This window comes from Scytonema sp. HK-05, assembly GCF_963872035.1.
Lineage (GTDB): Bacteria > Cyanobacteriota > Cyanobacteriia > Cyanobacteriales > Nostocaceae > Kalymmatonema.
Window position 1 is genome coordinate 115344 of record NZ_CAWMYC010000024.1, and the last position, 56069, is coordinate 171412.

General features: G+C 42.9%; 45 protein-coding genes (1 of these 45 only partly in view). 18 read left to right on the forward strand and 27 right to left on the reverse strand.

The window, feature by feature from the left end:
• Nucleotides 1-481, reverse strand: partial view of a 50S ribosomal protein L3 gene (gene rplC / locus AACT52_RS05080; RefSeq protein WP_073629612.1) — the 5' portion only. It extends 161 nt beyond the left edge of the window; only the first 481 of its 642 coding nucleotides appear in the window; it begins with the start codon at nt 479-481; its stop codon lies off the left edge, out of view.
• Nucleotides 482-1360: 879 nt separating this feature from the next.
• Here rplC and AACT52_RS05085 point away from each other — a divergent pair.
• The gene (locus tag AACT52_RS05085) at nt 1361-1837 is read left to right on the forward strand and encodes an NAD(P)H-quinone oxidoreductase subunit N (RefSeq protein WP_073629614.1); all 477 of its coding nucleotides are present in this window, start codon (nt 1361-1363) and stop codon (nt 1835-1837) included.
• 70 nt (nt 1838-1907) lie between these two features.
• Here AACT52_RS05085 and AACT52_RS05090 read toward each other — a convergent pair whose 3' ends face one another.
• A complete protein-coding gene (locus AACT52_RS05090; RefSeq protein ID WP_073629616.1) occupies nt 1908-2729 on the reverse strand; it encodes an ABC transporter permease in 822 nt (273 codons plus the stop codon).
• A 396-nt stretch (nt 2730-3125) separates the two neighbouring features.
• On the opposite strand from AACT52_RS05090, the gene AACT52_RS05095 reads away from it, so the two are divergent.
• Nucleotides 3126-3668 (forward strand): DUF3172 domain-containing protein, encoded by a 543-nt coding sequence (locus tag AACT52_RS05095; protein ID WP_073629618.1) that lies wholly within the window; start codon nt 3126-3128, stop codon nt 3666-3668.
• Nucleotides 3669-3748: 80 nt separating this feature from the next.
• On the opposite strand, the gene AACT52_RS05100 is transcribed toward AACT52_RS05095, so the two are convergent.
• The 8 genes from AACT52_RS05100 to mnmH form a co-directional block, all read right to left on the reverse strand.
• A complete protein-coding gene (locus tag AACT52_RS05100; RefSeq protein WP_337251571.1) occupies nt 3749-5125 on the reverse strand; it encodes an AMIN domain-containing protein in 1377 nt (458 codons plus the stop codon).
• Nucleotides 5126-5288: 163 nt separating this feature from the next.
• On the reverse strand, nt 5289-5921 hold the full coding sequence (locus tag AACT52_RS05105; RefSeq protein ID WP_233153859.1) for a hypothetical protein: 633 nt from the start codon (nt 5919-5921) through the stop codon (nt 5289-5291).
• Between the two features lie 28 nt (nt 5922-5949).
• Nucleotides 5950-8130, reverse strand: coding sequence for a cation:proton antiporter (locus AACT52_RS05110; protein ID WP_073629622.1), 2181 nt, complete (start codon nt 8128-8130; stop codon nt 5950-5952).
• A 448-nt stretch (nt 8131-8578) separates the two neighbouring features.
• Nucleotides 8579-9091, reverse strand: coding sequence for a hypothetical protein (locus AACT52_RS05115; protein ID WP_073629624.1), 513 nt, complete (start codon nt 9089-9091; stop codon nt 8579-8581).
• A gap of 120 nt (nt 9092-9211) precedes the next feature.
• Nucleotides 9212-9937 (reverse strand): GDSL-type esterase/lipase family protein, encoded by a 726-nt coding sequence (locus AACT52_RS05120; protein ID WP_073629625.1) that lies wholly within the window; start codon nt 9935-9937, stop codon nt 9212-9214.
• Nucleotides 9938-10013: 76 nt separating this feature from the next.
• Nucleotides 10014-10901, reverse strand: coding sequence for a CPBP family intramembrane glutamic endopeptidase (locus tag AACT52_RS05125; protein WP_073629627.1), 888 nt, complete (start codon nt 10899-10901; stop codon nt 10014-10016).
• A 318-nt stretch (nt 10902-11219) separates the two neighbouring features.
• Nucleotides 11220-11885 carry a deoxyribonuclease V gene (gene nfi, locus AACT52_RS05130; RefSeq protein WP_073629629.1) on the reverse strand — a complete coding sequence of 222 codons (666 nt, stop codon included), beginning with the start codon at nt 11883-11885 and terminating at the stop codon, nt 11220-11222.
• A 401-nt stretch (nt 11886-12286) separates the two neighbouring features.
• Entirely contained in the window at nt 12287-13357 is a 1071-nt protein-coding gene (mnmH, locus tag AACT52_RS05135) for a tRNA 2-selenouridine(34) synthase MnmH (protein WP_073629631.1), read from the reverse strand.
• A gap of 408 nt (nt 13358-13765) precedes the next feature.
• Here mnmH and AACT52_RS05140 point away from each other — a divergent pair, with 408 nt between their 5' ends.
• Complete coding sequence (locus AACT52_RS05140) at nt 13766-14842, forward strand: hypothetical protein (RefSeq protein ID WP_073629633.1); 1077 nt, start codon at nt 13766-13768, stop codon at nt 14840-14842.
• 144 nt (nt 14843-14986) lie between these two features.
• A complete protein-coding gene (locus AACT52_RS05145) occupies nt 14987-15952 on the forward strand; it encodes an aldo/keto reductase (RefSeq protein ID WP_073629635.1) in 966 nt (321 codons plus the stop codon).
• A 46-nt stretch (nt 15953-15998) separates the two neighbouring features.
• On the opposite strand, the gene AACT52_RS05150 is transcribed toward AACT52_RS05145, so the two are convergent.
• The 4 genes from AACT52_RS05150 to AACT52_RS05165 all read right to left on the reverse strand — a co-directional run bounded on the left by AACT52_RS05150 (nt 15999) and on the right by AACT52_RS05165 (nt 21835).
• Nucleotides 15999-16574, reverse strand: coding sequence for a hypothetical protein (locus AACT52_RS05150; RefSeq protein WP_198940872.1), 576 nt, complete (start codon nt 16572-16574; stop codon nt 15999-16001).
• 221 nt (nt 16575-16795) lie between these two features.
• Complete coding sequence (locus AACT52_RS05155; RefSeq protein ID WP_073629639.1) at nt 16796-18091, reverse strand: DNA cytosine methyltransferase; 1296 nt, start codon at nt 18089-18091, stop codon at nt 16796-16798.
• A 701-nt stretch (nt 18092-18792) separates the two neighbouring features.
• Entirely contained in the window at nt 18793-21324 is a 2532-nt protein-coding gene (locus AACT52_RS05160; RefSeq protein WP_198940873.1) for a CHAT domain-containing protein, read from the reverse strand.
• A gap of 61 nt (nt 21325-21385) precedes the next feature.
• The gene (locus AACT52_RS05165; protein ID WP_073629641.1) at nt 21386-21835 is read right to left on the reverse strand and encodes a hypothetical protein; all 450 of its coding nucleotides are present in this window, start codon (nt 21833-21835) and stop codon (nt 21386-21388) included.
• Between the two features lie 721 nt (nt 21836-22556).
• Between AACT52_RS05165 and AACT52_RS05170 the strand changes: the two genes are divergently transcribed.
• Together AACT52_RS05170 and AACT52_RS05175 are read left to right on the forward strand one after the other, a co-directional pair.
• The gene (locus AACT52_RS05170) at nt 22557-23405 is read left to right on the forward strand and encodes a hypothetical protein (protein WP_073629643.1); all 849 of its coding nucleotides are present in this window, start codon (nt 22557-22559) and stop codon (nt 23403-23405) included.
• Between the two features lie 537 nt (nt 23406-23942).
• Nucleotides 23943-24860, forward strand: a complete 918-nt coding sequence (locus tag AACT52_RS05175) for a calcium-binding protein (protein WP_073629645.1) — start codon at nt 23943-23945, stop codon at nt 24858-24860.
• Nucleotides 24861-25173: 313 nt separating this feature from the next.
• On the opposite strand, the gene AACT52_RS05180 is transcribed toward AACT52_RS05175, so the two are convergent.
• Together AACT52_RS05180 and AACT52_RS05185 are read right to left on the reverse strand one after the other, a co-directional pair.
• Nucleotides 25174-25872: a response regulator transcription factor gene (locus AACT52_RS05180; protein ID WP_073629647.1), complete on the reverse strand. Its 699-nt coding sequence runs from the start codon at nt 25870-25872 to the stop codon at nt 25174-25176.
• Nucleotides 25873-26084: 212 nt separating this feature from the next.
• Nucleotides 26085-27191: an ATP-binding response regulator gene (locus tag AACT52_RS05185; RefSeq protein ID WP_073629649.1), complete on the reverse strand. Its 1107-nt coding sequence runs from the start codon at nt 27189-27191 to the stop codon at nt 26085-26087.
• A gap of 265 nt (nt 27192-27456) precedes the next feature.
• On the opposite strand from AACT52_RS05185, the gene AACT52_RS05190 reads away from it, so the two are divergent.
• Both AACT52_RS05190 and AACT52_RS05195 read left to right on the forward strand, forming a co-directional pair.
• The gene (locus AACT52_RS05190) at nt 27457-27804 is read left to right on the forward strand and encodes a PAS domain S-box protein (protein ID WP_073629651.1); all 348 of its coding nucleotides are present in this window, start codon (nt 27457-27459) and stop codon (nt 27802-27804) included.
• A gap of 127 nt (nt 27805-27931) precedes the next feature.
• Complete coding sequence (locus tag AACT52_RS05195; protein ID WP_073629653.1) at nt 27932-29767, forward strand: ATP-binding protein; 1836 nt, start codon at nt 27932-27934, stop codon at nt 29765-29767.
• 292 nt (nt 29768-30059) lie between these two features.
• On the opposite strand, the gene AACT52_RS05200 is transcribed toward AACT52_RS05195, so the two are convergent.
• Nucleotides 30060-30200, reverse strand: coding sequence for a hypothetical protein (locus AACT52_RS05200; RefSeq protein ID WP_158054562.1), 141 nt, complete (start codon nt 30198-30200; stop codon nt 30060-30062).
• 643 nt (nt 30201-30843) lie between these two features.
• On the opposite strand from AACT52_RS05200, the gene AACT52_RS05205 reads away from it, so the two are divergent.
• The 3 genes from AACT52_RS05205 (at nt 30844) to AACT52_RS05215 (ending at nt 33849) form a co-directional block, all read left to right on the forward strand.
• Nucleotides 30844-31569 carry a methyltransferase domain-containing protein gene (locus AACT52_RS05205; RefSeq protein ID WP_073629655.1) on the forward strand — a complete coding sequence of 242 codons (726 nt, stop codon included), beginning with the start codon at nt 30844-30846 and terminating at the stop codon, nt 31567-31569.
• Entirely contained in the window at nt 31533-32354 is an 822-nt protein-coding gene (locus tag AACT52_RS05210; protein WP_083630191.1) for a class I SAM-dependent methyltransferase, read from the forward strand. Before AACT52_RS05205 ends, AACT52_RS05210 begins: the two co-directional genes overlap by 37 nt.
• A 457-nt stretch (nt 32355-32811) precedes the next feature.
• Nucleotides 32812-33849, forward strand: coding sequence for a DMT family transporter (locus AACT52_RS05215; RefSeq protein WP_233153860.1), 1038 nt, complete (start codon nt 32812-32814; stop codon nt 33847-33849).
• Between the two features lie 600 nt (nt 33850-34449).
• Here the strand turns inward: AACT52_RS05215 and lpxB are convergent.
• The 6 genes from lpxB to purC form a co-directional block, all read right to left on the reverse strand.
• Nucleotides 34450-35619: a lipid-A-disaccharide synthase gene (gene lpxB, locus AACT52_RS05220; RefSeq protein WP_073629659.1), complete on the reverse strand. Its 1170-nt coding sequence runs from the start codon at nt 35617-35619 to the stop codon at nt 34450-34452.
• A 143-nt stretch (nt 35620-35762) separates the two neighbouring features.
• Complete coding sequence (gene lpxA / locus AACT52_RS05225) at nt 35763-36581, reverse strand: acyl-ACP--UDP-N-acetylglucosamine O-acyltransferase (RefSeq protein WP_073629661.1); 819 nt, start codon at nt 36579-36581, stop codon at nt 35763-35765.
• 217 nt (nt 36582-36798) lie between these two features.
• Complete coding sequence (gene fabZ / locus AACT52_RS05230) at nt 36799-37335, reverse strand: 3-hydroxyacyl-ACP dehydratase FabZ (protein ID WP_073629663.1); 537 nt, start codon at nt 37333-37335, stop codon at nt 36799-36801.
• 116 nt (nt 37336-37451) lie between these two features.
• Nucleotides 37452-38309, reverse strand: coding sequence for a UDP-3-O-acyl-N-acetylglucosamine deacetylase (gene lpxC, locus AACT52_RS05235; protein ID WP_073629665.1), 858 nt, complete (start codon nt 38307-38309; stop codon nt 37452-37454).
• A gap of 77 nt (nt 38310-38386) precedes the next feature.
• Entirely contained in the window at nt 38387-41164 is a 2778-nt protein-coding gene (locus AACT52_RS05240; RefSeq protein WP_073629667.1) for a BamA/TamA family outer membrane protein, read from the reverse strand.
• Nucleotides 41165-41404: 240 nt separating this feature from the next.
• Nucleotides 41405-42142, reverse strand: a complete 738-nt coding sequence (gene purC / locus AACT52_RS05245; RefSeq protein ID WP_073629669.1) for a phosphoribosylaminoimidazolesuccinocarboxamide synthase — start codon at nt 42140-42142, stop codon at nt 41405-41407.
• Nucleotides 42143-42551: 409 nt separating this feature from the next.
• Between purC and AACT52_RS05250 the strand changes: the two genes are divergently transcribed.
• On the forward strand, nt 42552-42812 hold the full coding sequence (locus tag AACT52_RS05250) for a DUF7219 family protein (protein WP_073629671.1): 261 nt from the start codon (nt 42552-42554) through the stop codon (nt 42810-42812).
• A gap of 45 nt (nt 42813-42857) precedes the next feature.
• On the opposite strand, the gene AACT52_RS05255 is transcribed toward AACT52_RS05250, so the two are convergent.
• From AACT52_RS05255 to AACT52_RS05265, 3 genes are all read right to left on the reverse strand, one after another.
• Entirely contained in the window at nt 42858-45506 is a 2649-nt protein-coding gene (locus AACT52_RS05255) for a GAF domain-containing protein (protein ID WP_073629673.1), read from the reverse strand.
• An 83-nt stretch (nt 45507-45589) separates the two neighbouring features.
• Nucleotides 45590-46723 (reverse strand): glycosyltransferase family 4 protein, encoded by a 1134-nt coding sequence (locus AACT52_RS05260; protein ID WP_073629703.1) that lies wholly within the window; start codon nt 46721-46723, stop codon nt 45590-45592.
• Between the two features lie 639 nt (nt 46724-47362).
• Nucleotides 47363-48517, reverse strand: coding sequence for an NAD-dependent epimerase/dehydratase family protein (locus AACT52_RS05265; protein ID WP_073629677.1), 1155 nt, complete (start codon nt 48515-48517; stop codon nt 47363-47365).
• Nucleotides 48518-48600: 83 nt separating this feature from the next.
• Here AACT52_RS05265 and AACT52_RS05270 point away from each other — a divergent pair, with 83 nt between their 5' ends.
• From AACT52_RS05270 to AACT52_RS05285, 4 genes are all read left to right on the forward strand, one after another.
• On the forward strand, nt 48601-48867 hold the full coding sequence (locus AACT52_RS05270) for a hypothetical protein (RefSeq protein ID WP_073629679.1): 267 nt from the start codon (nt 48601-48603) through the stop codon (nt 48865-48867).
• Nucleotides 48868-49131: 264 nt separating this feature from the next.
• On the forward strand, nt 49132-49479 hold the full coding sequence (locus tag AACT52_RS05275; RefSeq protein WP_073629681.1) for a hypothetical protein: 348 nt from the start codon (nt 49132-49134) through the stop codon (nt 49477-49479).
• Between the two features lie 95 nt (nt 49480-49574).
• A complete protein-coding gene (gene ycf46, locus AACT52_RS05280; RefSeq protein ID WP_073629683.1) occupies nt 49575-51086 on the forward strand; it encodes a stress-responsive protein Ycf46 in 1512 nt (503 codons plus the stop codon).
• 139 nt (nt 51087-51225) lie between these two features.
• Nucleotides 51226-51576 (forward strand): DUF1257 domain-containing protein, encoded by a 351-nt coding sequence (locus AACT52_RS05285; protein WP_015113818.1) that lies wholly within the window; start codon nt 51226-51228, stop codon nt 51574-51576.
• Nucleotides 51577-51792: 216 nt separating this feature from the next.
• On the opposite strand, the gene AACT52_RS05290 is transcribed toward AACT52_RS05285, so the two are convergent.
• Entirely contained in the window at nt 51793-52605 is an 813-nt protein-coding gene (locus AACT52_RS05290; protein ID WP_073629685.1) for a MerR family transcriptional regulator, read from the reverse strand.
• A gap of 286 nt (nt 52606-52891) precedes the next feature.
• Here AACT52_RS05290 and thrB point away from each other — a divergent pair, with 286 nt between their 5' ends.
• Both thrB and AACT52_RS05300 read left to right on the forward strand, forming a co-directional pair.
• Nucleotides 52892-53887 carry a homoserine kinase gene (thrB, locus tag AACT52_RS05295; protein ID WP_073629687.1) on the forward strand — a complete coding sequence of 332 codons (996 nt, stop codon included), beginning with the start codon at nt 52892-52894 and terminating at the stop codon, nt 53885-53887.
• Between the two features lie 469 nt (nt 53888-54356).
• Nucleotides 54357-55970, forward strand: coding sequence for an NAD(P)H-quinone oxidoreductase subunit 4 (locus tag AACT52_RS05300; protein WP_073629689.1), 1614 nt, complete (start codon nt 54357-54359; stop codon nt 55968-55970).
• Nucleotides 55971-56069: the final 99 nt, after the last annotated feature.

Consider the following 56069-nt stretch of genomic DNA (forward strand, 5'->3'; position numbering starts at 1 on the left):
TCCGCTTACCTGGATAGACACGACCGGGAGTTGTACCAGCACCAATCGAACCTGGTTCTCTGTGGTTTTTGGAACCGTGCGACATTGGTCCTCGACCAAAATTGTTGCGTTTTTGGTTACCAGCAAAACCCTTACCAATACTTGTACCAATTACGTCTACAATTTGACCGGCACTAAAAATATCTGCTTTAATCTCTTGACCTAAAGCATACTCACCGGAGTTATCTATGCGATACTCCTGTAAATGACGCAGCGCTGGGGCAGATGCTTTATTCAAGTGTCCCAGCAGCGGTTTATTCAGCGCTTTTGGCTTGACTTCGCCATAACCTACTTGGATGGCGGAGTAACCGTCGGTCTGTTTTGTTTTAACTTGGGTAACGGTACATGGTCCCGCTTGAATGACAGTAACAGGAATGGCTACTCCTGCTTCGTCAAATATTTGGGTCATGCCCAGTTTGGTGCCGAGAATACCTACAGACACAGTTACTGGATCTCCTTTTTACTTACTTGTTTTGGAATCCGATTCTTATCGGGTACGCTGTTTCAACTCCCGTTAAGAGAAGTTCCGGCTTTTTGTGAACTGACCTGTGAAGTCGATCTGCTTAGGTAATGACAGATTCAACTTCTTTGGGTCTTCACCCAACATTCCGTACTGTTTAATCAATCCGTTTACTTGTTATTCGTCACCAGAACAGCCAAAAGTACCTTCCTTCTAGGAAGAGATAACTTCTAGATTTTTTGCAAGGCGCTATAACTTTGCGCTTTGTGCAGCAATGCTTCTGTCCAAGCAATTGCTCTGGCACGTCTTTGTTGTAGTAGGACTTGTGCAGCTAGCTGCCCAGTATCCATTCACTGAGACTTCTGCAATGCTACAAACCAACATTACTGCTCAGTTTCTACTTTATCCGCTACCTTAAACAATAATTCAAGCTTATTTAAGGTTTTGCCTTGTTGTGAGCTTCAGGAGTGAATGCTGCTTATGCCCTAAGGCAAGCATTAGTTTTTTAACTAACCACTCCCAAGTTGTCGTCGCAGCTTTTCTAGTTTACCAGTCTCTTAGCAATTTCTGCTATTTTATTCCATATGGAATTCAATGATCAGTTTTTGATGCTAACACCAGCTAGAAATGACAGTCAGACGATAACCTAATTTTATTTTTGACCACGATCTAATAATATAGCTCATCTATTTATATTTGTCTACAAATTTTTCTGGTGTTTTTGGACAAAAAAGGAAAATGCAGACGGCTGGTATATACGGAAAGATTTAATATAGCCCATAAGTTAATTTGTAGAACTTAATCTATTGCTTAACGGTAAATAATAGAGATATCGAAGTGGGATAGGACAAAAATCAAATTATGGCACTAATTACCACTGGCAACGGTTTAATTCGTGATCTGGAGAAATTCGGCTCTCTTGGTGTGTATGTACCTCTGGAAGGAGGTTTTGAAGGTCGGTACAGACGCCGACTGCGTGCAGCAGGCTATGTCACCCACCATATGAGTGCAAAAGGATTGGGAGATGTGGCTGCCTATCTTACAGGAGTTCATGGTGTGAGACCTCCTCATCTTGGCAAAAAAAGCACTGGTAGTGGTGCGGCAGTAGGTTATGTGTACTACGTACCGCCCATTGTTAGCTATCAGCTCGAACAGCTCCCACCCAAGTCAAAGGGCTTGGTATTGTGGCTGATTGAAGGGCATATTCTTTCCGATCAGGAAGTTGAGTATTTGGTGACCTTACCCAGCTTGGAACCACGAGTGAAAGTGGTGATTGAGAGGGGTGGCGATCGCGCCTTCCGTTGGACGCCTTTACAAAAGACCGTTTTAGCTAGCTAGGACAAGGGTACAGGGTACAGGGTACAGGGAAAAACTGTAACCTGTAACCTGTAAGCTACACCCATGAGTGTCAGTCTTGTTGGTGGGAAAAGACGTAAGCACCCCAAAGCGAAAGAGCGATCGCCATCACCAGTAAAATTGGCACGCTATACCAAGGAAACTGAGACAATGGCATATAAACAGCTGCACGCAATCCGATGCTAGCGTAAGTCAGGGGTAACAAGTAAACTACGAATTTCAAGGCTGTTGGTAATGTACTCGGGTCAAAAAACGTTGCTCCTAAGAATGACATAGGGATAATAATAAAGTTGTTGTAAAGTCCGACTGATTCAAGAGATTTCACCGTCAAACCCACAATGACTCCCAACCCGGCAAAAACGGCACAACTCAGCACCAGTATCAACACAAACAACGGGTTGAGAAAATTCCAATTCCCAGTAAAGAGCAGCGCCACCAAAATCACACCCAGCGAAGTCATCAATCCCCGCGTCACTCCCGCCAGCATTTTACCTGTATGTAGCGCTAGGGGATGCACGGGGACGAGCAATAATTCGTCGAAGTTTTTGGTAAATAGTCTGTCCCCGCAGATGGAAAACGTTGTTCCAACAAAGCTGACCGTCATCGACGACAGCGCTACCATCCCCGGCAAAATAAATTCTAAATAGTTATCATAATTACCACTAATTCCTGCCCCTGGTTTAATGGAACTACCTAAACCGAAACCAAAAGCCAAAATGTATATCAGTGGAGATATTAATCCCGACGAGGCAATTTGTACAATTCGTACACGTAAGTCTAGCCAATCCCCCCAAAAAATTGTGAGGCTATCGGCTACAAGGGTTTGAAATTGTGAGATTTTTATACTCTTGCCCAAGGCTCGTTGAAATGTCACTTTACTTGTACTGTATGTATTAATATTTTCTTAATTTTTATTTTACATTTCTTGACGACACCAGTATCAAAGGTAATAAAAAGCTCTTATACAGCCAATTTATCAGTACCATTTGTACATGGTAACTATTTACTCTAACGACTCATGACTAAATACTTGGTTAAAAGTTGAATTTTGAATTAACCAATAGACGAAAAATGCATGGCAATTGTTGTAGATATAAACAATGGTTAAAGTTAAGCCTGAATGGAACGCGGATTTGCTGATGAATCCCAATTAATAGGAACATAAGAGAAAAAGTTACAGACAATGACACTCAAGAATCGGCATACTGAAAGAAGGGGAGCAGTTGAACCCACTCCCTGCTGTCCAAAGCGTAAAGTTGATTAAGCGAAAATGAGACGAAAATCCACTGGTAGAACGGCTACTACTACTCCTAAACCCTCTATTTTGCAATCCCCTATCTTTAATTTCACCACCATAGCAATTTTGGGAGGGGTGTTTGTTTTGGGTATTGGGATTGGTATTGCTTTTAGCTCCACGGCTACCTTTACTCCAAACAACGTAGCTAGCCGAGAATTCATTGATACCAAAGCACCAAATGCTGAGATTTGCGTACAGTATGGAGCCAGCGCTATGGTCATGGACACCAGACTGTTTGTAACTCTCAACCCCTTTAAAGTTTACGTCGGTCAGCCTAGTATGCGTCCGGGATGTGTTTTACGTTCGAGTAACTGGGCGATTTTAGAGCAACGAAAGCTTGTGACATCAAACCAGGTGAGCGAATGCAAAAATCGTTTGAACCACTTTGCTTATGCGGGTGATTTGAACAGCGACAAACCCGACATTAGCTGCACCTACGAGAACGATGATGCGAAAAACTTCTTCATCAATACTCCAGGAGCATCTGCTCCAACACTGGAAACAGAGAAATTCTAGAAAAGAACGAAGACAGAAGAAGGAAGAAAGAAGAGTTAGCATTATATTCCTTCTTCGTTCTTCTTTCTTCTTTCTTCACTTTACCTAGTGGGGTTGGGAAAGGGTTCACCAAACTCAATTACTCCAGAATTGGGAGAACTGGGTGGATAGCTGGGGGCGTTTGGGACTGGAAAATTTGGCATACCCACAGAAGGAATACTGTTGTTAGAATTTCTGGGCTGATATGGGAAAGAGGGTGGGGGAACAATAGAACTAGGGAGTTGAGAGGGATTATTAGGAGTGAAAGGCGGTACTCGCACAGATGGTGTTTGTGGAAAGTTAGTGCTAGTCGGGGGTAGGGTTGTTAATGGTGGCGGTACGCTGAAATCGGCAGCTTGTGGCGGATTGTACATACCAGATGGTAAGTTACCTGGAGGTTGAGGCGGATTGTACATACCAGATGGTAAGTTACCTGGTGGCTGAGGCGGATTGTACACGCCAGATGGTAAGTTACCTGGTGGCTGAGGCGGATTGTACACGCCAGATGGTAAGTTACCTGGTGGCTGAGGCGGATTGTACACGCCAGATGGTAAATTACCTGGTGGCTGAGGCGGATTGTACATACCAGATGGTAAGTTACCTGGTGGCTGAGGCGGATTGTACATACCAGATGGTAAATTACCTGGTGGCTGTGGCGGATTGTACACACCAAGTGGTGTGTTACTTGGTAGAGATGGCAAGTTTCCTTGAGGTAAATAGGTACCGTTACTAGCAATTAAGGGACGTAATACCCAACGGTTGGGATTTTCTCTGGAAATGGGTTGCAGTTGCACTTGGTTTGGATCGATGACAGTTCCTGGTGCTACATCCATGACAATACGAGTGACATCTGCGTTGAGTTGGGAAACGCGAATGGTTCGGATTGGTCCAGAGAAATTTTGCTGGGTGGGAATTCTGCCCAACTTAGTACCTGGTAAATCTATAACAATGCGCGGGGGTTGAGCGAGGTAAAAGTGGCGCGGCTGTGAGGCTCTTGAGAGAGACATTTCTAGTTGTAATGCCTCTGGGTAAAAGCGCCAATCTTCCAGTCTGGCTACTGGCGCTACACTACGATTAGTTTTTTTAGCTACTGGCGCTACACTACGATTAGTTTTTTTAACTACTGGCGCTACACTACGATTAGTTTTTTTGGTACTATTGCCAGTTTCAAGGGCGTAGACGCTTAAAGTCTTGCCGTAAAGCATTGTTGCATACAAGCCAAATAAGCAAACCCGAAACAGATACTTGCAAAACCGGAAAAAATGCTTATTCATTAATCGCTTATCCATACTCCTCACTGCTCCACAAAACTCATCCACAATTGTCCATGACAACTGTTTTTTTTGCTTGTCGCTTCTACCAGAGGTGTCGGATGGTAGTACGCTCAAATGTAGGGCGAATGCCCTACCTACTTTTACTAGACCTCTTGCAAAAGTCATTTTTGTGTATATGAAACCGCAGATGCACAAAGCATTGAACCCAGATAATTTATCTGTGTTTATCTATGTCCATCTGCGGTTCCAAGTAGCTCTAAATCTGATTTTTGCAAGAAATCTACTGCATACGAGGCAAGAATTTCTATCGCTAATTACCAATGTGCAGTTAATGACTGTTTGACTGCTCAGATTGTTCATTTTCCTTTTGTGGTATTGCTGTTAATCCAATTGCTTTGGAAGTGCCACTCACATTTATTTCTCCTCTTAAATCTTCTTTATCCGTCAGTTGGATTTGTATCTTAACTGGAATAGAGGAATTATCTTTTTGACTGATGTTTGCTTGTGTTTGAGAAGTTGGAAGATTACATAAGATGTACTTGGGAGCTTTTCCAGATAAACTCAATTGTCGATTTTCAAGTCTACCTGTCAGAGAAGAGGTAGTTTCAGATAATTTGGAAGTTTTGGTGTAAGAGCTAGCTGGAAGTAAAAATCCATTTAAGTAAATTCCTGACTGTTGAAGATTTAATACCAGGATATTTGATTTATCGCATATTGGGAAATTTTCATTAAACACAAGACCATAACGACTTTTCATTGCGGGGGGTGCTTTGAGGCTGCTTTCTCCATAAGCAGTTACGACTTTAAACAAAAGCAGAACTAAAGTTATTGCCACACCATAAAAGGTTAGGGATTTTAAGTTTAAATGATGCATATTAATGGAAATGTAGGGTGATGATAAGAATAAAAAATGATGAATTATGAATGTTGAATGATGAAAAAGAAAATTTCCTGGTTTCATAATTCATATTTCATAATCCATGATTTATCTAACTTTTGACTTCTGATTTATCGTTAGAAAGCACCGAGGCAAGGTGAGATGTGAATTGACTGTAGCGACGGGTAATAAGCACTGAGGAGCGACACTTAATGGCAAGTTCATCTGTGTATCGTCCTAGGGTGTGACGTTCGATACCCCAAGCGCGGCTAGTACCAGCAATGGTGAGATCAACGGCTTCTGAGGCTGCGACTACGGCTTGAATTGGCTCTGTGGCTTCGACTATTTGAATGTCAATGCGATCGCGTAAACTTTGAGGCATTTGCTCCATGATGCTGTGAAACTCGTAACTGAGTTCATTTTTGACTTGATTATCTTCCACCACGTGTAAAATCACCAAACGACAGGTTTGGCGGTTGACTAGCAATCTCAGAGCAAGTATGAGTGCTAAATCATCATGAATGTTTGCTGAATAAGGAACCAACAAGCTTTCTAAACGCTCTTCTCCCCGATCTATAAACACTGCCACATCCACTGGCGCAGTGGTGAGAATTTGACCGACTCGTCCACCCAAGCGATTTTGACTAAAAGCTGGGCGGTGCCATCCCACTAGAATTAAATTAGCTTGTTTAAGTAACGAAATCTGTGCTGTTTCCCGTGCAACATTGTTTGATATGCGAACAATAGGATGTACATAGGAACGTGCTTCTGATGGTTCTAGACGTGAAATCAATTCTTCTAGCTGTTGGCGGCGCTCTGCAATCAGTCTATCTGCTTCTTGCGGGGTACTTCTAAATGCATAGTCTTCTTCGAGTTCAATCAAACTCAGGGGATGAATAACGGCGGGTTGTTGGTAGTTGACAGCAATTGCTATAGCTAACTGCATCAAACCTTTTTGGCTACTGGGATTTGCCACTGGAACCAAAATTCTGTAAGGACGACTGTGAGACTCTTCATCAGTAGAAGTATCTACACCTGTTTCTTCTGGTTCTTCCTCAACCATATCTAACTTAATGAGCTTTTTCGGATAAGTTAGCTCTAGCAGTGGCGAGGTCATAAATGTTGTTACCAATGCCATAATTACTAGCATGGTAAACAGTAGGGGCGAAATCACTCCGAGACTCAGACCAATATTTAGCACGATAAGCTCAGTCAAGCCGCGAGTATTCATTAACCAACCGAGTGCTGAGGCTTCTCGGTTATCTATGCCACTGACGCGAGCTGCTACATAGGTGCCAACGTATTTACCTATGATCGCGACTGCTAGCACAGCAAAGCACAGTGCCCATAATTCTGGACGATTGAGCAAACCAATTTGCGTCCGCAGACCACTGTAAGCAAAAAACACTGGTAGCAGAACTATCAGCACAAAATCTTCTGTTTTGACTGCTAATTCCCGCACTAAACCTGCATTCTTGGGCATGGCTGCCCCTAGTAAAAACGCTCCAAATATGAGGTGAATGCCAATCAGTTCAGTAATCAGGGCAGAAGCCACCACTCCCACATAAATCAAAGCTAGAACAAATTGGCTAAGGCGTCCGGTGCGGCGGTAGTACGTGGCAAGGCGTTGCAAGAAAGTTCGCCCCACTGTCACCATCAAACCGATGTAGATCAGAGAATAGACAATGGTGGGGATAGCTTTGACAATGCTACCAGTATGTGCGACGGCGATCGCCACCGCCAACAAGCACCAAGCGGTCACATCATCCACTGCTGCACAAGTCAGCGCCAAAGTTCCCAAACGAGTTCCTTGCAAGTTGTTCTCAGTAATAATACGTGCCAATACCGGAAAAGCGGTAATCGACATCGCCGCACCCAAAAACAGAGCAAAGGCGGTAAAGGAGACACTAGCATTAGAAACTAAAGGATACAGCAGTACCGCTAGCAGCGTTCCCAGTGAAAACGGTACTAAAATACTGACGTGAGACGTTAATATTGCTACTTCTAAATTACCACTCAGGTATTTGGGGTTTAACTCTAACCCAATCAAAAACATGAAAAATATCAGCCCTACCTGAGACAGCACATTGAGGAAGGGAATTGTTTCAGGTGGAAACAAGGCAGCTGCTAACCCCGGAGCAACCAAACCAAAAAGAGATGGTCCGAGCATAATCCCAGCAACAATCTCTCCAATAACAAGTGGTTGGTTAATCCACCGGAAGGCAAGCCCTACTAGGCGTGACAGTCCAATAACAATCACTACCTCAACCAGAACAAGAACAACTGTGTGCATGTTTTCCTCACAAGCGACTATCCGGTGTTCCTAAGATGATTCTTTATATCGCTGAAATCTGTCAACCTTCTCTGGCTAAATTAGGATGTTTTAGTGCTTAGATTGGATGTTAATTGTTATTAACACACAGTTCAAAATATCATCGGTGATTTGCTGTTATTTTTCTTTTTATATATATAAATGATTACGGATTGTATGAAGCAGTGAATAACTGTGTAGCTGTGCTGTTTGGGAACTACACTGAGAACTTAATTTTCTGCTTGGCTTGCCATCAGTTCAGATTTATCATAACTTGTGCCATGCAGTAACAACGCAACTAATGGCGAAGAGAATTGACATTGATCGGTTGGGATTTTTGCTCGCGTTGCCAGTATGATTGGAGCTTTACCGAATTACCATTGTGTATCTTTGAACCTTGGTACCCCGACTTATTGAGCCGACACCGAAATCAAGATTGTGAAATTGACTCGGAACCAACAAAGACCGTTGGAATGGCCATCACCATCAACATTACTAAGTTAGCAACCCAAAACAACACAACAACGCCAAAACCTACCAATGTCAAAGAGGAAAATGTTAATTGTGTGAATCCATCTAGCAGTTGCCATAACCGAAAAGCTGTGTAGAAAAAACCAATGGGTACAACAATACTTGGCACTAGCCAGCGACTAAAGACACTTTCACAGATAAGTTGCACGGCTACTATCAATAGGTAACTCCCCCAGAATACCCATGAAGATGGTTGCTTCCAAGCCAGAACTAACAAGCAGATAGGTAATAAAACTCCAACAACCAAGGCTAACTTGACCCACCATCGCAGAAATTGCCATTGCTTCTGACTAAACCCAATTTCTGCCGTAAAGGGTAAACGTCGAGCTTTCACGCCGAAACCATAGCCAATAGCTAGACTTGTTGCAATCAGAATAAAGAGCGTAAGAATCAATCCATTATTAACTGCCATCTGCTCTTACACCTAACACCCTTATTCTACGAGTACCAGAATTCTATTGGTGCATATTATACTGTTTTCCGCAATAAGCTGACATACAACAAAATGGACAACTTTAAAGCAGTGATATCCTTATGACGAACTGAGTTGGTAGGAGGAACTGTAATTGTAGGAAGCAAAAGCTTCCCAATTCATCACATCCTCTAACAGAGTTTGATACCCTAAAGTATTAGGGTGAAGACCGTCGTTGCTTATGCGTTTGAGTCTCCAAGCTTCACCGCGATTTATCCATTGCTGAAAAATATCGAGATAAGGAATCCCCCGTTCGGTGCAAGCGACTTTAAGAGCTTCTTTGTAGCGGTATTGGTCAGCGTGATTGTAGTACAAGCAATCCAGAAATGGCATCTTAGCTTCATCAACTGGGACCATTCCTACAAATAAAACTGGACATAGTTGCTGCGCCTGATCAAGCAAAGATGCAATTTGCGATTCAAAAACGGGAAAATCTGTATAGTTTCGTCCATTTGGACGACCTACCCGTGCTGAATCATTGACTCCTACCGACAGGATAATCAAGTCGGGAACGTGGTTTCGCAGTTCGCCCCGATGGCGAAATTCTACTTCTAGCCTTTGCGCTACTTGCAGGATGCGATCGCCCCGCACTCCCAAATTATAAAGAACATGACCGGCGCTGTCAGGTATCATCCAACACCGTCGCAGTCTCTCGACCCAGCCACCTCCTTCTGGATCGCCAAATCCATATATTAAACTATCTCCTAGCGCGACAATCTTTAGAGGCTGGGAACGTTTTGGCACAACTGACAGATGCATTGAGGAATTTGCTTCAAATGTCTGCATCTTTAAAATATATATTTTAAATCTCTATAGAATTCTATACATATCTATACCATTGAGCATTACTTTTCTTGTTCTTTCACGACTCTTTTTGAAAAGAGTTGATGAAGTAAGGCACGGGTGCATTTTTGCGCGGCCAGTTTTGAGAGAGGAAGCGTACCAGTACAGGTAGTGAGAGAACTATAAACAGGATACCTAACCACAAGCTATAACGTAATTGTTCTAACCTGTTCACGGCTGACAGAGTCTTCGAGCCATTTGAGAACAGTTCCATTGCCACTACAAAAGAATTATTCAAAGCATGGCAGGCGATCGGCACGATGAGCGAGCGTGTCTTGATATACAGCACCCCCAAAATCATTCCAACCATAGACAATCCCACGGCATTCGCGTGCCCAATTCCGAACAACAGCGACGAACCTAACAATCCTGCTCGAATGCCCCATTTGGTTGCCCAGCGCTGCAAAATAATCCCTCTAAAAAGGAATTCTTCAGTAATTGGCGCAACCACTACTAATACAATAGCTCCCAGCAGGTTGAACAACAGTGACGCATTCCTTTGAGGTGTTGGGTTGTTGGCAACGTCGCGTAAGATTGCTTCTATAAATGATGGAGCCAGTAATGACAGTAGGTAAAACAGTACTAGGTAGGAACCCATCGAAAACAGGATTAACAGAATGACTAAGCCAACCATCGGCAACCATCTATGGTTGTTTGGCAAACGACCGACTACATAGCTGAGGTGAACTCCTAAGCGCTTAAAGTCTGCCAGTGTCCAGAGGCAAAGTAATCCGAACACGAAGATGTAAAGGATTAAATTCAAAACTTGAGGGTTGAATTTTAAGCCACTAGTGGCTTGAATCACCCCTAGCCCAATCCCAAGAACGATAGATATGAGTAAAAGCCGCAGCAGCAAAGAACGAACCTTGAGATGGAGAAATGGATGATTGATATTTTCAGGAGTCATAAATTATAAGGATATTATGCGTAGTAGGGATTGCCCAAGGGGCACTGGCACCTTTGCGATCGCCTGCAAGTTCTTGCATCTCAGCTACTAGTACGCGACGGCGGAAATAAAGCTACCCTTCGGGTTCACCAGTCGCCGTGAGAGCGCGAAACCCTCCAAAGGGCGCTGGTTCACCATTCACTCATAGCGCGAAAAGCTCACAGAATCAGCCTTTTGAATGCGTGACTTTTGACTTTTGACGAACGCCTTGCGGTACTAGGGTGACTGATTTACCACCCACTTCAACCATTGTCCACAAGAACTTCGCTAGTTTTACCGTTATTTATTAGACGCTAGTTTATCCGCAATGCGTGTTGTTTCTGGCAACCGATATTTTGTTGTGCAATGCAATACGTAATCAATTGCTGTTGGTAGACTGACTTTATGACCGCTAGAGACGTAGATTGGCTTGACTCCTACTCGCGTCCGTAAAACTGCTCCAATTGTTTCTCCTCTATGTATTAATGGTTGCCAGCTACCTCGTGTGTTTAGGATCTCCTCATGCTTACCAACCAACAACGATTTTGCTACACCAATTGTAGGCATATCCACAATTAATCCTAGATGGCAAGCTATGCCAAATCTTCTAGGATGGGCGATTCCCTGTCCATCACATAGGATAATGTCTGGTATTGTTTTAATCTTTTCGAGTGCGTCTAAGACTGCGGGTATTTCCCGAAATGAAAGGAACCCAGGAATGTAGGGAAATGTTGTAGGACGGCGTGCGAGGCTGGTTTCTTGCAGCTGCAAATCAGGAAAACTTAGCACCGCTACGGCTGCACGGCTAATCGTACCATCTGCTTCAAAACCCATATCTACCCCTGCTACGTAGTGCACAGGTTCTTTGAGTTTGTCTTCAGTTATGACTTCATGTTTTAGCTTTTCTTGAATTTTGATAGCTTCATCTACTGTCAAAGGCCAAGGATGACGTTGAGAAATCTTCATATTTATAGCTTGAGTTTAAATTTTGTGGCTGGCAAAATTGTGACTCATAACGGTATATTTACGGTTATAATGACACAATAAAAATAATTTCGGGCAAAGCCAGACGAGCCAGCGCGAATGACGGTGAGTCCAGCGCTGCAGGAGGGTCTCCCGCTCTCACGGCGACTGGCGTAAGCGCAAAGCGCAGGCTCCGCCAACGCGTAGCGTGTCCGTTCGGCCTCAAGCCGTGCCCGTAAGCGCAAAGCGCAGGCTCCGCCAACGCGCAGCGTGTCCGTAAGGACTCAGGGCTCAGGACTCACCCGAAGGGCTTTCCCGACGGAGGCGACTGGCGTCGCAAAGTAGTATAAATGCGTTAAGGCAGTGTCACGCATCTCATACTATTTATATTTGGTAGATATGCTTTACAAATTTGCTGTCACCTGATTTGGCAAAAGAGAATCTAACAAAGTATCAAGACTGGTATTCGATAAATCAGGTATGGATAGCGATCGCTCTACTTTGGTAAAGTCCCGTTTCATGGATTTACTATACGTTGGATCGTAGTGGAACTGTAACATATCTTGTACGAAGAATTCCCATTTTCCAGCATCAATCAACTGATACCATTCGCTTAATTTTTCTTTTCCATAGCGGGATTTAAGTTTCTCTAGCTTGGCTTTTAAAATATCGGGATGAGTTGTTAAATGTGGGTATTCCTGTAAGAGAAACTGGACTCTTTGGGTAATAGGTAGGTGAATTTCTACACAGCTAGCCTGTTTCATTTTTTCCCACAAAGACGGCGGCAAATAAACTTGTCCAATTTTGTTGCTTTCTGATTCTAACCACACAGTTTCAGCAGGATTAAAGCTTTGCAGTTGTTGCAATAACAGCGATTCAAAATATTTTTGAGAGGGTTGGGGTGAAGGTTTTCCTTCCCATTCTTCGCCAAGCAAAGAACCGCGATGGTTAGCTAAAGCTTCCAAATCTAAAACTTGAGCACCATACTGGCGCATTTGGTGCAAAATATGGGTTTTACCACTGCCAGTGAGACCGCATAATATCTGGTAAGTGAATTTTTCTGACAGATGTTCCAATTGGTTGCGGACATACGCGCGATAAGTCTTGTAGCCGCCTTCAAGTAGCGTCACGCGCCAACCAATCTGCGTCAGCACCAAAGCCATACTATTGGAACGTTGTCCACCCCGCCAGCAGTAAAGCAAAGGATGGTAGTCCTTTTGTTTTTCAGCAAAATGTTGAGTGAGATGTTGGGAGATGTTTTTTGAAACCAAAGCAGCACCGATTTTCCGGGCGGTGAAGGGGCATACTTGTTTGTATATCGTTCCTACTTGGGCGCGTTCTTCATCATCTAGCACTGGTAAATTAATCGCACCAGGGATGTGATCTTCCGCAAATTCGCTGCTTGAACGAACATCAATTATTTCACTGTATGTTTCTGTCCAAGGTTGCTGAGTGTATCTGGGTAAAGGTGGCATTAAGCAATTCTAAATTCAAAATTCATGCATTGAGAAAGCCTGTTTCTCTTCCTCATTGTCTTTAGATGCTGGGCAAATTAAATGTGCATCATCTTTCTCGATTTTGACACTTCCATAACTTGATGTGTGGAAGGGTATAATTTTGCTCTTTTCGGCAATTGTTTTTAAAATCAAACCTAAGACAGATGTAGTTACCTCTAAAATTTACTATCACTCCCATTGGTTGCTTATTGGCAGCGTAATATTATTGAATGCAACAATGAGGTTTGATGTTCGATATGATACAGCAAAATCGGAAAATGGTAATGTCTGAGAAATTCATGTAATGAAAGTGCATGCACTTTCAGTACCTGTCTTTTTCTAAAAGCGCAGAAATCAGTTCACTTAAGTAAATAAAGTAGGTGTGAGATGAGATTTGGATTACCCACATGGTTTCCTTACCCCAGTGCTTGGTTAAACGCTTTGATACTATCGATGTTTATGACTGGGTTGTTAGCCTTGACGAGACGTAGCAACGGTTTGGACTCCTATTTCGCGAAATGGTCAGACAACCCAGAACTGTTGACTGTGCTCGTAATATTGTTACTAATATTACCAATACCTGCGATCGCCTTTTTTCATCACTTTTTTATCGGTCGCCTCATCCCCGCCATTCCAGGAGAACGGACAAATAACATCAAGGGATTAGTTCCTGGACTCATAAGTTGGTGGGAAAGTTTATATAGCTGGCTTGTGTTTGTCCTTTCTACTCTGATTGCAATATTGCTTTCAACTCCTTTTTTACCTCTATTTCAACTCAACTACGAAAAAATTCTTGACACCTACAACCAACCTCACAAAAATCTGCAAGCCATCTTTGCTATTTCCTGGATACTCAGCGCTGCTATTTTTTACCAAATCGAGTATTTATTTAAGTACCGTCTGATTTTTGCCGACGCTATTAGTAATGAACCAGAAAACACGCCTGAAAAAATTGATGAAGAAACAAATGTAAAAACGGAAAATAATCAGCCGAGTGAAGTCAATGCCACTGAAATTGAACAAAATGACAAAACATCTGCAAAAAAGCCAACCGTGGTTGACTTAATGGTTAAATATCGCAAGTTACCAAAAAGAGTTTTCACACTTATTTTGATTTCTTTAATATCTTTATGGATATACTTGTTTACTAATTTGCCAGAGGTTCAACAAAGTATGTCATATGTCAATCAATCTCTGGAAAAGCGATTAGAAGTAACTCCTGAACCTACTCCCAAAGATGACAATTTTGAGAAGGCAATTAACAAAGGTAAAATTGCAGCTCAGTTAACAAAGTCAGCACAAACTACAGATGAGTGGAAAGTAGTTGTCAAACGGTGGGAACAAGCGATTAAACTTTTGGAAGAAGTGCCAACTTCTAGCAATAATTATCCAATGGCGCAGCAAAAAATTTTGCAGTATCAACTTCATCGGGATTTTGCTAAGCAAAATGCGACATTGAATTAGTCAATTGAAATGTCCGAAATAAATTTCACAAAGACGCGAGATTTCGCGTCTTTACTTTGTTATAAAAACACTGCGATCGCTTAACGTAGGGGATTCCTTGGGTAACATACAAAAAGAACACTGGATTTACCCTTGAAGCAAACTATGTCAGGAAACACGACGCGGCGTAACTTCCTCATCACTAGTGTTGCGGTTGCAGGCAGTGTAGTAGGAGCATCTGCCTTGGAACAACAAGCAGCTGACACTGCTACACCACCAGCGACGATGCTAGAACGAGTGCTGGGACGCACAGGAGTGAAAGTCCCCATTTTTGGGTTAGGAGGAGCTGGTCAAACGCCACTCTCCTGGCAAGGAAGAGAACGTGATGCTGTCGCAATTATTGAGAAAGCGCTTGACCTTGGCATCCGTTACTTTGATACTGCTGCTGATTATGGACCCAGTGAAGATTATTTTGGCAAAGTACTACCACCCCATCGTTCAAAAATTTTTCTAGCAAGTAAAACAGATAAAAGAGACCGTGATGGTGCATGGCGGGAATTGGAAAGAAGCCTCAAACGTCTAAACACAGATCATCTTGACTTGTGGCAATTGCATCACGTTTCTTTTCGCGAAGAACTCAACACTATCTTTAGTTCATCTGGCGCAGTCAAAGCTTTAGAAGAGGCGATGCAGCAAAAACTCGTTCGGTTTGTTGGCATAACCGGACATCATGATCCACAGGTGATTGCTGAAGGATTGCGTCGCTATCCCTTCCACACAACGCTTATCCCTGTTAATGCTGCCGACAAACACCACCCACGCCCATTTCTCCCAGTCGTTCTTCCATTAGCACAACAAAAAAATGTCGGCGTGATTGCTATGAAAGTACCGGCTTATGGTCGGTTGTTCAAACCAGGCGGATTGGATGGTATGCAGCAAGCTATGGGATACAGTTTGTCGCAGCCTGGTGTTCACTCTTGCGTCATTGCAGCGGAAACGGTCAAGCAATTGGAAGAGAACGTGAATGTAGCCCGGGCTTTCCAACCTCTTAGCAATAAGGCATTAGCTGCAATTGAGCAACGTACTGCCGCAGTTTGGGAGGATGGCACATTTTTCCGGGCTTGGACTTAGTATTAACTTTGGGTGTGTTAGCGCGGTTCCTAAAGCACCCTATAGCTTACTCGTAAATCCTGTAGTTTTTTAAATCTGTTTCGGAAATTTGATCTGCAAGGACTAGCCTGTAGTGTTTTTCTTGTACTACCTTGACTTCGCTTTCGTCTAGCGTCAGTTCAAACATTGCTATTACGTCATTATTCATAAACTGAGCTGATATAGTGCGACAAATCAATTCAGGAAATTTTGCAGTACAATATGCAATGTCTTGCTTTGTCTGAACAATGCTAATTTGGTCGCTACCACCTTTAGCTTGAACAGGTATAATAAAATGCGCTCCATTACGATTTACACCAACATAAAGTTCATCAATTTCTATTTGACCAACTCCACTGACAGCAGTTCTTAGATGATTTTGTAATGAGTAGGCTGTAATTCCTAAAAATATATCTATCAATCGGTTATAACGTATTTTAGTTAGGAGAGCCTGCTCATCTCCTGATGAATACTTGGTAATAATTTCTGGAGTAGAGTCAGGAATTTTTATTTGCATCAAGCTAGTTGAGGGAACAATTCGGTTAATACGTTCCAGACGAAACCTGTAAATTGCACGTCCTGCTAACTCTATAATCCACTGCAATCCTTCAGGTTCTGTATTTGTTATTTCTTTAGGTAATGGTCTTCTAAATCGATAAGCATAAATAACATCACCAAGATTTTTTGGATCAAGTCCAAGTTTAACCCCAACTGCTTCAAGTTCAGATCGAGTAAATTCAAATTGCTCTATTCCTAGTGCGTAACGCTGCCTAAAATTTTCAATAATTTCAATAATTACAGTATTATAAATACTACTTTATTTACTCACCTTGACTTTCTCGCTCTTGGTTCTATAATTTGCGGTTTTACCCCATAGTATCTAGCTGCTTGAGACATATCAAACATTAGTAATTTTTCGTTTCCTAACTCTTGCATGATTCCAGGTTTATATAAACATACATCAAGAACTTTAAGAATTTTTGATGCTACTGCCTTAGCTAATAACGGTGGAACAGAATTTCCTATCTGCCGAAATCCATGCCATTTTGTCACATGAAATCTGAACCAATCTGGATAAGAATGTAAACGTGCAGCTTCGCGCACAGTAATACATCTTGGGGTAAATGGATGAATTGGTCTAGCAGAAGTAAAAGCTCCTCTATTGCTAGCAGTTCCTGCTCTAAGTGTGTTGCATATTCCTTCAGGAGCAAGTTTATAAAAGCGGCTGACAGGTTCTGTTTTCCCAGCGGGAGTAAACTCAAACCTTTTGATAGATTCTAAAGTATGCTTTGTTCTTAAACTTGAGGTGAGCATTCTATAGTCATATTTACGCTCATATGAATAATCGTTATCTGTGGAGCAAAGACCACGAAGTTGTCTTCCGTAATCACTTGGCTTCCCAAAGTCTGCAATTACCCAATCTTTTTCAAAAAGCTCTATATAATCTTCGACTTCAGGTAAATCACCAATTGCATCCAAAACTGTTGGGCTTAATGGGAGTTGGTTATTTAACCCTGCTTTCTTTGATTTTGCCAATCTAGTCATTGGATCGGGATAATTTGGTAATTCCAAATCTTGACGACAACCTAGCAAAAATAATCTTTCCCGATTCTGCGGCACTCCATATTCAGCAGCATTTAAGACTTTATAATCTTTACGAATCTTATAACCGTTTTGCTCAAATTCATTGATGATGATTGAAATAAACTCTTTGTGCTTTCCCAGGGCCATGCCTTTAACATTTTCTAAAACAAAGTACTTTGGCTGTAATTGTAAAACTAACCGAATAAAATGATTGACTAGGGAATTACGAGGGTCGTCAAAAACACGTTTACCTATCAATGAGAAACCTTGACATGGTGGTCCACCAAACACCACATCGATTTCTCTATCACCAATAGAGGAGCGACTTCTAATTTCTGCTGCTGTAATATCCACGACACTTTTACATAAAATAGTCCAAAAAGGAAAATTAAATTCATGTGTCGCACAATGAATTGGATCAATTTCAATAGATGCAAGCACGTCAAATCCTGCTCGCTCAAAACCAAGAGTCATGCCACCAGCACCAGCAAATAAATCAACAGCGATAGGTCTTTGTTTGTGGTTACTGTGAATCATCTTGGATTTTGAAGCTACCAATTGTGGATTTTAGATTATAAATGCATAAGGGCACTGTTATCAGCGCCTCTACGTTAGATTATTGACTTTAGCCTAATTTAACGTAAGTTCGACGGGTTGAAAAGACCACAAAAAAAGGCTGAAAGTGGAATTAGAACAAAAACAAAAGATAGACGAGAGCGATGGAAACTATTGTATCTCGGCTTGACTTGACACGACGGCAATGCTCCATCTATATCTTTGGGTAACTGGCAGCATAGAGGAAAAGTTGTGACAACACTGCAATCGCTTAATAATTCAAAATAATTTCCGGGTGAAGTCTATGCGCGTTGCCGTTGCCGTTGTTGTGTTCCCTGTCAAAATCCTCAAACAATTCAACTGATATCTTGCACCTAACCGTAGAAATCCGTACAAGCGAAAAAGATGCGCGATAAAGCTACACGATTTTTTCTGGCTTTTCTTTCTAAATAAAGGACTTTTAGTTTCATACTGAGTAACGAAAAAATATCAAAAAATGTTGGTGCAAGATGTGAGTCAACACTTAAAGACTTACCCATTGCCGTTCCAATTAACTCTAGTAAGGCATTTGTCCGTGCTGGAAAAATTCTTCAAAGTCGTCTCGCCGCAAAGTCGCTAGATCGATAGCGTGTGCTCGCGCCTGTAGTGAATCTGTAGTGAACTTGATATTTGGTGATTCGGGTTTAATTAGGCTCACCAATGAGAACAAAGGAAGACCAGAAAAAGGGATGCTTTTGAATCTGAGTGAGCTTAGCTTGACGTAGTGCCTCAGTTTTACTCATCCCCTGCTTGAGATTTTGGTAAAATTTAACCATGATATCTTGGGTAGCTTGGTCATCGATACTCCAAAGATTGGCAATCACAGCCTTAGCACCTGCTCTCTCAAATAAATAAGCAAGTCCAGTAATCGACGCTTCGTTATCATCAATGAAGGGTTTACCAGAACTATCAGTTTGGAGAGCAGTCTGGCAAGCACTGAGGGTGATTAAATCAACATTCTCTAATCCGAGTTGAGCAGCATCAGCAATTTTTAGTTTTTCGTCTGCAAACACCAGAACATTTTCTTCTAGTTTTAATGTCGGACAACCTTGGCGTTGAAAACAGCCGTGTGTTGCCAAATGAAGTAAAGGAAATTGAGGAGCTAGGACTTTAAAGGAGTCGAGAGTAGCTTTATCAGCAATCAAGAATTTGCTCCCCGGCAGTGTGTCAGCAATTCTTTTGACTTCAGTTTCTGTATTTGCAAGTGCGAGCAAACCATTAGGAGATGGATTACCAAAAGCAAGAACCCGTTTTTGAGCAATTGAACTATTTGTTTTGGGAGATTGAACAGAACGGGCAGACAAACGAGTTAAATAGCTAACAGGATATTTCTCTAGTAAGTATTGATTGTTTTTGCTGTCGTAGAGAGCATCAAAGGGAATGTAGCGGAGAACTCCGCTCGCAATGATGCTAAGTTGTTTAGGTTTAGTTGCTTGAATTTCAGCTTTTACTGGAGCAATCAGTAGGTTATAAAGACTTGCCAAGCTATCTAGGTATTTATCATTTAGACGATTGGTTAGTTGCTCATAAGTTTGTTGAACTAATTTATTAAATTCCTCACGATTAACCAAGAATTGCTTTGCCTCCAAGCTGTTTTTAGTTAAGACGAATAAAACAATTGGATTCCAGGAATTTACTGTATCACTTAATACAACAGGATAGATGACTGTTGTACCTGTTGGGATATTTGCTTGTAAGCTACTAATATCAGTGGAAGTGATTTCAAATATTTCTGCAACTTCGGGAAAGCGTTGGGAAATTTCTTCACCTTTTTTGAAGACTTGATTTTCTAATTCACGCATTTGTCGCGAGAGGGGTTCGGAAAATTTTTGCTGTAGTTTTTGGCGCAGAAATTGCAGTTGTTGGTTTAGTTGGTTCCACTCGTTAATAGCTTTTTGAGCTGCGGGATCTTTGACTTTGGCATTAATCAGGCGAGTATAGTCAATTAAGTCAACGGTGGTAACAAGGTTAGCCCATTTATAGGCTTCTTTAAATTGCTTCAATTCGATGAGGCTCGTAATCAAAGCGCCACGAATGTTTTGTTGTAACTGTAAAAATTTGATGCGTTCATCTTTGGTGATGTTGGCACGTATTTTCAATATTCGAGTCAGAGATTGCTTGTAATATGCAACTGCCTTCTGTGGCTGCCTGATATAATTGAGATAGAATAAACCGATATTCTTGAGAATAGTAGCTTCAGCAACGGGATTCCCCACTTTTTTTAAAGTGAGCAGAGATTGATTATAATAATCTAATATCTTCTGCTGTGGCTCTATACCAGCGGAGAAAAAAGCGATATTGTTGAGAGCAGCAGCTTCAATATTGTAGTCGGGGATTTTTTTTGAAATGAGCAGAACTTGCTTAAAATAATCCAATGCTTTTCCCCGCTGATCTATCTTAAGGTAGATAAAGGCAATACTATTCAGAGTAATAGCTTCATGAATGTGATCGCCCACTTTTCTTGAAATGAGCAGAGATTGGTTAAAATAATCCAATGCCTTCTCCGGTTGCTCAAGTAAAAGGTATACATCACCGATATAGTCCAGAGTAGTAGCTTCACCAGCACTATCGCCCAGTTTTTTTGAAATGAGCAGAGATTGCTTGAAATAATCCAATGCCTTCTCCGGTTGCTCTGTCTTGTTGAAGACTAAACCGATATAGTTCAAAGTAGTAGCTTCACCAGCGCGATCGCGCACTTTTCTTGAAATGAGCAGAGATTGCTTGAAATAATCCAATGCCTTTTGCGGTTGCTCTGTCAGGACGCTGACAATACCGATATGCTCGAGAGTAATACCGATATGCTTAAGAGTAGTAGCTTCACCAGCGCGGTCGCCCGCTTCTCTTGAAATGGGCAGAGATTGGTTGAAATAATCCAATGCCTTCTGCGGCTGCTCGATGTTCCTGTAGTTGAAGCCAATCCAAACTAGAATAGTTGCTTCCAGCTTTCTGTCTTTTTGTTGCCGTGCAAATAATAATGCTTGCTCAAGAGTTGCGATTGCTTTTTTTGGTTGTCTTTTGTTTGCTTGCTCTATTGCAAGATCGAGCAGTTTCTGCGCCTGTTGAGTTTGAGGATTTTGAGTTTGCCCCCACACTGCCTTATGGCTTGGCTCTATCACCACATAAGCCAAGCCAATTCCTACAACCAATAAAACTCTGATTATTTCTTTTATTCTCATTCAGCAATACCCTTGCCTTATCACAAGGCAGTTTTAGTGGATTACAACCGTCACATCCCATCTAACGAAATTTTAATTTATCAGTCGGTGTCACCTTAATCGTTATCTTTTTAGTTGGTTGAAATTCCATCTCATCCACTACATATAAACTGTCCTGTGCTACTCCCCAAATACCACGTAGTTGTTTTTGATTCATAATTTTTGATAGCTCTACGCTAGCTAGCCCTTGCTTTGGCTTAACTAACCGAAATGCATCTACTGGTATATCCTCCCACACACTTTGTGTTGCTTTTGCCTTATCTTCTCCTCGGATCACTCGCTGTCCATCATTGGTATAAACCAATGCATCTTTTCTAAAACTTATTCGCTGTACTTGGGTAAGCTGAAGTGAGCGAGCTGTACCAGCGTGGGAAATCTGAATTTTTTGATTTTTGGAATTAAAATCTGTGAGTTGTCCAGTAATGGACTTCCCATCTTTAAGCCACACAATAGCAGTGGTAGGTAGTGCCAAGGGTATTAGACTGTTAATTGTTGACCGCTGTGTTTGTGCTATTTGAGGAGTTGCTGTTACTACCTGTATATTTTATACTGTTATAGCTGTAGCTATTACTAACACAACACTTACTGTTTTAAAAACTACTTTCATATATTTATAGCTAATGAGGTAGGGAGTAAAGCAAGAAAGTGGGATTAGTCTGAATTGGCTATTACTATCAATATAGAATCAGAGAAATGACTCTTGATTCCGGAAACGTTCTCCCAAAGGCTGTGACTAAGCTTTCCTGAGATAGGACAATATTTGCTCTATCAAGCGATTATGGATGATTAACTGGGTTTTAATGTAATTTGATGAAATAGATAATATCACATTGCCTAGAGGGAGAACTTACACCTGTCCAAAGGAAAGCAACCCACTTTTGTTAACTGATATCTTTTACCAATAAAAATTGATATAATTTTAACACTCAGTACTAAGCTTGAAGCCCTTGTTTGACCGATAAAAGCCAAAAAAAGTGATGTAACTTTATTGCACTGCTTTTGACTAAGTCTAGGCTTCTACGGAGAGGTGCAAGATCTGAGTTAATGAAAGCAAGTTGTGGGTTTGATCCAAAGGAAGCATTGAGAGTGTATGTAACAATCAAGCGATGTACTTTCTCCCTGTTTGAGGTTGCTTGATCTGATGTGCAAGTAGCTAGTTTTAATTAAACCTTTAGTAACCATTGTCACAAATCATGTCCTCTGGTCCTGACAATTCCTCCAACACTAATCTTCTAGGAAGCTTCGCTAGTTTACTTGGCGTGTTAGCTATCTTCCTTTACTTTGTTGGCTGGATATATCGCTGGGCTTACTTCGGTTTTTTTGAAATAGAAATTACAGCTTTAAATTTCCCGTTTGAGTCTTTTTTATTAGTACCAATCCAAGTTATTCTTGGTGATTTCTGGATATTTGTACGGTCATTATTAGTTTTAATTATTACTATTTTATTAATTAAATTCAGTCTCTGGGTAATTCGTTCACCAAAGACAGGCAGCCCACCTAGCACATTAAAATCACCTATTAGCAGTTTTACGCAAAAAGTACACAGTTTTCGGCTGTTTCAACCTTTACGTTCTTTTGCCCAACTTCTACCTCTACCTTTACGCCATGAAATCATTGTTGTTGCCTGGATTTTGGCTGCCTTATTTTGGTTAGGTCGCTGGCAAGGCACTGCTGATGCTTTCCGTGATGCCGTTAATACAACCTCAACAAGACCCATCGTGACTCTGGTCAGTCCAAAGGACAAAAGTGCTTTAGGACTGAATTTGCAGGATTTGACAAATGCTGACTTGAACAATTCTCGCATTATCGGAGATGTTGAACAATTTCGGCGGATTTACGAACGAGGAACAAATGATACAACAACTAATCCAAAGCAACCTATTGTTTGGCGGTTGCTAATTGAGAACAACAATTGGGTTTATGTGTTCCCTGCAATGCCTCCTGATGCAAAACGGGATCAGCGTCCTCCAGTATTAGCAATTAACACTGGTGATGGTCAAGTGCAGGTGCTAATTCTCAGTCGTCCTAAAATGCTTCCATGAAATAATATGAACAATTTGGTTAACAACCAAATATTGCTTATTAGAACAAATATTGTCTAACAGCTAAAAAGATGACGGGAATACCTGTGGCAACTTGACTTTTCATTGTATCTGGATTCATGTGATTTTGAGGGTTTCCTAAGCTCTGATTTTTCCGTTGCTCATTTTTATTAATCGTGAACTATTGAGAATAATCCTTCCGTTTAAACACTCATCATTACCAACGTGCGTACACCCCACCCTAACCCCTCCCGAAAACATCGGGGAGGGGCGGTTTTGGCTTAGCCAAAGCCGGGGTGGGCTTTTGGGGGAATAGACACTAATCAACCGGACTTGATATCACGTAAGTTTAAAAAACATCTGCATGATGACAAATGTCATGGTGCGCTCGTGACATTTATTAGATGGTTGTGAAAAATTTTACGGATATCTTAAAACTATCGAGTGAAGGGACGAGAGCAAACCTCAAACAAAACCAGGCAGTCTCAGTCTCAAAGCTATTTTCTTCTACATTATATTGCACAAAAGGAAATTCATATGGCAGTCATTAAAGGCACTTCTTTCAACGACAACGGCACATTTTTTCCTGTAATTCACGGTACTGGAGAAAACGACACCATCTACGGTTATGAAGGCAACGACATTATCTTTGCTCATGCAGGTGATGATCTTGTCTTTGGTGGTTCAGATAATGACAGTCTCTATGGAGGTGATGGCAATGACAGTCTCTATGGAGGTGATGGCATTGATAGTCTCTATGGTGAACTAGGCAATGACACCCTCTCTGGTGGCAAAGGTATAGACACACTTGTTGGTGGTGACGGTAATGATACTTACTATGTAGATACTGCCGAACTCGTCAACACAGGCAATATATTTTTCCCCACTTATACTTATGACAATGTCGTTGAGAAATCGGGAGAAGGAATCGATACAGTTAAGTCTTATGTGGATGGTTACACCTTAGCCGCTAATGTTGAAAACTTGGAGTTAATTGGCAGTGCTGCGATCGCAGGTTACGGCAACGAACTCGATAATAAAATTACTGGTAACGCATTCGACAACATCCTATCTGGTGCTAAAGGTAACGATACCCTGTCTGGTATGAGTGGCAATGATACGCTTGTCGGTTACGGCGGTGGAACCAACGAACAGGACACCCTTATTGGTGGTAGTGGAAAAGATACCTTCGTTTTGGGTTCCGAGAGTCAAGTGTATTACTACAATCAAGGTAATAACTATGCCAAGATTGTCGATTGGGAAGTAGGTGTAGATAAAATCCAACTCTGTGGAGCGAACTATACCCTTGCAGAAAGCAATTTCAGTCTTGGCAGTAGCAGTAAATTGGATACTGGAATCTACTATCAAAATGACCTCATTGCTGTGTTGCAAGATATCAGTAAGAGTCAGATTAACATGCAACAAGACTTCGAGTTTTTGAAAGTTCCAGGCTAATGCTTAAACACAGATACTCAGGTGTTAGCTCAGCTATTAGCCAAGATGTTTTGACTGATGCTTTGACTACAGTACACCAAAATCTTAGGGGTGCCGCGACTTGATTCTGTTAGACAATGTAGAGACGCGCTCTCATGAAAGCGTCTCTACACAATAGACTTCTTGCATTCATTCAAAAAAAAAGAATAATTAACCACAGATGGACACAGATGGACACAGATGGAACTCACATTCCGCAATCTTGTCTAATCTTTTTGATGAAAACAGAGGTTTTACCTCCAATTTTCCAACAGTCCAATGCTTTTGTATTTATTTACACTCCACTTTTTGTTGGCAACTCAGAGTTTTTCAGCCAACATAGAAAGGTATTAGCAAAAATCGCGGCTTGAGTGCGATCGCGTAAATTGAGTCGAGTCAGAATATGAGTGATGTGATTTCTGACTGTCCCTTCAGAAAGAAAGAGAGTTTGGGCAATTTCTCGATTGCTTAAACCCGTTGCAATCAAACACAAAACTTCTCGTTCTCTGATAGTGAGTTGCCCGAGTTCCTCTGGCGGCTCTTTTTGTGCTTCTGGCTCAGAAACTGGTACGACACTTAGCATCTTTTCCAGAATTCCGGGTCCGAAGTAAGTATACCCTTTGTGAATCGAACGAATTGCTGCTGCTAGTTCCTGTGCCGGTGTATCTTTCAATAAGTATCCTTTAGCTCCAAAGCGTAATGCTTTGGAGACATATGGAGTATCATCAAACGTTGTAAGAATCAGAATCTTTGTGTCTGGAAACTGCTTGCAAATCTGCTCGGTAGCAGCAACTCCATCCATTACGGGCATTCGGATGTCCATCAACACGACATCGGGTTGAGAATTCCTACAATAAAGACTTTCCATCTGATGAATCGCTTTTTGACCGTTTTCTGCTTCTGCCACTATTTCTAAATCGGGCTGAATCTCTAATAGAGTTTTCAAGCCACGACGGACAATCTCTTGGTCTTCAACCAGCAATACCCGAATCATAAGTGAGTTAGTTATAACGTGAGTTATAAGAAATAATTTAAGAACCCATCCGCTTTTAACGGTGGGACACAACAAGACAAGTTTTTTAGCAACCGTAAAATTATTAAACTTGATATTGGGCTAATAAAACCTAAATTTACGAAATTTTAGTAAATATTTTACAATAATATTCGGTAATTCCCTCAAGGCTCAAATTTGCTCTTTGTTGGTTCTCAATCTGCTATTGTGGGAAATTTAGCTGCAATTAAACAACCTGTATTTGGTTCGCTGACAATCTCCAACTGACCCTTCAAAGCAGTGACTCGTTCCTGCATTCCCCTGAGTCCAAATCCCTTTGTGTTGCGATCCATCTGAAAGCCTTTGCCATTATCCTGAAGCACTAGAAATACACCAGAAGCTGTAGACTGGAGCTGAATCTGGACTGCACTTGCCTGGGCATACTTGCAAATGTTCGTCAGTCCTTCCTGTAAAATTCGGTAAATTGCTGTGTTTATCGAATCGGGTAAGTTGGGCGTAACGTCAATATGGCACTCTGGCTTCACACCAGTCAGCCGATGAAATTCATCTGTAAGACTTGCGATCGCCTTTTCTAAGGAATGACCTTGCAGTGGCTCAGACCTGATCAGCGTAACTGATTCGCGTACTGCTTTCAACGTCTCTGACCCCAGTTGTTTTGCCTCCAACACAAATGCATAAGCTTTGTCCAAGTCCTCGTGCCATAGAGCCAAAGCAGCTTCAATTTGAATATTGAGCGCAACCAGCGAATGCCCCAGGGAGTCATGAATGTCACGGGCAATTCGATTGCGCTCTTCCACAGCCGTCATTTCCTGAATCCGCTGGTTAAGTTCCCGTTCTTGCTCTAAAGCTTTGAGGAGTTCTTTCTCTGCAAGCTGCAAACGGGAATTTTGAACTTGAAGTTGTTCTCGCAATCTACGGCTTGTGAGTTGAGTTTCAACACGGGCGAAGACTTCCTCTAGTTGAAAAGGTTTGGTAATGTAATCTACACCTCCAACTGAGAACGCTTTTACCTTATCAAAGGCTTCACTTAAAGCGCTAAGGAAAATGACCGGAATCTCGGAAGTTTGGGCATTTGCTTTCAACTGCTGGCAAACTTCATAGCCATTGAGTCCTGGCATATTGATGTCAAGCAAAATCAAATCCGGTGGTTGAGCGGTGGCACCCATTAACGCCATTGAGCCGTTTGTCACCCCCCGCACCTCATACCCCTGCTCGATAAGTATGTTAGATAACAGGCGCAGGTTATCAAGGGTGTCGTCAACAATAAGGATATCTCCCTTGTATAATTGACTATTGTTCATCTTCAGCCTGAGTCAAAACCAACGAACAAGTATCTGTGAGAGCATCCGTCAATATTCGTCCCATATTTCCAGGCTTTTATCCTTATTATTTGACTTTTAAAGAAGAAAAATAGCAAACTTTGAGGGCTGAGGAATTGCTAAATGCATGAGGCAAACACTAAGTCAATAGTTTTTTATCTTACTCTAACTTAGGTCACAAAAGAACGTTTATAGTGTAAAAATACATATATCAATTTTTCCTTATTAAAAGAATCAAAGCTGTTGCATGAAAAGTATTAATGACATGAGGTTAGAAACTGAATTTCCAGTTGTTCTGACCGACCAAGAAGGATTTATCAGTTATGTCAATGATTCTTTTAAAACTGTTTTTGGCTGGAGTTCGGAGGAGATAGTTGGCTTACCCCTCGAAGTCATTATTCCCACCAGCCTTCATGATTCCCATCGACTCAGTTTTTCCCGCTTTGTTATGACGGAAAAGTCTCATGTTCTCAATCATCCTCTCCTACTGAAAGCCGTAACCAAGGATGGAAAAGAAATCGAGAGCGAACATTTGATTACGGCACACAAGCAAGGAGAACATTGGTTGTTTGGAGCAATGATTCGTCCTTTGTAAAGCAATAATATAGCGTTTCTCGTTTGGATGAAGTAATTATTTATCTGTGTCCATCTGTGGTTCATTATTTCTTTGGCGTACCTTACCCAATTGCTAACCGCTATAATTTCGCAATAAGGTTGTATTTATGGAGAACGATCTTGCCCTTCAGTTGAGCCGACTGCGTTCAACTTTAGGAAAGATGGAGGTTGCACTAGGAGCTATTGATAACGCGATCGTTTGGACGGGTGAAGACACCGTTGTGCAATGGTGCAACACGGTCTTTGATCGCCTGCTTGACAGACCTCATATCACTATTCTGGGAAGGCAACTGATTGAGCTACTGCCATTAGCACAGCAGGGTCTAGAGATTTTACCCTCAGCACATCCAGTGGTGAAGGCACTCCAAAATCAACTCAAAGCCACTGAATATGAATTTCAACAATACGAGCAAACCTTAATCCTGGAAATTTCTGGCAGCTGTATTAAATTGGTCGGAGGCGAGAAATGTGCTGTTTTAGTGATTCGCGATATCACGGTGCGCAAACAGATAGAAGTCGCACTCAACCAGGCTAAAGAAGCAGCGGATGTAGCAAACAATGCCAAAAGTCAGTTCTTGGCAAACATGAGCCACGAACTGCGAACTCCTCTCAATATTATCCTGGGCTTTACTCAATTGCTTGCTAGAAGTAGCACTGTTGATGCCCAGCAACAGGAGTACTTGGAGACGATCGCCCGCAGTGGCGAACACTTGTTGAATTTGATTGATGATGTCTTGGAAATGTCCAAAATTGAGGCGGGCAAAACCATATTTCATCAAACTAACTTCGACTTAAAGTATCTTTTGGACAGTTTGCAACAGATGTTCCGGTTAAAAGCCGAGTCTAAAGGATTGAAGCTGATCTTTGAACTAGCCCCCGACCTTCCTCAATATATTCGCAGCGATCAGAGCAAACTGCGCCAGGTTTTCATTAACTTGTTAGGCAATGCTATTAAGTTTACCCAAGCAGGCAAAGTTATTTTGCGAGGGAAGCGGGGGAATGAGGAACAGGACAGACGATTGCGCTTGTTCTTTGAAGTGGAAGATACCGGTCCTGGTATTGATTTAACTGAACTTGAGTGTTTATTTGAGCCATTCGTGCAAACTCAGACTGGTCAAAACTCTCAAGAAGGGGGAACTGGGTTGGGCTTGCCGATTAGTCAGAAATTTGTCCGCTTGATGGGAGGAGAGATTACCGCAGACAGCACCTTGGGAATCGGAACCATTTTTAAATTTGATATCCAAACCCAGGAGGTTCAAGCCTCGGAGGTACAGGTTCAAAAATCGACTCAGCAGGTCAGCGCTTTGGCTCCGGGACAACCGCATTATCGCATTCTCGTCGTAGAGGACAAACAGGAAATTCGCCAACTTATGATCGAGTTGTTGCAACCTGTGGGTTTTGACGTGCGGGAAGCTCACAACGGGCAAGAAGCGATCGAGTTGTCTGCGAATTGGCGTCCCCATCTAGTCTGGATGGATATGCGAATGCCCTTGATGGATGGGTATGAAGCAACCAAACGGATAAAATCCACAGGGGATTATGCCCCTGTTGTGATTGCTTTGACGGGCAGTGCTTTTGAAGAGGATCGGCTCATAGCTTTGTCTATAGGCTGTGACGATTTCGTCCGCAAGCCCTTTTCCGCTGAAACCATCTTTGAAAAGATGGCTGAATACTTGGGTGCCAAGTATATCTATGCCACGCAGGAAACAAAACTGCACCAACAGCCGATTCTCTCGACAGACGAGATCGCAGATGCGATCGCACAAATGCCTGTTGAGTGGGTGGAACAATTGCGTCAGGCTGCAACGAGAGTTAATGCCAAGCACGTTCTCAAGCTCGTTAACGAGATTCCTCAGTCACATGCTTGTTTAGCTAAAGCCTTGACTAACCTAGTTCATGATTTTTCTTTTGAAGAAATTATTGCTTTAACCAACACATGCTAATTTCCGGTTTATAAGTTATTTATTTAACCACAGAGGCGCAGAGGAGCCAGCGCTGCAGGAGGGTTTCCCGACAGCAGGCGACTGGCGTTACACAGAGTAAAGAGGTTAAAAAACCTGGGTTCGGGATAAGGAAGGACAGGTAGTAAGCTGAAAATAACGTCAAATCCAACACCTGTCCGATGTTTAGTTTAGAGGAAATAGCTATGATGAAAGCCTCCTACAAGACAACGAGTAGGAGGCTTTTAATTTAAATGCTAGACTTTCCTCTCCCGAAAATCACTCATTATTAGACTTAGTTTCGGCTTTTATTAGTTGCGATCGCATAAAGTCGCACCGTAGGCGATTGCGCGCAGCGTAGTGCCCTGACTCCCTCTGGGATACGCTCGGCTTTCCGCGTCACCGCGTCTCCCTGAACCGCGTCTTCTTCGGTCAATGCTTATTCTTGTTTTTGAATTAAGAATATCGCGAATGCGTGAATTCAAAACGGGTCATTCTCAGCCATCCCTAGAAGGAATGGGCACATCTCGCCGTATATATAACCATACTTAATGATTTCTGTCAAGGATTAAGCTTTAACTCTAAACAAAAAAATAATTAATGTTTTATTTTATTAATTTTTTTAGTGTTTTAACTGTCTTAACTGTCTTAATTGTCTTCTGATTTAATTATTTAACTATCTGCTTTACTGTTTTATATTTTTGTAAAAATTACTACTAAAACTATAAGTAAATGTAAGGTATAAAGAATAGCACTCACAGCACTTACTGGACGTATGTTGCATATGCTGGAAGAAGCTGTGCAAATTGGGAAAACTATACAACATCACAAAAAAAGCCATTTTTTTTACTGAAAATTGCGGTTGATTTTATTTATTTTTTTAAAGTTTTCGTCATTTTTTGCAATATTCCTCTGGTTGGCATGATGTGCAATGATGTTTTATGCCAAGCAAAACGAACTTTAGAGCAAATACTAGGTGGAGTTGTACTCTATCGTTGTATTATTGGCTTTCCCTAGCAGTTAGCAAAGGAACTTCTAAATGTAAATGGCAAAGGAAGAAAAATTTTGGAGAATCTACGATGAGTCTGCCCAAGACTTCTAAGGTTGATCGTACAATACCAAGTTCAGCATGGCGCTTCGATGAAGATGTTGCTGAGGTGTTCGATGATATGTTGGACAGATCAATTCCACAGTATCAAGAGATGAGGAACTGTTGTGTCCAGTTAGCTCGGAATTATCGGAAACCTGGAACGGCGGTAGTCGATCTCGGATGTTCAATAGGTGGTTCGTTAAGAGACCTTATCAATGATACTGTCGATTGTCATTATGTGGCTGTAGATAACAGCGCGCCAATGATAAATAAAATAAGAGAGTTGTTCGGAAATCATCCAAACGCTCACCGTCTTACTATTGAACAAATGGATCTTAGAAACAGCTTCCCAAGCTATGAAACAAGTGTTAGTCTTTTGATTCTTACCCTGCAATTTGTTCCTATGGAACACAGACTGAAGATTCTACGACAGGTCTATGATCATACAATTCCAGGCGGGGTTGTGCTGCTTGTTGAAAAGGTATTGGGAAGCTCTTTAGGATTAGATTCTATGATGATAAAAAACTATCATGATTTTAAGCATTCGCGTGGATACTCCTGGCAGGCTATTAAAGCCAAGCAGAAGAGTTTAGAAGGGGTGCTAGTCCCGCAAACTGCCGAATGGAATATGGAGCAGTTGAGGTTCACTGGGTTTAGTGAAATTGACTGTTTTTGGCGATGGATGAACTTTGCTGGTTGGATTGCGGTAAAATGAACATGAAAGCCGAAAACGGATCGCCGATACAAGGGTTGACGAGAGTCGAATACTCTAACCTGCTTTCTCAAATTCGAAACAATGACCATGCTCATGCAGGAGGCGATGTTCACATTGATCATCTTGTAAATGAAATTCCAAGTGAACATTCTCGATTGTTAGACATAGGGTGCGGACTTGGAGGAACTATGCAATACCTCCATGGGGTAGGCTGGCCAGAAGTAGTTGGAATTGATCTCAACAAAGACTCTATTGAGGTTGCTCGTGAAAGATTTCCAAATGGGAAGTTCTATACGCTAGATGCAATGGACATTAACTCAGCAGAGTTGGGTTGGTTCTCTCATTTTGTGTCAATAAATACTTTTATTCATATATCTGACAAGAAGCAACTCCTTAGAAAAATCGGGGAAACTGCTAATTTTAATGCTCGTATTTTCATTTCTGACTTTCGTGATCTAGGCAGATACAAGTTGTCTCCCATATCTGTTGCAGGTTCTGATCCGTTCTCTTTTCCGTTTGAAAATGACGATGCTATAGCCAAGATGTTTGATGGAACAGGCTGGCAAATTGATGCGCTGGAGGATGTCTCTGCCGAATATTATCGCTGGTACAAAGAGTTTGTAAATCAGATTTTTAATGCCATGCCGGACATTATGAAACAAATTGGAGATATCGGCTATGCCCAACTTAAAAATGAATATCTACAATATATTGATCTGTTTGAGCGTGGTTTTCTTGGCGCAGTATTCATCCGAGCAATATGGAAGGGCTTAGAGGATGTCTGAGAAGTTAAAAATGTCATGCTGTTAGCGTAGCTCCTCGCTCTGCGAGGCACGAAGCGACAGCGTAGTGAACGCGAGTGCGTGCGCCAAGGGCGCTCAGCATCTCCAACCACAACGGAAAATTGGGATTCTGAGTCCCTGAGTCCTTGCGGACACGCTTCGCGTTAGCGTAAGCTCCTCGCTTTGCGAGGCACGGGACACACTTCGCGTTGGCGGAGCCTGCGCTTTGCGCTTACGCTCCAGAACGTTCGCGCTTAGAATGACAAAATATACCTTCCTTAAAGTTTTCAGACATCCTCTTAGCTCGACTTTATCCAATTAAGCAGCGTAAACTTTGTTGGCATTGATTTATAGCTTTGTGGCAAAAAGTTTTTCCTACATCACTAATTTTGCCGAGATTGAAAAAGTCAAAATCTAGAACCCACAAGGGTTTTAGCGTATGCAAACGCGTTGCTGGAAAATGGAGAAAGTCGAGCTTAGCCCCACTTTGCGAAAAGACTGGGACGACAGAGCTACTAAATTAAAAAAAATAAAAACTTATAATATGGTTAATCAACAAGAACTGTCACAGAACACCACTAAAGACAATTCATTGTCAAGTGGTTTTTTTTCGTTATTGTTAGGGGCTTTTATTCTATCATTTGCAGCAATTTTTACTCGACTTAGCGAAAATGAGCTTGGTCCAGCAGCAACTAGTTTTAATCGCTTTTACATAGCTACTATTGCTTTGTTTATGTGGGAGGGAATTCAATATGGAATTGGTAATTCGTCTAAACCTACTGAGGTCATTAAGTTAGAAGATTGGGGAATTTTCCTTTTGTCATCAATTTTAGGAACCACTGCTAGTTTCTTCTGGGCTTGCTCATTGACTCAAACCAGTGTTGCCAATTCTAATTTGCTCCATAATCTAACCCCTATATTTGCAACATTATGCGGGTGGCTATTCTTTCGTCAAAGCTTTGATTATAAGTTTTTGTTAGGAATGGGGTTAGCAATAATTGGAGCAGCTACCATTAGTTTTGGAGATTTTCAAGAAGCGGTTGATTCGCTTGTTGGTGATTGCTTGGCTCTACTATCTGCTGTTTTCTATGCTCTCAACTATCTGGTTCGAGAACACCTACGTTCCAAATTTTCAGTGACCACTATACTAGTATGGTATTGCTTGTTCTGTGGATGCTTTACTTTTTTACTTACATTAACTACTGAGAGGCAATTATTTCCAACTTCTTGGCAGACTTGGCTGGCCGTTATTTGTCTAGGGGTTCTGTGTCAAATCATAGGACAGGGATTGCTTATTCATAATCTTAAGCAATTTTCTTCAGGTTTTGTCACTCTTTTTATGCTCCTTGAACCTTTGCTAACAGCTTTATTTGCCTGGGTAATTTTTGCGCAGAAATTAACTCCTCTCAATTGGGTAGGATTTTTCTTGGTTTTAGCTGGTATATACCTGGCAAAACTAAGTAAAGGTTCAGAAAAGCTAGCAGATGATAAGTGCTAGCAGATGATAAGTGCTATAAGTAGGTCGGCGTTAAAAATTGTCGTTATCATAAGGCAGAAGGCAGAAGAGAAGAGGTTTTTGGGCAACTTTACTTTTGTTATATAGTTCTGTTTTTTTGCCCCGATCTACTTACTCTTATAGTGATGATAATTGCTATCCAATTTCTTGGCAATTTAAAGCTATTTGAAAATTACTTAGCAGCAACAGATATCAATAAACCACTTGCCTAAACTGAGAATAAATGTAATCTTTAGAGACAGTGTAGACAATTAGTTTAGCAGTCCAAACTTTACGCGAAATTGAGAATCTGTTAATTAATGATGATGTCAAAGAGCAACTAATCAACAAAGTTTTAGAAGCTATTGATATTGAAATTCAAAAGCCAAAAACTAGAAAGCACACATTAGGTAGTCGAGATAAAATCATCGAATCACTGCGTAAATTAGGCGGCAGTGCTACTCGTGCTGAGATTGCTTCTGATACGGCTTTAGACCCGAATGTGGTCAGCTCTTTACTAAATAAAAAGCAGTTTTTACCAAAATTTTTACCCACCTTAAAAGGGTTGCACACCGGAATTAAGGTTTTGTTTATAACCACGCTCTAATGTTGAAAATTTGGTAGCATTTGCAAAATTTCTTTGGCAGCGCGATCGCACACTCCCACTTCTCCCAAACGCTGCTGCATTTCTTGATAGTCTGCCAACATTTGCTCTTTACGCTCGGAATTGAGTAATAATTCCAGTGCCGCTTGGGTAATGTTCTCTGGTGTCGCTTGCTCTTGTAACAATTCTGGCACAATCGGCTTCATCATCACTAAATTAGGCGGCGATGCGAAAGGTATAGAACCTCTCAGCACAGTACGGGCAATCCAAGCCGTGATGGGATGAAGTCGGTAGAGAACAACTTGAGGCACGTTCAACAGTGCCAGTTCCAGGTTAACTGTGCCAGATTTGGTGATTGCCATATCAGCGGCGGCGAGGACTTCCTGAGTTTTACCGGATACCACAGAACCTCGTAAACCGTACTGCTGTATTGCCCGTTCAATTGCTTCTCGGTAGATTTCCAGAGATAAAGGTATCCAAAAATGTACCTGAGGCAATTTGGCTTGAATCACTTGAGCTGCCTGGAACATCACAGGCAGAAGATGTTTAAGTTCTTGGCGACGAGAGGCGGGAAGAAGAGCGACACTTATGACATCCTCGGCAATTGCTAACTGTGTACGCGCCGTTTCCCTACTCGGAAAGCTTTGAACTCTATCTATTAAAGGATGCCCTACCCAGGTTACATTTGCTCCTTTTTCTTGGAAATACCGGGCTTCCCCTGGAAAGACTGCTAGCAGCTTGTCTGTTATGCCAACAATTAAGTTGGTATTACGTGAATTCAGTGACCAAACCCACTCTTGTGGTGCTATATAAAATACAACTGGTATTTGTGGTAGATTGCGGCGAAGATAGTTGCCTATGACAATATTTGGTGTCATGTAGTCAATGAGCACCACCAAGTCAGGTGGATTTTGCTTGAGATAGGCGATCGCCCGTCGCTGGATCTGGAGTGTTGGTAACACGTAAGGCAGCGATTCCAGAATACCCACTGAGCCAATTCTAGTAGTATTTTCTAAAAGGGTAGCTCCAACATTTGCCATTTTTTCGCCACCCAGCGCCACAATTTCTAATTCCAACCCAGCCAATGCCGCTTGACGCTTAAGTGCAGCAACTAGCAGCGATCCTTGCAGGTCGCCAGACACTTCGCCAGTACTGATAAATATTCGCATTTATAAATTTAGGAATAGGGAATTGGAGATGAGGGAGATGGGGAGGTGGGGAGGTGGGGGAGATGGGGAGGTGGGGAGAAATTCTAAATTTTGAATGAGCGAATTTTGAATTGATTCGTCCCCTTGTCCCCTTGTCTCATAACTTATGATTCGTCACTCACGACAGCTTTCCCCTTTCCAGGAATTAAGCCGCGTCTTCCTGGCATTTGAGAAAGTAGCAAAAAGCGACGCAAATGCTGTAACTGTTGGGTATCTCCTAGCAGTTCCAACTGTTCCAAGGATTCCTTAAAGACCATTTGAGAACGGTAAAGAATACGAAAGGCTTTTTTCAGGATTTGAAACTCATCAGTGCTAAAACCAGCGCGTTTGAGTCCTACAAGGTTGAGCTTTCGCACTCGCGATGGATTTCCTTCTACAACCATATATGGAGGAACATCTCGCTCAATGCGGCTCATGCCCCCCACCATTGCCAAAGTCCCAATATGGACAAATTGATGAATTCCCAAAACCCCGCTTATGACTGCTCGTGACTCTATATAAACGTGTCCGGCGATCGCTACAGAATTAGAAATAGTGACATTGTCTTCTATGACAGAATTATGACCTACATGGACATAAGCCATGAGCAGGTTACCGTTGCCAATGCGAGTTTCTTTACCCGTACCAGTGGCGCGGTTAATCGTGACGTATTCGCGAATGCGATTATCATCTCCGATTTTGACCCAGCTAAATTCGCCATCGTATTTCCGATCTTGGGGTTCCATGCCAATAACGGCTCCCGGAAAAATTTGATTTCGTGCCCCAATCTCCAAAGGTCCCTCTAGTACGGCGTGAGCGCCGATGGTGGTTTCAGGACCGACTTTGACATGCCCTCCAATCACAGCATAAGCACCGACTTGCACTGTAGGGTGCAATTCTGCATTAGGATGAATTACAGCAGTTTGATGAATTAGGGTTTTCAAGGGTGCATCTCCACAAGAGTCTTGAATGCTGAGAGTTTAGTTATTTAGTAGCCGAAAGTGTCAGGTGAGCTACTTATGTGTGAGGGCGTCGAAAATATAAAACTAAAATAATAATGCTGTTGTGAGTTGTTTCTTTTACTGATATCCTTATTCAGAATTCAGTAAAAGGTTCAGGAAAGGCACGTCACGGTCGTGCCTCTACCACAAAAGCAAATTTTCAGGTTACTAGGGAAAACATCAGTTCGCCTTCAGTAGCGAGCTGACCGTCTACTTCGGCACGCGCTTGCATTTTACCGAAACGACGTTGTTTTACCCACAACAGTTCCACAGTCATAACCAGTTGATCTCCTGGTACGACTTGACGGCGGAAGCGAACTTTATCGATACCAGCAAAGACAAAGAGTCCGCCTTCCATCTCTGGAAGTTGAGTCAAGACAACACCGCCAACTTGTGCCATTGCTTCTACAATCAGCACTCCTGGCATAATAGGACGTCCTGGAAAATGCCCTTGAAAATGGGGTTCATTGATAGTGACGTTCTTAATGCCAACAGCTCGTTTTCCCGGCACATATTCAATAATCCGGTCTACGAGCGCAAAAGGGTAGCGGTGAGGTAGCAGCTTTTGGATGTCTTCTATAGAGTAAATGACCTGGTTGTCAGACTTGCCTGTGGTGGCATTATCTGGCTGGTCATTGGTAGATGCTGGTGTTGTGGGAATATCGATGGTATTGACTTCTTTGGTCACGCTTGACATTGACAGTACGATTTATTTTCTATTGTTGTTTTTTGCGTAGGTGCTTGTTTGACCCTCCCCCTAAAAATGTGGATTGTGGATTGAGAATTGGCTTGTAGTGCGCGCTGAAGCGCTTACTACGAACCAACTTCCAAATCTAAAATCCTTTGCGCCAGTTGAATGTGTAAATTATGGCTGGCTTTGTACGCCAAAAAATGAGCGCAAGGGAAAATTCCAAGCAAGCTTAAATCTCCTACTAAATCCAAGATTTTATGACGTACTGGCTCATTTGCAAATCTTAATGGCGGATTTACCCAACCGTCTGGTCCACAAACCAGAGCATTATCCAAGCTGCCACCTTTAATCAACCCCGACTGCTGCAAGTGTTCTATTTGATGCAGTAAACCAAAGGTACGGGCAGGAGCAATTTCTAGAGCAAAGGTATCATCAGGGTTTTCCTTATTGGGAGCGAACGACCAGCTGTGCCATTGATTACCAATCGCCGGGAAATCGAAATCAATACCGTAGGTAAAGCGAGTTTCTGGGGCTGGAATGGCACAGACAAAAGCATCACCCTGACGCACCCAAATTGGTTGATCGATGACTGGAGGAACTTTTTCCTCACTCAGGGTTTGTGACACTAAGCCAACTTGGGCGATCGCCTCTGTCCACACCTTTGCCGAACCATCCAAAAGCGGCACTTCTGGACCGTCAATTTCAATTCGGGCGTTATCGACTTGCATTGCAGCAAGAGCTGCTAGCAAATGCTCTACCGTGCGGACAGATGCCTCTCCTTTACCTAACTGAGTCGAAAGCACCGTTTGATTCACCGCTGCGACTTGCGCTGGAATAATTGGAGTATCGGGCAAATCTACACGTACAAAGTAGCGTCCACTTCCCGCTTCGGCTGGTTTTACCCGAACTTGGGTAGTGACTCCGCTATGCAGTCCCACTCCTGTTTGGCTGATTTGCGCTGCTAATGTATGTTGTTGCATATTCTCCTTTGTCCTTTGTCCTTGGTCATTAGTGATTTGTCGTGAAGAATGACTAATGACTAATGACTAATGACTACTTAGAACCTTTCGCCAATACCAAAGTTGATGCGGCTATCTCCATCATCGTTGATGCCGTAGTCAATGCGAATTGGTCCTAAAGGAGACTGCACGCGCACCCCAAGACCGTAGCCGTAACCAGTACCATTTTTGTTCAACAACTGAGATGCTCTATTACCAGTTCCGAAATCGGAACCAACATCAAAAAATAGTGCGCCGCTGACGACTGAGAAAACTGGGAAGCGATACTCAACCGATGCTTGTACGAAACTACGTCCACTGGCTAAGCCTCCTTCGTCATATCCTCGAACGGAGTTGCTACCACCGAGAGAAAAGGCTTCGTAAGGAGGTAAGTCACCAAGGATTGTTCCCGCTTGAAGATTAAAAGCAAGGGTTTGCGGTCCTTTAGTGAAGTTAATAAAGCTTACAGGGAAGTATTGGCTGTAGCTACCCCGCAACCTGGTTAGCAAAATACTCCCTAGTCCTATCGGCACCGACTGGTCAAGACCAACGCGGAAGTAAGAACCACTGGTAGGTTGCAAGGGGTTATTTCTCAGATCGCGTGCTGCACCTAGTTGCAATAGCAACAAATCGTCTTGACCTTTCCCAGATTGGGTCAAGTTAATGATCTCATTTGTGTCCTCGAGACGCCCCAGACTTCTAGTATCGCCATCAGCATCTTTGGTAGTAACTCGTTGATACTGCAAACCAGCTGAAGCTGTCCATTCTGACCTCTCGTAGGGATTTCTGGACAAGGGACGGGTGAAGTTAACACCGCCTCCCAAACGCACAATACGGGGGCGATCGCCATCAGCATTGGGATTGTTGGGGTTGAAAGTCTCAATGTTTTTATCGTCGCCTTCAAAAATCAATGAAATCGACTGACGGCGGAAGAGATTTGCCGTATAAGAAGTCCGGAAGGGGTCACCACCTATCCAAGGGTCTGTAAAGCGCAAATCAAACAGAAACTCCCCTCTTGTTCCTACCTGCGCCTCTGCCCCTAATTTTTGATTTCTGCCATTGAGGTTTTGCTCCTGATAGCTGATTGAACCAAACAATCCACTGGCAGAACTCAAACCAGCACCCGCTCCAATTGAACCACTGTTGCGCTCAACTACGTTGACGACCACATTCACCTTACTGGGGTCTGTACCGGGGTCAAGGGAAACATTCACATCTTCAAACAGCCCCAATCCGAACACCCTTTGCAAGTCTTTTTGCACTATGTTGCGGTTGAAAACTCTTCCGGGCTTGAGCTGCAGTTCTCGCGTCACGATATAGGGTTGTGTCCGTCCCCGGATCGGTTGTCCCTTGTCGTTTGTTACCTGACCTTCTTTATTGCGGAACTGAACTCGGATATTTTCTACCACCCCTTCTGTCACTTGCAAGGTGACAACTCCGTTTTCAGAGACTTGCGGCGCTCCAATGACGTTTGCCAGCACATAACCTTGGTCTTGATAGCGCTTGCTTAATTGCTTGATGCCTTCTTGTAAGTCACGCAAGTTGAGGATTTTGCCATATTGGTTTTTAAATATTTCATCCGCAGTACTAGGCGGTAGTACAGAAGGAACATTTGCGCCGGGGTTTGCCTGCACTTGCACCCTAGTCAGGACGGGGTTAGGTCGTACAACAAAGCTCACCCGTACTCCTACTGGTGTATCTTCTGGCACTGCTTGAACGTTGGAGAAGAAGCCAGTGGCAAAAATGGAGTTAATATCTTCTTGGAGTTGGGTACGGGTGGTTGTTCGTCCTGGTTGGGTGCGAATTGCTCTATACACTTGCTCTTCCAGTTCCGGCACGAGTTGCCCGCTTTCAGATCTGATTAAGACTTCAGAGACCAGCACGCGGGGTTCAGCGGCTTCTGGCGATTGCTCTGGTTGCGGACTTCCTGGAGTTTGTCCTGGTGTGGGTTCACCTCCAGGTTGATTGGTACCATTTGGTGTGGTGGGAGTACCAGGAGCTTGGGGAGGTGTTTGCTGCTGTTGAGTTTCTGGAGCGGGTGCTTGTTGCTGTTGAATGCTTGGAAAAGGTGTTTGCCCAGGATTTTGTTGTCCCGGTTCACCTCCAGGTTGATTGGTACCATTCGGTGTGGTGGGAGTACCAGGAGTCTGGGGAGGTGTTTGCTGCTGTTGAGTTTCCGGAACGGGTGTTTGTTGCTGTTGAATGCTTGGAAAAGGTGTTTGCCCAGGATTTTGTTGTCCCGGTTCACCTCCAGGCTGGTTGGTACCATTCGGTGTGGTGGGAGTACCAGGAGCGGGTGTTTGTTGCTGTTGAATGCTTGGAAAAGGTGTTTGCCCAGGATTTTGTCCCGGTTCAGCCGCAGGCTGGTTGGTATTTTCCGGTGCGGGAGTGGTGTTAGGAGCTTGGGGAGGTGTTTGCTGCTGTTGAGTTTCAGGAGTAGGCGTTTGCGGAGGATTTTGTGCAGTTGTTAACGGTCTGGAGCTTCTTGGCAATATAGCCTTTTTTGTCGTTGTTGATGCTGGAGCTGGGAAGACGCCGACTTTGTACTGTTGATTGCTTAAAGGTTTTAAACCCTCTGCTGTCTGTTTAGAACTGTTGGGGGGTTGTGTCGTTGTTGACTTTTCTGTGAAACTTGGCACTACGAGTTCCGGCTTCGCCATTGCTGCTAACGAAGCTGGGAAGACCCCGGCTTTGTACTGTTGATTGCTTAAAGGTTTTAAACCCTCTGCTGTCTGGTTTAAATTTGAACCGTTAGGGGTTTGTGCATTTGCAATCAGCGAACTGCCAAAAGGGGCTGCAATCGCCACAACTGTGACTAAAACGGGAGATAAGCGCATTTTTTTTGGATTCCTCTTCACGTCCACACACCATCACTAGGCAATCATGCTCTCAACCAAAGGTTAATGTAAAAATTACATTCTTAATTTTTGCCTTTTACCTTTATAAGGCAAATTGCAAAAGGCAAAAGTGGATAAGAATCATTTGTTTTTCTTTTTTACCAAAAGTATTACGGGTTGGGGATCAAGAATTGGGGATTGGGAATGACTTAGTCTCCAGTGCCCAATTCCTTATCTGCTTCAATTGCTTTCCACAGCTTTGAGTACTCGTTGTAAAACCTCCTGGTAAGCATTCTCTACATTCCCCAAGTCCTGACGGAAGCGGTCTTTGTCCAGTACCCGGAGATTTGGGTCACTTTGAGCAGAATTGTCCCACAATCGACAAGTGTCCGGACTAATTTCATCTGCCAATAGCAATTGCTGTTGTGAGTCCAAGCCAAACTCCAGTTTGAAGTCTACTAAGGTAATGTCGCACCGCCGAAAAAAGTCACAGAGAAAGTTGTTGATTTGTAATGCTAGATGGGTAATGGTATCTACTTGTTCCGGAGTCGCAAGTTCCAACAGGAAAAGGCGATCGCCTGTTAACAATGGATCTCCCAATTCATCGTTTTTGTAATAAAACTCCACCAATGGCTGTTTTAACACAGTCCCCAGTGCTAATCCTGTTTGTTTGCAAAGACTTCCAGCCGCGATATTCCTCACAACGACTTCTAATGGCAAAATCTTCAACGCCTTTACCCGCATTTGATTCGGGCCTGGACTGTCTATATAGTGAGTCTTTATACCATACGCTTCCAGTTGTTGAAATAGTTTACTAGAAATGCTATTATTTATATTTCCCTTACCTTGGATGCTACCCCGCTTTTGGGCGTTAAAGGCAGTTGCATCGTCTTTAAAATCAGCTAATAAAATTTCAGGATCATCCGTTGTGTAGAGGATTTTAGCTTTGCCTTCGTATACTTTTGTTTGAACAGACATGGCGAAAGGTAAAGTTATGGGCGATGAGCAGCTTTTATGCTTTTAGGCTTAACCATTTTATCTTTAGTGATCAGTTATTAGTCATAAGTTATAGACAAATGATGTATGCACCCACAAGTTTGCTTGCTTTGGGGTGAGACACTAGTCTTTGGCTAGTAAGTAAATTGATAGATAAAAGTATAACTGTTGACAGTATTTTGTAATAATTTTTCGCTAAATAAATTGGTAAAATGAAATAAAAAAGTATATAACAATACCTTTTTCTGTGGCAGTTTCCACCGAAGTTGAATACAATCATCGTTTAAAGGCACAAAAAGTCAGTAAGCAACCAAAGGAAACTCAACCAAGGTTGCCAATTATTGACTTGCAAGCCGAATACAGGGGGGGGATTGAGTAAATGGAGAGAACAATGGTAGATAAAGATAATTTTCTCTATCCTCGTGGTCGCTACTACGGTCAGGTGAAGCCAGAAAACTTGGTTTTCAATGCTAACTTACAGGAATTTGCCCAAAAGATAAGTTACATTTGTAACTTGGAGACATCAGGGAAAATACCACCAGAGCAAGCCTACGAGCAAATCAAGGATCTTTGGAAAAACTTAAAACGCTCAAAAAAAGAACTGGGAATAGGCGAAAACCCTTTCCAGACTGACGATGGGAATAGTGAATAAATTATGAATGATGAATCAGGGCAGCGTTCGATCATAATTGTTTGATTACTTTGTCAGCCTACTGTAGACACCATCCCAAGAATCACTGGGAGGCTGATTAAGATAATGATGAGCGCGTTCTAGGTAGATACCAACGGCTTGGTCTTTGGGTCGGATTTTTTTGGCGGCTTCAAAGCAGGCGATCGCACAGTGGAAATTGCGCGATAAATATCCAGTGCGTCCATTTTGGTAATAAAATAAAAATTCTTGAGTGTTGGCATCTAAGGGAGTACGGCGATCGCCTATCAACTCGTAAATACTAACTGCTTGATGTTTCCCTTTAACTCTGATTCTGTCTAACTCACGCACCCAAATCAGGTCACTGCACAACTGGTACGTAAATTCACTTAAGATAATATCACAACCGTATTCCTTAGTGACTCCTTCTAAGCGTGAACTCAAATTCACGCCATCCCCGATTACGGTGTAGTCCATCCGTTTTCGGGAACCAATATTGCCGGAAACCACTTCTCCGGAACTAATGCCAATGCCAACATGGATTTGTGGCTGTTCCAGGATAATTCGCCGGTGATTAAATTCTGCGAGTCGTTGTCGCATTTCCAATGCCGACTGTACTGCCCGCCAAGCGTGATTGTCAGTCAACGGCAAGGGCGCACCAAAGACTGCCATTAAGGCATCACCAATAAATTTATCTAGGGTGCCTTCGTGGTTAAAAACAGCTTCGACCATTGTTTCAAAATACTGATTCAGCAAGGAGACCACTTCGGCAGCACCGAGATTTTCTGTCAATGTAGTGTAACCTCTGATATCAGAAAACAAGATAGTCACGTCTTTGCGTTCACCCACCATCAAAGCATCTTCCCCTAATGCCATGACTTGTTCTGCGACGCGGGGAGTCAGGTAGCGGTACATAGTGGTTTTCATGCGTTTTTCCTGACTGATATCTTCTAAGACGACCAAACCGCCCCGTACCCCTCCTTCTGGGTTAGTCAAGGGATTGACAGTCAGATTGATACTGCGTTCGATTTTCTTGACACTACTTGCATCAAGCAACGCCAACCGGGGCGAAATAGGTAGATTCCAGGGAATGAAAAAATTTGGATTGGTGCGATCGCGTATTGCCAGAATATAAAGTTTTGATTCTTGAGGAGTCAAGCGTGTGGGCATATCCCCCAACTTGAAAGCACTGGCGTTATTCAGCCCTGAGTTTTTCGTTTCACTCACCACTTGGCACTCAGCACTCGGTACTAATACCAGTCCTACGGTCAAACTTTGCTCTGGGACATAATGTTTTGCCCCAGTTTTTAAACTATCTTGGAGGCGGAATTGGAGATTATCAATTGGCACAACCTCCCACACGAAACGACCAATCAAGTTTTGTTCCCAAAGATGCTTGTTGTTTTTAGGGTTTGCTTCTTCCAAGGGACAACCCAAGAGCTGCAACGCTGCATCATTAATTGTAACAATTTTACCTTCCATATCCGTAGATATTACGGCATCCGAAAGACTTTGCAGAATATCTTTTTGATACTGTTTTTCTAATAATACATTTTCAAACAAGCGAGCATTTTCTAGAGCAATTCCTGCCTGGATATTAAAAGCCCGCATAAATTCTTCATCAGAGGCGGTAAAACTACCTTGATGCTTATTAATTAACTGCGTCACGCCAATCAATTCATTCGCGGAATTAAACACTGGCAAACACAGGATATTGCGAGTGACATATCTCGTCTTCTGGTCTGTCGTCGGGTCAAAACGCGGATCTTTATAAGCATCGGCAATATTCAGCGCTTCACCAGTCGAGGCTACGTATCCTGCAATGCCTTTGTTATCCGGCATACGGATTTCCATCATCGTTTTATCATCCGCAGTTGCCACTTTAGTCCACAGTTCCCCCATTTCTTTACGATATAAAAATAGAGTACTGCGGTCTGCTTGCATGAGAATCCGGGCTTGCTCCATCACGATTTGCAAAGTGGCTTCTAAATCTAAACTTTGCCCCAAAGTCTGAGTCGCCCGTAAAAGAGCAGTTGCGCCTCGTTGATTGCGAGCTGCAACATAGAAAGACTGGCAAGTTTCCAAAATAATGCCGATAGAAGAGGCAAAGTCTCGAAAGTGTACTTCATCTTCGTGATTAAACGGAAGACCTCCAGCTTTATTTGCCAGTTGCACGACTGCGACAATCTGGTTTTTGCTGCTCAAAACTGGCATACACAGTATATTACGAAACTTGTACCCCATTTGTTTTTCTAGTTCTGGGCTAAAGAGGGGGTGAGTAGAGGTATCAGATATGTTCAAACATTGAGCTGTAGTGGCAACATGACCAGGGATACCAACTGTAATCGGAGTACGAATTTCTATAGCCCTTTGCGTGTTATCTTGGGGAACTTTTGACCAAAGCTGACCTTTGTCATGGTCAACTAAAAAAATCGTGGTTTGCTCTGCCTGGAGAATTTGACCAATTTTGAGTGTAATCGCCTCCAGTACCTTCTCCAGCATGGTTTCTAGAGCTTCGTTGTTAATCAGTTCAATTGCCCGAAGAAACTGCTGAAATTCCGCTGTGATAAAGTCGAGCAAGCAAACAAATTCGTTAACAGAAAGGTCTTTGACACGACGCAGTAACGAGTGAGTGCGATTAACTTGAGTCAGTTCAGTTAATGTAGCCAGGACGCTACCAGCATTTAGGAGGGACATGGGGATTTAGAATTTTAGATTTTAGATTTTAGATTGAGGAATCGGGAATGGGGTATGCCCTATTCCCTATTCCCTGATCATGCTTATGCCGCCCTTGGCAATTGAGAATAAATAACCTTTTGATAGTAGGTTTCTAGCTGGCGTGTAGCAGCAGCCCATCCCCAACGTTCTGCTTCCCGACGTGCGTTTTGACGGATAGTTTCTCGTTCTTGTTGCTGTTCCAAAAGACGAACAGTCGCTCTTATAGCACTTTGAACATCTGCTTCCGGCTCAAAAAGATATCCATTCACCCCGTCTGTCACAATATCAGGAATGCCGCCAGAACGAGCTGCAACTACCGGGCACCCACCTGCCATAGCTTCTAGTAGAACTAATCCTAGTGTCTCCGTTCGAGAAGGAAAAATAAACGCATCAGCACTTGCAAAGGCAGAGGCTAATTCTGTACCGCCAAGATACCCAACAAAATGAGTATTTGTTCCAGCAAAGTGTTTTTCCAGTGCTTGGCGGTGGGGACCATCTCCCACTAACGCCAGCCGTGCTGAGGGTATGGCTTCTAAAATTGGTTTGATGCGCTCAATTTCTTTTTCGGCGGAAAGACGCCCGACGTACAGTAATAATGGGCTTTCGGGATGATTTTGCGACAAGCGCGATCGCATTTCAAGACTTGCAAAGTCAGGATGAAACGATTCGGTATCCACCCCTCTTTGCCACAAATCTACCCTTTCAATACCATGTGCTATTAATTCCTGCATCATTGCTGTGGAGGTACACAGATTTAAAGCTGCTTGATTGTGACCTGCCTTCAGTAGTTCCCACAATAACCCTTCCAGCATTCCTAAACCGTAATGCTGAAGATACTGAGGCAGGTGTGTATGATAAGATGCAACTAAGGGAACATTCAGGATTTTGCTATAAAATATACCAGCTACGCCCAAGACAGCTGGGTTCACGACGTGAATAATATCTGGCTTAAACTCCTCCAGAGTATCACCAATTGCAGGACGAGGTAGTGCCATTTTTAACTCTGGATACAGTGGCAGGGGAAAACCCGAGACACCATATACTTTAGCTCCTTTGTATTCAGTAATGCCACCATCTGGGGCAATTACTAGGACTTGGTTAGCATTGCGCTGAAGATGGTCAATAGTATGACGTAGGCGTGTTACAATGCCATCAACCTTAGGCAAAAAGGTTTCGGTAAATAGGGCGATCCGCATAAAAAAATAGTCAGTACCACCGAAATTTGTAATATAAAATAAAGGCAAAAATCAATGTGTAGACGCCAGGTACACTTTGCTTTGGTCGGAGGCAAGCTCCGCACCCAAATGTCCTGGGCAGGACAGCTTACCGTAGGATAGTATAAAATTATCAAGTGAAGAATCGCGTATTTCACCGTTCATTCTTCTAATTCATCATCTTAAAAACACTGGTCGTCATACTGCGCGACAATATGACGACCAGATTTAGACAGGCGATGAACCAGCGCTCTTGCGAAGCTAACACTGCCGTAAACGACGAATAGCAGTCGTTTGCGTACCCTAAGAAAGCGCTTTGCGATTTCCGACAGCCATGACGCAGAATTTATCTTTTTCGGGTAAAGCCTGGAAAAAAGAGCCAGCCAAGAGAGCAACTCTATCTAATAGCTGTGTGAGTGAACTAGTCAATAAAGGAAGGCTGGCTCTTTTTTTTGACCCAATACGACGAAACCCTGAAATCGTAGAACCTGCAATTTTGAAATGGATCAGCCCAAGGGCTTGCAATCTCGACTCTCCACCGTGTTGTACACAACTGATACTGAATTTGAATTCCAACAGCTGTGAGTTGTTTGTTTGTGACTAGCCGCATTCAGGATTTACCTAATTTCTCCGCCAAGAGACTTTAGGCAAAATGTGATTTTTATCAACTCGATGCTGGTACTTAATAGCAAAGTTCAACAGAGAATCGAGAAGGGAATCAGAAAGATAGTGGGGCTGCAAGCCAAGATCCAGCAATCTGGTGTTTTTGGCGTTGAAGTAATGTTCTTCTCTCTCGACTCTGGGATTATCTAAATGATTGATTTCCACATTCAGTCCCATTGCGTTACCAGCTTTTTTCACCATCAGCGCCAAGTCGCCGACGCTAAATTGTTCGGTAAACTGGTTGAACACGCGGAATTCACCAGGTTGGGCTGGGTTAGCTACAGCTAGTTCAATACATCGGACAGTATCTCGAATATCTAAAAATCCCCGAGTTTGTCCGCCTTTACCGTAAACAGTCAAGGGGTGACCAATGGCTGCTTGAATACAGAAACGGTTCAGCGCCGTTCCAAACACGCCATCGTAATCAAGGCGGTTAATCAACAGCTCGTCCATTCCTGTTTCTTCGGTTAAAACACCGTAAACAACGCCCTGATTTAAGTCTGTTGCCCTTAATCCCCAAATTCGGCAAGCAAAGTGGATATTGTGGCTGTCATGGACTTTGCTGAGATGATACATTGAACCGGGCTGCTTGGGATAAGGCAGGGTATCTTTACGCCCGTTGTGTTCTATTGTGATGTACCCTTCTTCAATATCAATGTTGGGTGTGCCGTATTCACCCATTGTTCCCAGCTTGACCAGGTGACAATTGGGAAAATCTTCCCGCATTGCATATAGCAAATTTAACGTACCAACTACGTTGTTCACTTGGGTGAGAACTGCGTGTTCGCGGTCAATCATCGAAAAAGGTGCTGAACGCTGTTCACCAAAATGCACAAGTGCTTCTGGCTCAAATGTTTGCAGCGCCTTCTTCAGGAACTCGTAATTAGTGATGTCGCCAACAAAAAGGTCGATTGATTTACCAGTCAAATCGTGCCAGCGCTGTATGCGTTGCTGAATGAGCGTAATTGGGGTAAGAGTTTGCACTCCCAACTCATTATCCCAGTGCCGCCGCACTAAACTATCTAAAATACCAACTTCATAACCGCGATTTGAAAGGTAAAGTGCGGTTGCCCAACCGCAATATCCATCTCCACCAATAACCAGGACTTTCATTTTGACCAGTTTTTACTCGCTGATAGCTAAATCTACCAGGTTTGTGTCCCCTCTTAACTATCTTTCGATGGGAGAATGAGGAGGTGGGAGGAATAAAAATTGCTTTGCCTGTTCCTTTGTTTTCCTGTTTTCTTTCACCCAAGGCTTACTACTCAGGACTCAGCAATGCGATCGCCTTGAGCAATTTAGTAATAGAAGCTGTCGTAATCGTCCAATTTCTCGCTTTTGCAGCGTTCCTGGCAATAGTTCACCTACGCTCTAAGTCAGTTTCAATGTCAACAGAGTTATTTTGCGATGAAATGAAGGCAATTCCACTATTGCTCTTTTGGGGTGGCAAGGAAGTCCAATGACTCGGATATGAACAAAGAAGCCGTAACGGGAATTGCTATAGGTCTTCTAGGTTAAGGAGTTTTTGAAACCAGATGTAGTATACCCCCATAGGGGGATGAGGATAAGGGCGTTTTGACGCACAACCCTGAATTTATGACTCATGACAAAAGAACATTATTAACAAATGTAACAATATTGCCGTCAAAACGTTTTGACGTCTTGACAAGCAAAAGGGGGTCCGATATCGTAAGATACATACCCGGGTAAGACCGTTAAAGAGTAATATGCAAGCTAAGCAAAAGGTAACATTGTATCTGTCGCCAGAACTGCACAGGAAGTTGAAGGTTCGTTCAGCAATTGACTCCGAACCGATGTCAGAACTTGCTCAACGCGCCTTAGATTTCTATCTGGCAAACTCAGAATTGGTAGAAGAAGTAGAAGCATCATATGGAAGGACGCACAGAGTTCACTCCTGTCCAACTTGTGAAAGTTCATTAGTGCTACGCGATGGGGAATTGGTCACATTGAGTAAGCAGGCAGGAGTTGTAGCTCAAAAAGAGCGTTTTGCCATTGATGATATGGAAAGAGATGAAACTAATCAGAAGGGTAAGGAAGAGTTAGTTCCTTGCTAAATAGGAATTATGAATTTTAGATTCATAATAGCCTCATCTCTATCAAAAAAAGCGATGTCTGTACTGTCTGTAAAGGTCTCAAGTAGGTCGATTGTATGAAAGAAGAGCTCAACATCCTCATTCAAGCTCAATACCCTCTAATCTACCTTGTGACCTCCGAGGAAGAGCGGGCTGAGCAGGCAATTTTTACCATCGCTCAATCATCAAAGCCGCAGCGAAGAGTCTATGTGTGGACAGTAACGCACGGCATTGTGGAGTATGGTCAACCCCGGAATGTCACTCAACACAACACCGTTTCTCCAGAGGCGGCGATTGAATGGATCATCCGGCAGAGAGAACCAGGTATATTTATTCTTAAAGATTTACATCCATTTATTGATGCGCCCGCGACAACAAGGTCATTACGTGATGCGATCGCTGGTTTTAAAGGCACTCAGAAAAACATTATCTTGATGTCGCCTATGCAGCAAGTTCCCATTGAACTGGAAAAGGAAGTTGTCGTTCTCGATTTTCCGCTTCCAGACATGAGTGAATTAAATAAAGTTTTAACGAGCCATATAGAACAAAATCGTGGGCGACGGCTAGCAACAGAAGCGCGTGAAAAGCTTTTAAGGGCTGCTTTAGGATTGACTAAAGATGAATCTGAAAAAGTCTACCGTAAGGCACAGGTAACGAAGGGGCGTCTGACGGAAGATGAAGTAGATATCATTTTATCTGAGAAAAAGCAGCTTATTCGACGTAATGGTATATTAGAATACATAGAAGAAGACGCAACGATTGATGCTGTTGGTGGCTTGGATGAGTTAAAGAAGTGGCTAAAACAACGTTCTAACGCCTTTACAGAGAGAGCGCGTGAATATGGTTTGCCTCAACCGAAAGGAATGCTAATCTTGGGAGTTCCAGGATGTGGTAAATCTTTAATTGCCAAAACTACCTCTCGGCTATGGAGTTTGCCACTACTGCGGTTAGATATGGGGCGAGTCTACGATGGCTCAATGGTGGGTCGTTCGGAGGCAAACTTGCGTAATGCTCTCAAAACAGCAGAATCGATTTCTCCAGCAATTTTGTTTATCGATGAGTTAGATAAATCCTTTGCTGGTACAACAGGGTCTTCTGACTCCGATGGTGGTACTTCCAGCAGGATATTCGGATCTTTCCTCACCTGGATGCAAGAGAAAAAATCTCCAGTATTTGTTATGGCGACTGCAAACCGAGTTGAGCGCCTACCTGGTGAGTTTTTGAGGAAGGGTCGCTTTGATGAGATTTTCTTTGTGGATCTCCCCACACCTGAAGAGCGCCAGCATATTTTCAATATACACCTCTCCAGTCGTCGGGAAGACATCTCGCGATTTGACCTAGAACAGCTATCTAAGATGTCTGATGGATTTTCTGGGGCAGAAATTGAACAAGCGATTGTTGCGGCAATGTACGAAGCTTTTGCCCAAGATCGGGAGTTCACACAATTAGATATTATTGCGGCACTGAAAGCAACACTACCGCTGTCTCGTACGATGCAAGAACAGGTCACAGCTCTTCGAGACTGGGCTAGACAGCGAGCAAGACCAGCCGCATCCTCCGTTGCTGAATATCAGCGAATGGAGTTCTAAAAGCTTTCTCCTGCTACCACAGGGGGAAAGGCTAGCGTCAAAAGCTAGCAGTTATGAAAAAACCGCGTCTTGGTAAACGCGGCTTCGCTTAAAACAAACCGTTGTCTTTTTCTCTACTTTCTCTTTGGAGGAAACCCAAATGTCTCACTTTAGCACTCTGCGTACCAAAATCACCGATGCAGAAATCCTCAAGGCTTCCCTGCGCGACTTGGGCATCACTGTAAAGACCGAAGCTGATGTTCGTGGCTACAACGGTCAACGTGTTCGTTCCGACATCGTTGCAGTTTTGGAAGGCGAATATGACCTCGGTTGGTCTCGCAACAGCGACGGTTCCTTCGATCTGATTGCAGACCTGTGGGGCGTTGCTAAGAAGCACAATCAAACCGAATTGATCAACTCGATCAACCAGAAGTATGCCGTTAACAAGACCCTGGCAGAAGTGAAGCAGCGCGGTTTACAAAATGCCAACGTTAAGTTGGTATTGCAATAGTAATTTCTCTGCGCGTTCCCAAAGCTGCACGGGTTAACCAGATCTATAGCGGTTAACCCGCTTTTTTTACCGGACTGAGTTCGCGCTCAGTCCGTTAATCTTTTTTTCCTTTTATGAATTTACCATAATAGAGACGCATTTTTCTTAACAAATTTTTTTTCGGGAGTAGGAAGTAGGGAGTCGAATTCCCGATTTCCTACTCCCGATAACCTTGAGCTAAGCCTTGGCGACAGGAAACTGCACTTCAGTTACATATGACTCGTTGTCCTGTTGGTGTCCCCCAATTATATAAACCTCGCGGTTAGAACCGATAATTTTATATCCATTAGTTTCAATCCAAGTTGGTAAGGCAGCATAGGCTTGGTTAATGGTCTTGTAACTGCCATGATGAACTACAGTTGCCATTTTTTCTACACCTGGTAATTCATAAATCAACACGCGGTCAGTACTGGATACCTCACCCTCAAATGAGATCACAGCTTCACCATCCACATCAGACTCTTTGTATCCAGGGTCATGCCATATCGCGCCCCAATAATCACCCTCTTTCACTCCGTGTTGCTTGAAATACTCTAATAACTCATCGTATAGTCGTCCTATACAGGGATAATTTGGTAACGTTTCCCTGATCGCTGCAACTTTTATCCGCTCCACGGTTTTAAGTACAACTTCGTAATTAGGCATAGTATCCTCCTGTTCAATTTGCTTGAGTCTTGCTTCCACACGTAATAGCCGCGCCTGTTCTTCCTCAACTAACCTCTGAAGTTCCGCGTGCTTGAGTCGCAACATCCCGCGGATTTCCAGTGGTGACAAATTCTCGTCTAGCAGCTTGGCAATTTGCTCAAGAGAAAAGCCCAAGTCTTTGAACGCCAAAATGCGATTAAGTCGAGGTAACTGGTTAGCCAAATAGTACCGATACCCAGTAAAGTGGTCTACATGAGATGGTTTGAGCAGTCCCAGTTGGTCGTAAAGGCGCAGTGCTTTTACCGTTACATAGCTGAGTTTGGAAAAGTGGCCGATTTTTAGCATTACTTGACCTCTCGCCTTGCTGGAGTTATGAGTGATGAGTTATTATTCTTAGTTCTCAAATGCTCATTCCTAACTCTTGCTACCAGTACACACCCTCCTGTAAGGGCAAAGTCAAGAGTGGTATCGAGGAATTTGATTCTCCGCCTGAAACAGTGCTAAACACTCTTAATTTTTTGGAAAACCAGTATGGCGGAGTTATTGGATATTTATAGGCAATTGGGATGAGTGTTGAGCAAATCAATCAGTTACGTGGGATGCTGGTTGATTAATTAGTTTTTAGCGACTGATGTCTGTTATTTCTTCTGTATCTGTCACTGTTCCAGCTACAACTGCCAATTTAGGACCAGGTTTTGATTGTATTGGTGCGGCTTTAACGCTGTACAACGAGTTTAAGTTTACGAGCCTTATACCCCCCTTTTCATCCCCCCCTTCCCAAGGGGGGGAAACAGGGGGGGTGAAAATTACTGTCACGGGTGCGGAGGCTGAACGAGTTGTGACTGATGAAAGTAACTTGCTCTATCAAGCGTTTGTGAAGTTTTATCAACACATAGAGCAGACACCGCCACCCGTACAAATTGATATTCATCTTGGTGTTCCACTGGCGCGGGGTTTGGGGAGTTCGGCGACAGCTATAGTCGGTGGGTTGGTTGGTGCCAATTTGCTGGCGGGGGAACCTTTGAGTCAGTTGCAAGTGATGGAGTTGGCGATCGCTTTGGAAGGACATCCAGATAATGTCGTGCCGGCTTTGTTGGGGGGATGTCGTTTGGCGGCGACGGGGGTAGAAAATGAACCGCCAAGGCTCCAAGAACGCCAAGAGTGGGAAATTTGTGAGGTTCCTTGGAGTGAGGATGTTGTGCCGGTGGTGGCAATTCCGGATTTTGAGCTTTCAACCAAGGAGGCGCGGCGGGTTTTGCCAACTGAGGTGAGTCGTGCAGATGCGATTTTTAATACGGCACATCTGGGGTTGTTGTTGCGAGGTTTGGAAACTGGTACGGGTGATTGGTTGAGGGCTGCTTTGCAAGATAGGTTACATCAGCCTTATCGGAAAGCATTGATTCGAGGTTATGATGCTCTGCATTCTGCTGCTGTTGCTGCTGGCGCTTATGGCATGGTCATAAGTGGTGCAGGTCCAACGCTGTTGGCTTTAACAAATAAAGCTGATTCTGAAGCTGTGGCGGCGGCGATGGCAGCTGCTTGGATGAACGAGGGAATTAAGGCAGAGGTGCGATCGCTTTCTGTTGATACTCAAGGGGCAAAAGCAATTCAAAATTCAAAATTATAAATTCAAAATTATTTTTTTGAATTTTTCTACACCTGTTTTTTGGGAACTTGCAACACTAATATATGTCTTTGAGGTTTGTGCAATATCCTGAAACCACCTTTTATCGGTTCAAGACGATTCCGGTTCCTAAGGTTTTAGGAATTTAAAATTTTGATAGATTTGTCAACCGTATCATCAAGTTTTCATTAGTTAACTTTATCTATCTTTTGGCTTCAGTAATGATAAGTCGCATTGCCAAATATCCCTCCTAAAACAGAGCTAATATTACAATTTTTGACGGTGGCTGGAGTCACCGTTTTTTGTTGACTTAGTAAAACTTTACATTTAGAATGAATTTTGAGAGTTTTTTGTAGGTATTTATTCTTATCAATCCTAAAGATTTGATTTTTTTAAAGGAATCGCCTTCACAAAAGTATGAATTCCTTAATATAATGTAATTAAAAAGAAAAACGTAAAACGATTGTCAGTGATGAATGCTATTGAGTTTCCTTGGATAACAACCATAATTCTGTTGCCGATAGTGGCTGCTATAGCCATTCCCTTAATCCCAGATAAGGAAGGCAGAACTGTTCGCTGGTATGGTTTGGGAGTTGCGCTCACGAACTTTGCGTTGATGATTTACGCCTTTTGGCAGGACTACGATTTTCACAGTTCTGCATACCAACTGGTTGAGAAATATGCTTGGGTTCCTCAGTTGGGTTTGAACTGGTCTGTTGCAGTTGATGGTTTGTCGATGCCTTTGATACTGCTCACAGGCTTGATAAACACACTTGCAATATTCGCGGCTTGGAAAGTGACCAATAAGCCGCGTTTATTTTATGGTTTGATGCTGGTGATGTACAGCGCTCAAATTGGTGTGTTTGTCGCCCAGGATTTGTTGCTGTTCTTCCTAATGTGGGAAATTGAGTTGGTGCCAGTGTACCTGCTGATTTCGATCTGGGGAGGAGAAAAGCGCCGCTACGCAGCTACCAAATTCATTCTCTACACTGCTGCTGCATCAATATTCATCTTGGTAGCAGGCTTTGCAATGGCATTCTCTGGAGATACTGTCAGCTTCGACATGGCAACTCTGGGAATGAAGGAATATCCCAAAGCCTTTGAACTTCTGGTTTATGCTTGCTTCTTAATTGCCTTTGGTGTCAAGCTACCGATTTTCCCTCTACACACCTGGTTACCCGATGCTCACGGTGAAGCGTCAGCACCTGGTTCGATGATTTTGGCTGGTGTGTTGTTGAAGATGGGTGGTTATGCGCTGATCCGCATCAACATGGAGATGTTGCCCAACGCTCATGCTTCCTTTGCTCCAGTTCTAGCAATTCTGGGTGTGGTGAACATTGTTTACGGTGCTTGCTGTGCCTTTGCTCAAACTAACCTCAAACGACGCTTGGCTTACTCATCAGTTGCCCACATGGGGTTTGTGCTGATTGGGATTGCCTCCTATACAGAGTTGGGGATTAGCGGTGCAATGCTCCAGATGGTTTCCCACGGTTTGATTGCTGCTAGTTTGTTCTTCCTCTCTGGAGTCACTTACGAGCGTACCCACACCTTGATGATGGACAAAATGGGTGGTATCGCAAAAGTCATGCCCAAAAGCTTTGCTTTGTTCACAGCCGGTGCAATGGCTTCTCTAGCTTTACCCGGAATGAGTGGTTTTGTCGGAGAGTTGATGGTATTCATCGGTATTGCCACAAGCGATGTCTACAGTTCTAGCTTCAAAGTCGTCGTCGTGCTGTTGTCAGCTGTTGGTGTGATTCTGACTCCGATTTACTTACTGTCGATGCTGCGCGAAGTGTTCTACGGTAAGCAAAACGAAGAGTTAGTGCTAGATGCAGTAGTAGCGGATATCAAACCCCGCGAACTGTTCATCACCGCTTGTCTGTTGCTTCCCATCATCGGGATCGGCTTGTATCCCAAATTGGCGACACAAACATATGATGTGAAGACTATGCAAGTCGCAAGTCATGCCCGTCAAGTTCTACCAATTGTTGCCGAGCAGCAACCATCAAGTTTATATTCCCGTATATTTACAGCGCCAACATTGGCTAATTCACAAGTTCCAGGTTTGGTTAATATTGCTGAGTAATATCTGTTCACAGAAGGCTGGTGCTATTAAAGAATCGTAGGAAGGTGACATCCTCCCACACTAACCGTAAGCGGTATAGTGTGGGCTTCCTCAAATCAC

Bases quoted from the DNA above. Each gene is read 5' to 3' on its own strand.
- AACT52_RS05085 (WP_073629614.1), top strand. From the start codon at position 1,361: ATGGCACTAATTACCACTGGCAACGGTTTAATTCGTGATCTGGAGAAA.
- AACT52_RS05095 (WP_073629618.1), top strand. From the start codon at position 3,126: ATGAGACGAAAATCCACTGGTAGAACGGCTACTACTACTCCTAAACCC.
- AACT52_RS05100 (WP_337251571.1), bottom strand. From the start codon at position 5,125: ATGACTTTTGCAAGAGGTCTAGTAAAAGTAGGTAGGGCATTCGCCCTA.
- AACT52_RS05105 (WP_233153859.1), bottom strand. From the start codon at position 5,921: ATGAAACCAGGAAATTTTCTTTTTCATCATTCAACATTCATAATTCAT.
- AACT52_RS05110 (WP_073629622.1), bottom strand. From the start codon at position 8,130: ATGCACACAGTTGTTCTTGTTCTGGTTGAGGTAGTGATTGTTATTGGA.
- AACT52_RS05115 (WP_073629624.1), bottom strand. From the start codon at position 9,091: ATGGCAGTTAATAATGGATTGATTCTTACGCTCTTTATTCTGATTGCA.
- AACT52_RS05120 (WP_073629625.1), bottom strand. From the start codon at position 9,937: ATGCAGACATTTGAAGCAAATTCCTCAATGCATCTGTCAGTTGTGCCA.
- AACT52_RS05125 (WP_073629627.1), bottom strand. From the start codon at position 10,901: ATGACTCCTGAAAATATCAATCATCCATTTCTCCATCTCAAGGTTCGT.
- nfi (WP_073629629.1), bottom strand. From the start codon at position 11,885: ATGAAGATTTCTCAACGTCATCCTTGGCCTTTGACAGTAGATGAAGCT.
- mnmH (WP_073629631.1), bottom strand. From the start codon at position 13,357: ATGCCACCTTTACCCAGATACACTCAGCAACCTTGGACAGAAACATAC.
- AACT52_RS05140 (WP_073629633.1), top strand. From the start codon at position 13,766: ATGAGATTTGGATTACCCACATGGTTTCCTTACCCCAGTGCTTGGTTA.
- AACT52_RS05145 (WP_073629635.1), top strand. From the start codon at position 14,987: ATGTCAGGAAACACGACGCGGCGTAACTTCCTCATCACTAGTGTTGCG.
- AACT52_RS05155 (WP_073629639.1), bottom strand. From the start codon at position 18,091: ATGATTCACAGTAACCACAAACAAAGACCTATCGCTGTTGATTTATTT.
- AACT52_RS05160 (WP_198940873.1), bottom strand. From the start codon at position 21,324: ATGAGAATAAAAGAAATAATCAGAGTTTTATTGGTTGTAGGAATTGGC.
- AACT52_RS05170 (WP_073629643.1), top strand. From the start codon at position 22,557: ATGTCCTCTGGTCCTGACAATTCCTCCAACACTAATCTTCTAGGAAGC.
- AACT52_RS05175 (WP_073629645.1), top strand. From the start codon at position 23,943: ATGGCAGTCATTAAAGGCACTTCTTTCAACGACAACGGCACATTTTTT.
- AACT52_RS05180 (WP_073629647.1), bottom strand. From the start codon at position 25,872: ATGATTCGGGTATTGCTGGTTGAAGACCAAGAGATTGTCCGTCGTGGC.
- AACT52_RS05185 (WP_073629649.1), bottom strand. From the start codon at position 27,191: ATGAACAATAGTCAATTATACAAGGGAGATATCCTTATTGTTGACGAC.
- AACT52_RS05190 (WP_073629651.1), top strand. From the start codon at position 27,457: ATGAAAAGTATTAATGACATGAGGTTAGAAACTGAATTTCCAGTTGTT.
- AACT52_RS05195 (WP_073629653.1), top strand. From the start codon at position 27,932: ATGGAGAACGATCTTGCCCTTCAGTTGAGCCGACTGCGTTCAACTTTA.
- AACT52_RS05205 (WP_073629655.1), top strand. From the start codon at position 30,844: ATGAGTCTGCCCAAGACTTCTAAGGTTGATCGTACAATACCAAGTTCA.
- AACT52_RS05210 (WP_083630191.1), top strand. From the start codon at position 31,533: ATGGATGAACTTTGCTGGTTGGATTGCGGTAAAATGAACATGAAAGCC.
- AACT52_RS05215 (WP_233153860.1), top strand. From the start codon at position 32,812: ATGGAGAAAGTCGAGCTTAGCCCCACTTTGCGAAAAGACTGGGACGAC.
- lpxB (WP_073629659.1), bottom strand. From the start codon at position 35,619: ATGCGAATATTTATCAGTACTGGCGAAGTGTCTGGCGACCTGCAAGGA.
- fabZ (WP_073629663.1), bottom strand. From the start codon at position 37,335: ATGTCAAGCGTGACCAAAGAAGTCAATACCATCGATATTCCCACAACA.
- lpxC (WP_073629665.1), bottom strand. From the start codon at position 38,309: ATGCAACAACATACATTAGCAGCGCAAATCAGCCAAACAGGAGTGGGA.
- AACT52_RS05240 (WP_073629667.1), bottom strand. From the start codon at position 41,164: ATGCGCTTATCTCCCGTTTTAGTCACAGTTGTGGCGATTGCAGCCCCT.
- purC (WP_073629669.1), bottom strand. From the start codon at position 42,142: ATGTCTGTTCAAACAAAAGTATACGAAGGCAAAGCTAAAATCCTCTAC.
- AACT52_RS05250 (WP_073629671.1), top strand. From the start codon at position 42,552: ATGGTAGATAAAGATAATTTTCTCTATCCTCGTGGTCGCTACTACGGT.
- AACT52_RS05255 (WP_073629673.1), bottom strand. From the start codon at position 45,506: ATGTCCCTCCTAAATGCTGGTAGCGTCCTGGCTACATTAACTGAACTG.
- AACT52_RS05260 (WP_073629703.1), bottom strand. From the start codon at position 46,723: ATGCGGATCGCCCTATTTACCGAAACCTTTTTGCCTAAGGTTGATGGC.
- AACT52_RS05265 (WP_073629677.1), bottom strand. From the start codon at position 48,517: ATGAAAGTCCTGGTTATTGGTGGAGATGGATATTGCGGTTGGGCAACC.
- AACT52_RS05275 (WP_073629681.1), top strand. From the start codon at position 49,132: ATGCAAGCTAAGCAAAAGGTAACATTGTATCTGTCGCCAGAACTGCAC.
- ycf46 (WP_073629683.1), top strand. From the start codon at position 49,575: ATGAAAGAAGAGCTCAACATCCTCATTCAAGCTCAATACCCTCTAATC.
- AACT52_RS05285 (WP_015113818.1), top strand. From the start codon at position 51,226: ATGTCTCACTTTAGCACTCTGCGTACCAAAATCACCGATGCAGAAATC.
- AACT52_RS05290 (WP_073629685.1), bottom strand. From the start codon at position 52,605: ATGCTAAAAATCGGCCACTTTTCCAAACTCAGCTATGTAACGGTAAAA.
- thrB (WP_073629687.1), top strand. From the start codon at position 52,892: ATGTCTGTTATTTCTTCTGTATCTGTCACTGTTCCAGCTACAACTGCC.
- AACT52_RS05300 (WP_073629689.1), top strand. From the start codon at position 54,357: ATGAATGCTATTGAGTTTCCTTGGATAACAACCATAATTCTGTTGCCG.